The organism is Metabacillus sp. GQ13 (assembly GCF_059758525.1).
In genome coordinates this window covers 115344-173014 of record NZ_JCAXET010000004.1, presented here as the reverse complement: position 1 = coordinate 173014, position 57671 = coordinate 115344, and the positions used below count along the sequence as shown (strand labels likewise).

45 protein-coding genes and 1 pseudogene (1 of these 46 only partly in view) are annotated in these 57671 nt (G+C 37.2%); 8 read left to right on the top strand and 38 right to left on the bottom strand.

The features are described from left to right. Positions 1 to 235: 235 nt before the first annotated feature. The 4 genes from AC6CHR_RS06190 to AC6CHR_RS06175 all read right to left on the bottom strand — a co-directional run bounded on the left by AC6CHR_RS06190 (position 236) and on the right by AC6CHR_RS06175 (position 5458). Positions 236 to 1894 (bottom strand): pectate lyase family protein, encoded by a 1659-nt coding sequence (locus tag AC6CHR_RS06190; protein WP_498247661.1) that lies wholly within the window; start codon positions 1892 to 1894, stop codon positions 236 to 238. Between the two features lie 827 nt (positions 1895 to 2721). After that, a complete protein-coding gene (locus AC6CHR_RS06185) occupies positions 2722 to 3903 on the bottom strand; it encodes a macrolide family glycosyltransferase (RefSeq protein ID WP_498247660.1) in 1182 nt (393 codons plus the stop codon). Then, positions 3900 to 4340, bottom strand: coding sequence for a helix-turn-helix domain-containing protein (locus AC6CHR_RS06180; RefSeq protein WP_498247659.1), 441 nt, complete (start codon positions 4338 to 4340; stop codon positions 3900 to 3902). Before AC6CHR_RS06180 ends, AC6CHR_RS06185 begins: the two co-directional genes overlap by 4 nt. Before the next feature lie 224 nt (positions 4341 to 4564). Continuing rightward, complete coding sequence (locus AC6CHR_RS06175; protein ID WP_498247836.1) at positions 4565 to 5458, bottom strand: AraC family transcriptional regulator; 894 nt, start codon at positions 5456 to 5458, stop codon at positions 4565 to 4567. A gap of 258 nt (positions 5459 to 5716) precedes the next feature. Here AC6CHR_RS06175 and AC6CHR_RS06170 point away from each other — a divergent pair, with 258 nt between their 5' ends. Both AC6CHR_RS06170 and nfsA read left to right on the top strand, forming a co-directional pair. Further along, positions 5717 to 6697, top strand: a complete 981-nt coding sequence (locus tag AC6CHR_RS06170; protein ID WP_498247658.1) for an aldo/keto reductase — start codon at positions 5717 to 5719, stop codon at positions 6695 to 6697. Between the two features lie 436 nt (positions 6698 to 7133). Then, complete coding sequence (nfsA, locus tag AC6CHR_RS06165) at positions 7134 to 7874, top strand: oxygen-insensitive NADPH nitroreductase (RefSeq protein WP_498247657.1); 741 nt, start codon at positions 7134 to 7136, stop codon at positions 7872 to 7874. A gap of 45 nt (positions 7875 to 7919) precedes the next feature. Here the strand turns inward: nfsA and AC6CHR_RS06160 are convergent. The 5 genes and pseudogenes from AC6CHR_RS06160 to AC6CHR_RS06140 form a co-directional block, all read right to left on the bottom strand. Further along, positions 7920 to 8033, bottom strand: a pseudogene (locus tag AC6CHR_RS06160) (SDR family oxidoreductase); the annotation flags it as partial. A 2-nt stretch (positions 8034 to 8035) separates the two neighbouring features. Continuing rightward, positions 8036 to 8209 (bottom strand): SDR family oxidoreductase, encoded by a 174-nt coding sequence (locus tag AC6CHR_RS06155; protein WP_498247656.1) that lies wholly within the window; start codon positions 8207 to 8209, stop codon positions 8036 to 8038. A gap of 18 nt (positions 8210 to 8227) precedes the next feature. Next, positions 8228 to 8551: a hypothetical protein gene (locus AC6CHR_RS06150; RefSeq protein WP_498247655.1), complete on the bottom strand. Its 324-nt coding sequence runs from the start codon at positions 8549 to 8551 to the stop codon at positions 8228 to 8230. A 37-nt stretch (positions 8552 to 8588) separates the two neighbouring features. Beyond that, the gene (locus AC6CHR_RS06145) at positions 8589 to 9710 is read right to left on the bottom strand and encodes an NtaA/DmoA family FMN-dependent monooxygenase (RefSeq protein ID WP_498247654.1); all 1122 of its coding nucleotides are present in this window, start codon (positions 9708 to 9710) and stop codon (positions 8589 to 8591) included. 35 nt (positions 9711 to 9745) lie between these two features. Further along, positions 9746 to 10771, bottom strand: coding sequence for an LLM class flavin-dependent oxidoreductase (locus AC6CHR_RS06140; protein ID WP_498247653.1), 1026 nt, complete (start codon positions 10769 to 10771; stop codon positions 9746 to 9748). Between the two features lie 199 nt (positions 10772 to 10970). Between AC6CHR_RS06140 and AC6CHR_RS06135 the strand changes: the two genes are divergently transcribed. Beyond that, a complete protein-coding gene (locus tag AC6CHR_RS06135) occupies positions 10971 to 11339 on the top strand; it encodes a winged helix-turn-helix transcriptional regulator (RefSeq protein ID WP_498247652.1) in 369 nt (122 codons plus the stop codon). An 82-nt stretch (positions 11340 to 11421) separates the two neighbouring features. Next, entirely contained in the window at positions 11422 to 11838 is a 417-nt protein-coding gene (locus AC6CHR_RS06130; protein ID WP_498247650.1) for a MarR family winged helix-turn-helix transcriptional regulator, read from the top strand. A 357-nt stretch (positions 11839 to 12195) separates the two neighbouring features. Here AC6CHR_RS06130 and AC6CHR_RS06125 read toward each other — a convergent pair whose 3' ends face one another. The 7 genes from AC6CHR_RS06125 to AC6CHR_RS06095 form a co-directional block, all read right to left on the bottom strand. After that, complete coding sequence (locus AC6CHR_RS06125) at positions 12196 to 15951, bottom strand: alpha-L-arabinofuranosidase family protein (RefSeq protein ID WP_498247649.1); 3756 nt, start codon at positions 15949 to 15951, stop codon at positions 12196 to 12198. A 642-nt stretch (positions 15952 to 16593) separates the two neighbouring features. Further along, the gene (locus AC6CHR_RS06120; protein ID WP_498247648.1) at positions 16594 to 16929 is read right to left on the bottom strand and encodes an EthD domain-containing protein; all 336 of its coding nucleotides are present in this window, start codon (positions 16927 to 16929) and stop codon (positions 16594 to 16596) included. 328 nt (positions 16930 to 17257) lie between these two features. Then, the gene (locus AC6CHR_RS06115) at positions 17258 to 17536 is read right to left on the bottom strand and encodes an ArsR/SmtB family transcription factor (protein ID WP_498247647.1); all 279 of its coding nucleotides are present in this window, start codon (positions 17534 to 17536) and stop codon (positions 17258 to 17260) included. A 476-nt stretch (positions 17537 to 18012) separates the two neighbouring features. Then, on the bottom strand, positions 18013 to 18411 hold the full coding sequence (locus AC6CHR_RS06110; protein WP_498247646.1) for a VOC family protein: 399 nt from the start codon (positions 18409 to 18411) through the stop codon (positions 18013 to 18015). A gap of 119 nt (positions 18412 to 18530) precedes the next feature. Continuing rightward, positions 18531 to 19028: an SRPBCC family protein gene (locus AC6CHR_RS06105; protein WP_498247645.1), complete on the bottom strand. Its 498-nt coding sequence runs from the start codon at positions 19026 to 19028 to the stop codon at positions 18531 to 18533. 21 nt (positions 19029 to 19049) lie between these two features. Beyond that, on the bottom strand, positions 19050 to 19181 hold the full coding sequence (locus tag AC6CHR_RS06100) for a hypothetical protein (RefSeq protein WP_498247644.1): 132 nt from the start codon (positions 19179 to 19181) through the stop codon (positions 19050 to 19052). Positions 19182 to 19317: 136 nt separating this feature from the next. Beyond that, a complete protein-coding gene (locus AC6CHR_RS06095) occupies positions 19318 to 19755 on the bottom strand; it encodes an SRPBCC family protein (protein WP_498247643.1) in 438 nt (145 codons plus the stop codon). Between the two features lie 882 nt (positions 19756 to 20637). On the opposite strand from AC6CHR_RS06095, the gene AC6CHR_RS06090 reads away from it, so the two are divergent. The 3 genes from AC6CHR_RS06090 (at position 20638) to AC6CHR_RS06080 (ending at position 23269) form a co-directional block, all read left to right on the top strand. After that, complete coding sequence (locus tag AC6CHR_RS06090; protein WP_498247641.1) at positions 20638 to 21219, top strand: TetR/AcrR family transcriptional regulator; 582 nt, start codon at positions 20638 to 20640, stop codon at positions 21217 to 21219. 146 nt (positions 21220 to 21365) lie between these two features. Next, positions 21366 to 22604 (top strand): MFS transporter, encoded by a 1239-nt coding sequence (locus AC6CHR_RS06085; RefSeq protein ID WP_498247640.1) that lies wholly within the window; start codon positions 21366 to 21368, stop codon positions 22602 to 22604. Positions 22605 to 22933: 329 nt separating this feature from the next. Continuing rightward, entirely contained in the window at positions 22934 to 23269 is a 336-nt protein-coding gene (locus AC6CHR_RS06080) for a hypothetical protein (RefSeq protein WP_498247639.1), read from the top strand. Positions 23270 to 23389: 120 nt separating this feature from the next. Here AC6CHR_RS06080 and AC6CHR_RS06075 read toward each other — a convergent pair whose 3' ends face one another. Together AC6CHR_RS06075 and AC6CHR_RS06070 are read right to left on the bottom strand one after the other, a co-directional pair. Beyond that, positions 23390 to 23557 (bottom strand): hypothetical protein, encoded by a 168-nt coding sequence (locus AC6CHR_RS06075; RefSeq protein ID WP_498247638.1) that lies wholly within the window; start codon positions 23555 to 23557, stop codon positions 23390 to 23392. A 586-nt stretch (positions 23558 to 24143) separates the two neighbouring features. Further along, positions 24144 to 24605, bottom strand: coding sequence for a GNAT family N-acetyltransferase (locus AC6CHR_RS06070; RefSeq protein ID WP_498247637.1), 462 nt, complete (start codon positions 24603 to 24605; stop codon positions 24144 to 24146). Between the two features lie 793 nt (positions 24606 to 25398). On the opposite strand from AC6CHR_RS06070, the gene AC6CHR_RS06065 reads away from it, so the two are divergent. Then, positions 25399 to 26025: a DUF1796 family putative cysteine peptidase gene (locus AC6CHR_RS06065; RefSeq protein WP_498247636.1), complete on the top strand. Its 627-nt coding sequence runs from the start codon at positions 25399 to 25401 to the stop codon at positions 26023 to 26025. 190 nt (positions 26026 to 26215) lie between these two features. Here the strand turns inward: AC6CHR_RS06065 and AC6CHR_RS06060 are convergent, their stop codons facing one another. The 20 genes from AC6CHR_RS06060 to AC6CHR_RS05965 all read right to left on the bottom strand — a co-directional run. Then, the gene (locus tag AC6CHR_RS06060; RefSeq protein ID WP_498247635.1) at positions 26216 to 26455 is read right to left on the bottom strand and encodes a hypothetical protein; all 240 of its coding nucleotides are present in this window, start codon (positions 26453 to 26455) and stop codon (positions 26216 to 26218) included. A gap of 481 nt (positions 26456 to 26936) precedes the next feature. Next, positions 26937 to 27356 carry a nucleotidyltransferase domain-containing protein gene (locus AC6CHR_RS06055; RefSeq protein WP_498247634.1) on the bottom strand — a complete coding sequence of 140 codons (420 nt, stop codon included), beginning with the start codon at positions 27354 to 27356 and terminating at the stop codon, positions 26937 to 26939. 567 nt (positions 27357 to 27923) lie between these two features. Next, entirely contained in the window at positions 27924 to 28265 is a 342-nt protein-coding gene (locus tag AC6CHR_RS06050) for a DUF4871 domain-containing protein (RefSeq protein ID WP_498247633.1), read from the bottom strand. Positions 28266 to 28466: 201 nt separating this feature from the next. Then, positions 28467 to 29063 carry a DUF4352 domain-containing protein gene (locus AC6CHR_RS06045; protein ID WP_498247632.1) on the bottom strand — a complete coding sequence of 199 codons (597 nt, stop codon included), beginning with the start codon at positions 29061 to 29063 and terminating at the stop codon, positions 28467 to 28469. A gap of 465 nt (positions 29064 to 29528) precedes the next feature. Beyond that, a complete protein-coding gene (locus AC6CHR_RS06040; protein ID WP_498247631.1) occupies positions 29529 to 31502 on the bottom strand; it encodes a penicillin-binding protein in 1974 nt (657 codons plus the stop codon). 5 nt (positions 31503 to 31507) lie between these two features. Further along, positions 31508 to 31630: a hypothetical protein gene (locus tag AC6CHR_RS06035; RefSeq protein WP_498247630.1), complete on the bottom strand. Its 123-nt coding sequence runs from the start codon at positions 31628 to 31630 to the stop codon at positions 31508 to 31510. Positions 31631 to 32301: 671 nt separating this feature from the next. Continuing rightward, positions 32302 to 32535: a hypothetical protein gene (locus tag AC6CHR_RS06030; RefSeq protein WP_498247629.1), complete on the bottom strand. Its 234-nt coding sequence runs from the start codon at positions 32533 to 32535 to the stop codon at positions 32302 to 32304. A gap of 200 nt (positions 32536 to 32735) precedes the next feature. Then, on the bottom strand, positions 32736 to 32987 hold the full coding sequence (locus tag AC6CHR_RS06025; protein ID WP_498247628.1) for a hypothetical protein: 252 nt from the start codon (positions 32985 to 32987) through the stop codon (positions 32736 to 32738). Between the two features lie 606 nt (positions 32988 to 33593). Continuing rightward, entirely contained in the window at positions 33594 to 34178 is a 585-nt protein-coding gene (locus AC6CHR_RS06020) for a TetR/AcrR family transcriptional regulator (protein WP_498247627.1), read from the bottom strand. Between the two features lie 59 nt (positions 34179 to 34237). Beyond that, positions 34238 to 34672, bottom strand: coding sequence for a VOC family protein (locus AC6CHR_RS06015; protein WP_498247625.1), 435 nt, complete (start codon positions 34670 to 34672; stop codon positions 34238 to 34240). A gap of 642 nt (positions 34673 to 35314) precedes the next feature. Continuing rightward, positions 35315 to 35998 carry a 4'-phosphopantetheinyl transferase family protein gene (locus AC6CHR_RS06010; RefSeq protein WP_498247624.1) on the bottom strand — a complete coding sequence of 228 codons (684 nt, stop codon included), beginning with the start codon at positions 35996 to 35998 and terminating at the stop codon, positions 35315 to 35317. Positions 35999 to 36013: 15 nt separating this feature from the next. Next, positions 36014 to 36733 (bottom strand): thioesterase II family protein, encoded by a 720-nt coding sequence (locus tag AC6CHR_RS06005; protein ID WP_498247623.1) that lies wholly within the window; start codon positions 36731 to 36733, stop codon positions 36014 to 36016. A gap of 640 nt (positions 36734 to 37373) precedes the next feature. Continuing rightward, a complete protein-coding gene (locus AC6CHR_RS06000; protein WP_498247622.1) occupies positions 37374 to 38651 on the bottom strand; it encodes an MFS transporter in 1278 nt (425 codons plus the stop codon). Between the two features lie 156 nt (positions 38652 to 38807). After that, positions 38808 to 40019 (bottom strand): MupA/Atu3671 family FMN-dependent luciferase-like monooxygenase, encoded by a 1212-nt coding sequence (locus tag AC6CHR_RS05995; protein ID WP_498247621.1) that lies wholly within the window; start codon positions 40017 to 40019, stop codon positions 38808 to 38810. After that, complete coding sequence (locus tag AC6CHR_RS05990) at positions 40016 to 40552, bottom strand: sterol desaturase family protein (RefSeq protein ID WP_498247620.1); 537 nt, start codon at positions 40550 to 40552, stop codon at positions 40016 to 40018. The genes AC6CHR_RS05995 and AC6CHR_RS05990 overlap by 4 nt, the downstream gene beginning before the upstream one ends. A gap of 49 nt (positions 40553 to 40601) precedes the next feature. After that, positions 40602 to 44627 (bottom strand): non-ribosomal peptide synthetase, encoded by a 4026-nt coding sequence (locus AC6CHR_RS05985; protein ID WP_498247619.1) that lies wholly within the window; start codon positions 44625 to 44627, stop codon positions 40602 to 40604. 155 nt (positions 44628 to 44782) lie between these two features. Further along, positions 44783 to 45292: a GNAT family N-acetyltransferase gene (locus AC6CHR_RS05980; RefSeq protein WP_498247618.1), complete on the bottom strand. Its 510-nt coding sequence runs from the start codon at positions 45290 to 45292 to the stop codon at positions 44783 to 44785. 13 nt (positions 45293 to 45305) lie between these two features. Continuing rightward, the gene (locus AC6CHR_RS05975; RefSeq protein ID WP_498247835.1) at positions 45306 to 48428 is read right to left on the bottom strand and encodes a type I polyketide synthase; all 3123 of its coding nucleotides are present in this window, start codon (positions 48426 to 48428) and stop codon (positions 45306 to 45308) included. A gap of 36 nt (positions 48429 to 48464) precedes the next feature. Further along, entirely contained in the window at positions 48465 to 55031 is a 6567-nt protein-coding gene (locus AC6CHR_RS05970) for an amino acid adenylation domain-containing protein (RefSeq protein ID WP_498247617.1), read from the bottom strand. Between the two features lie 45 nt (positions 55032 to 55076). Next, on the bottom strand, positions 55077 to 57671 hold the 3' portion of the coding sequence (locus AC6CHR_RS05965) for a non-ribosomal peptide synthetase (RefSeq protein WP_498247616.1). Its footprint extends 27 nt past the window's final position; the window shows 2595 of its 2622 coding nt (coding positions 28-2622); its start codon lies off the right edge, out of view; the stop codon is at positions 55077 to 55079.

Here is a 57671-nt window from a genome sequence, read left to right as displayed (position 1 = left end):
TAGGAATTCTTTTTACATGGTCATCTTTCTAAAAACGAACTAAAAAAGACTCCATCATTGGAATCGTTTATAGGTAGCTAATTTAGTTTCCCATTGATAATAACAATCCTCTGTGACACAGATTATAGTCACAGAGGAAGTTACTCGCACTTTTATAAAGACAACCACGTACATCTAAGATGTCATTCATCTTCTTCTGATAATCCAGCATTAATTTAAAGCCTTTTCGATTTCTCTATCTACTATAATCTGTTTTCAACCAATCTACTGGACCCATATTTACTTTGTTTGCCCCTGCATATTTTGTAAGTGTTGCCACTACACTTTTTAACGGAAGTACATGATAAGTATAAGGTAGCTCCTCATTATACTTATATTCAAAGGTAAATGGATCAGTTGGTGGATTTGATTTACTCATATCTTCACTTCCCACAATATGAGAAGACCATGCCCAATTTCCTATCGTTGATTTGTCATACCAAGTAAATCCTTTTGTAAATAAATTTTCACCATTATTGTCCCAGCTACTTCCTGTATACGTTCCATATTTATTCGTAATTTGGGAGTTTACAATTAAATTATTGTTATAAGCGCTTTGAAATAGCTTAGCCCAAGCTTCATCCATGTTCTTGGTATCTTCCCCTTGAATCTCAGCACCTGTTATTGGCTCGTTAATATCATTGAATACACAAGAGTCTGCTGCAATAGAAGCCCCATTTCTTGCATTCAGTGCTCGTGACAGTTGATCGGTTCCGAATTCAGAAATAGCGCTTACATTTTCCAAAACATCATAATGAGTTGAGTTGTCTAGATAACAGTTGTATACATGACCACTACCTTGACGGATCATCGGAATTCTTTGCCCAATATTGGTATAACGGTTATAGGCAAGGGTTAACCGGATTCTTTGATTGCCATCTTTTATCTCCGTTCCATTACTAGACACATAATTCACATAGTCTTTGTCTCCAGAACCAGTTAAATGTACCTTGCTGTGATAGGCTGCATAGGCCATGATCTGCTCTTTGGTCGCACCGCCATTGCGCATGTTATAGTAGACACTCTCAGAATTCAGTTCATTTGAAGCATATTTTTCTTCCATATATTGAATCGATTGATAAATATCACTATCTTCTGTCGGATTCTCATTTGCAGGTAATCCGAAATCTGACCAGGAAATGGTAATATTTGTGCCACCATTCTCAGTATCAATTAATCCATCCGCTGCAATCGAAAATTTACTATGGTCTATCCATACATTATTTGCACCATTTACCTTTATAAATGTCCAGCCTACTTCCTTATGTTTTCCAGTATCATCCCATTGCCACATTCCATCAAAATTCAGATTCCTAATGACAATATCATTAGTTGATCTTTGTAATTTCATTTCTACATGCCTAATTGTTTTTCCTTTTTTCGAAAAAATAGTTAACCCATCAACATCAGCTATACTTAATTGTGAAACACCGGAGGCAGCTAACGTTGGATTTGTATATCCGTTCATAGGATCCCGATATTTTGTTATAAAATTATACTTTTTAGCTTCTTCTGAACTTAGATTTAATTCTTTCCACCCTAAGTTTATATCTCTTGCTATTTCAATTACTTTCACATGACCATTTCTAGCATCCAAAATTGCCTGCAAAAACTCTCTTTCATTTTTAACCTTACGATAATAAGAGGTATCGATGTACCTGCTTCGGTCATTAACCCCTAATGACGCATAACCGGTTACTGACAGAAAACTATTGTCATAGTCCTTCATATCTCTTGTTGTGTTTGGTATAGAATCAATAGCTGCCGCCTTTGTTAGTTTACTATCACCTAATAAGAACAATGAAGAAAGAAATGTTAGAACCAATAACCAGATGATTGCCTTGTTAACTTTCATACTATTCCTCCTAGGATAGAATCAGATAAGCGTTTTAAATAAAGTGTATCTACTTTTGTTCATTAAATACCTTACTACCAGCATTACCGCCTTCTTTTTCCCGGTTTTTAACTACCGCAGCAAAGCCGTATTCAACCAATTGACCAAGAATGTTACGATTCAAAGCTCTAATATGCCTTCGTAACATCCGTTTCTAGCTGATTCTCCAATTTCTTTGGAATTTATTTACCAACAAAAATTGAGACTCTACCCTCCCACTTATCCTTAGAATTCATTCTTATCAACTAATTTGTCATCATCAACGAAACGATGAAAACGGTTACTTTTTCCCATCGACCACCCCTTTACAACGTAGTAATGTATCCTCTTGATGTCTTATCCTACTATAATCGTCCGTTTTGAGTTTTGTATATACGGATTAGCTCGTTTAGAGTGTTATGACACTTTTCATTCCAAAAACTGATTTAATGATTATTGGTTTTATATGAGATTTGTGTTTATTGTTGGTCAGCTTTCGTTTTGGTTAACTCGAACTGCGTTATGAAGATGATGTTTAATTGCATTGCCAAGTTTTTATTAATAAAGAGGGTTTATTTAGTAAAGACAAAGGAATTTAATCAAACTTTTCTTGGTAAGGGTGCTTTTGTTTACTAAGCCAATATATAGAAAAATGCTCAGAGCTTTAAAGCTCTGAGCATTTTTGAATACCCAAGTGTGTTAATTTGATTGCTAATTCTATTGTTCTACAAATTGACATTTTGTACTTCAAAACCGAACCGTTAGTTTTCAAAGAGGATTTTTATTACCTTACTGATATACCATGTCAGTTAAGTTTTCTTGTCAATTTTATCAATTATGACTTTAGCTGCTTCTACTGCGCCGCCGGAATTTCGGAAGTTTTTAGATAGGTTCTGTGCATTTTCTAGATAAGTCCGTTCCTTTAGTACACCCTCTACTGTTTTCTTCAGATGTTTCGGTTTGTTACCTTTTAGTTTTATTCCAGCTCCAAGTTCAGCAACTCGGTTAGCGACTACTCTTTGTTCGCTGTGTAATGGAAATAATACCATCGGAACTCCAGCATACAGACTTTCACTCACACTATTCATTCCGCAATGTGTAAGAAATACATCTGCATTCTGCAATATCGCTATCTGGTCTACATAGTTTTTCACTGTAATATGATCTGGGATTTGACCAAGTGAGGCAATGTTCGTTTTTTCACCAACCGACATCACAATCTCATAGCTACTGTCTGCAAATGCTTTGATACAATCTTGGTAAAAATTCTGATTCTGATTGAGTATTGTTCCTAAAGAAATGTAGATTAATTTTCGATTTCCTTTTTCTTCGATTACTTGAGGAGATTGTTGGATTGATGGACCAACAAAGGCATATTTGTTGGAAAACGTTTCAGCCATCGGTTGGAATTCCTTCGACGTGAATACAATGGTATCTGTTTCATTATCATTTTGAAGAACTGATTTAAAACGATCTACATCATACCCATGTGATCGTAGTAGCTGCATTTTTTTGTTTATTCTCGGCATCCCAGTTATCATTCTAACGATTTCTTTTATACTGGGCTTCATCAGTTTTGCCGTATATTGATTAAATGCCAGTGTTGTCGTTGAACAGATATATGGGATTGCTAATTTCTTAGCGAATAACATTCCCCAAAAACAGATGGAATCAGACACGATGCAATCTGGTTGACATTCAGTTAATTCCGTACACACTTTTTCATCTAATGAAATGGTTGTATCGACAACCATTTCGATCAATGCGGCAAAATCTTTCCCTACTTTGCGATCCATTTCTTGTTGAGAAATCGGCGGTAGAAACTCATCACAAGAAATGAAGGTGGCTCCGACAGCTTCTATTTTCTCTTTAAATTCCAAAAAGGAGTAGTACCATACTTCATGCCCACTGCTTACTAGCTCGGAAATCACTGGAATGGTCGGATTTGTATGGCCATGTGCAGGGATAGAGAAGAATACAATTTTACTCATTCTGATTCCTCTTCTACCGACTCGGCACTACGAATCATATCAGCAAATTCGAGAAAACCATCCGTTTTTAAAATAGCAATCCCTTTTGTCACATCTTCACCTAAAACAACCAGCTTATCACCTGCATGAATCTGATACATGTCCCGAGCTTGTTTTGGAATGACAATCTGCCCCCGCTCGCCCACCTTCACAACACCGAAGAACTGTTTCCCCTTTGGGCCAAGGTGCTCTACCTCTTCTTCGCTCATATCACCAGATAATTGATCCAATGTTACTTGAAAGATATCGGCTAGCATTTTACATTTATCGATATCAGGCAACGCTTCCTCGTTTTCCCACTTTGCTACGGTCTGACGTGATACGTTAACCTTCTCAGCTACTATTTCTTGACTCAATTTGTTCTTTTTACGTAAAACACGAATATTCATACCGATCATATCTTCATCTCCTTATAAGATTAACTATATATAAGGATTTAGGTAAAGTCTATCAACAGAATGAAGCATTTTATGTTAATAATTGTGGCATAGTGTTAAACTTTCCCCCAACTTGTAGCAATGTTAAGAATTAACGAGGTTTCGTTTCATATGGCAGACAACACTCTTTCCAAGTCATTTTCATGCAGTTTTCCAATTTTAAATAAACCTGCTCATGACCATTCCTAATGTAAGGTAGGAACATTCGAGATCAGCCTTTTGTCATATGTTTCTCTCAGTCTATTTATATCTTCTCTTGGTGGAAAGCCGAACATACGGGAATATTCACGGCTGAATTGTGACGGACTTTCATACCCTACTCTAAATGCGACGTCTGCGGCATCTGCTGACTCTGCTAACAACAAACGTCTAGCTTCCTGTAGTCTTAGTTGTTTTTGGAACTGAATAGGACTCATTGCGGTGATTACTTTAAAATGCCTATGGAGCGTTGAAACACTCATATTTGCCATTTCTGCAAGCTCCTCAATTCGTAAGGAGCTTGCAAAGTTATCCCTGATATGATCGATAACGCCTCTGATTCGATAGGTATGACTACCTTCTATTGCCATTTGGTCCAGTGTTCCGCCATGTGGTCCTTGCAAAATCTTATAGAGTATTTCCTTTGTGAAAATTGGAGCAAGGACAGCGATATCTTTTGAATGCTCTAGCAAACTGGCTAATCTAACGACTGCATCTAATAGAGATGAATCTACTTGGCTAACGAACATCGCTCGAGTTGGATTTTTTTTCGGTTCAATTCGTATGTCAGAATCACTTATAACCTCTAAGATTTGGCTTGGTGTAAATACTAGTTTAAGAGATAAATAGGGTGCTCCTGACGAAGCTTTGATCACCTGCCCCGTTACAGGCAAATCAAGGGATGCGACAAGGTAATGACTAGGTCCGTATGTAAAACTCTCCTGTGCCAACAAAAGCTCTTTCTCCCCTTGAACAATGATGCAAAAGGAAGGGTTGTAAACTCGATAAACTGGCTCGGTCACATTCGATTCGTGGATTAAATACAATGATGGAATCGCAGTCGTGTGGACACCGTCACTACCTGTATAACGTGTAATCAGCTTGCCGAGCTCATTTTGTTATTCGTCTATTCTCTCAGACATTTGGTCTTCTCCTTATTTCCTTCAACTTTGTTAATCTCATTATAATCCATATTCTTCAATTGATTAAGTGTAATGAGAGAATTAGGCAATCATTTGATAAGAATGGGATAACGGTTTCTCGTTGATTTAGATCATAATTGAATAAATAGTTATTTTTATTGAGTATGAACTATTTGTGCACAAGGAAAATAAATAGTTGAAAGCGAGGAATCTCAAATGGAATATGTGAAACTTGGAAATACTGGTATCGATGTTTCCCGACTTTGTCTTGGCTGTATGGGCTTTGGTGATGCGAAGCGCTGGGTTCATCCATGGGTACTTGATGAGGAAAGCACTCGTCCGATCATAAAAAAAGCACTTGAGCTAGGGATTAATTTTTTTGATACAGCGAATGTGTATTCAGATGGAACGAGTGAGGAATTTGTTGGACGAGCATTAAAGGATTTTGCTAATCGTGACGAAATCGTCCTCGCGACAAAGGTTTATTTCCCTATGCAAGATGGACCAAATGGTGCTGGGCTTTCCCGAAAAGCGATTATGAGTGAAATTGACAAAAGTCTTAAGCGATTGGGAACTGATTATGTCGACCTATATCAAATCCATCGCTGGGATTACAATACGCCAATTGAAGAAACGATGGAAGCCTTACATGATGTTGTAAAGGCTGGGAATGTAAGATACATTGGTGCTTCCGCGATGCACTCTTGGCAATTCCTTAAGGCATTACAGGTAGCTGAGAAAAATGGTTGGACTCGGTTTGTATCAATGCAAAATCATTTAAATCTTATCTATCGTGAAGAAGAAAGAGAAATGCTCCCGCTTTGTAAGGAAGAAAAAATCGGTGTCATCCCTTATAGCCCACTTGCTTCAGGGAGATTAACTCGTGATTGGTCGGAAACAACACATCGTTCCGAAACGGACCAAGTACAAAAATCTAAAAATGATACCACTGCCGATGCAGATCGCGTAATCGTAGAACGGGTCGCGGAAATCGCTGAAAAGTACGATGTGCCCCGTGTTCAAGTCGCACTTGCCTGGTTGCTACAAAAAAATCCGGTAACCGCTCCTATTATTGGCGCACAGAAAATATCTCATTTAGAAAACGCGGTTGCTTCACTTTCTATTACTTTGACACCTGAAGAGGTTACCTATCTAGAAGAGCCGAATGTACCACATAAAATCGTTGGTTTTAATTAATCTCATTATTTATCAAGACCTGAATCAAAAAAAGGTTTACAAATTAAAGGACTGCACATATTAGTCATGTGCAGTCTGCAAACTTCTATAACACCTCATTGATGAAAAAGGTCCTGGTAAATCATGATTTTTTATTTTACTAAAGGGTCTGATTAGTTTAACAGAACCTAAAGAAAAAGTGTACATTAGACAATAACAAACATACGTTTCGTTTAAGGGGGAGGATACCCAGACTTAACTCTCTAACTTGGGACGTTTTAGTGAAAAAAGGAAGGAGTAAAATTACTTTTCTTATTTTTAATAATTATGGAACAGCACTATCTAATTGAAATGTACCATCTTATGTACTGTGTACATTAAAATTGCCCTCTTTAATAAATTTTCAAATAGTTTTATCCTTTAAGGACGAAAACTTTTGAAAGTAGGCGAAACCATAATGAACAGCACAATAGATTTGTTAAAGAATCACACATCATTCCGTTCTTTTAAAAAGGAACCAGTCTCTGATGAACAAAGAGATATGATCTTCCAAGCTGCTAGCCACACTTCTTCTTTTAGTCTCTTACAAGCAGTTTCTATTATTCGGATATCAGATCCGGAACTTCGTACAAAAGTAAAAGAACTCTGTGTTAACCAACAATATATTGAAGACGCCGGAGAATTTTGGGTATTTTGTGCAGACTTTAATCGCAATCATCAGATTGCTCCTAGTGTTGATTTGTCCTATACAGAATTTCTTTTGATAGGAACATTTGACGCGGGAATAATGGCTCAAAACGCACTAACCGCGGCTGAATCTTTAGGGTTAGGTGGGGTATACATAGGTGCTGTTAGAAGTAATATAGAAAAACTATCGAACCTTCTAGAACTACCTGAATATGTTGTTCCTTTGGTTGGTTTATGCATCGGTCATACAGAAGGAGAAAAACCCGATTCCAAGCCTAAATTACCACAAGAAATTATTATGTCTGAAAATAAGTATAAGCCATTAAACAAAGATGAACTTACTGCTTACGATGAACAAATGCGACATTATTATCAAAATAGACCATCTAGAGCCCCGTTTACAGCAAGAAAAGTAAAAGGGTGGTCAGATCACATACAAGACCATCTTGAACGTAGTTCGCTTACTTTTATGAAAGAATACTTAAATAAACAGGGTCTAGCAAAAAAATAAGAATAAAGGTCATCTAAAAAGATGGCCTTTTTTCATTATTCTATTTTACTTTACAGATAAACCTCCATCAATTACAGGTTCTGCCCCGGTTATATAAGAAGCCTCATCACTAGCAAGAAATAATGCAAGTTTAACTACTTCTTGAGAATTCCCTAATCGTTTTACAGGAACTTCTTATGCCCTTCTTGAATTTGTTCTTCACTCAAAGCGTTAGACATAATATTAGTCAGTATATGTCCTGATTGAATAAGGTTTATCCGAATTTGATCAGGCGCTAACTCAACCGCAGCAGAGCGTGTTAAAGATTGAACCGCACCTACTATAATAAAAACCAAAGATACGGATCGATAATACTATACGTTAATTGAGTTAACAATTTCATCTACTACCTCTTGGCACGTTAGGATCTGTTGAATACCGCCTGCTGATTCAGATACACTTATCGTTCCATTAACCAGGTCTCCATCTAACATGCCCGCTTCTGTAGGAATAGTTCTCAAATGCCCCATACCTGATTTAAATTCAATAAATTCCTCACTCTTTACTTGAATGATGGCTTTTTTCGTTTCAATACTTGTTGATACGGCTTCAACAAACTCAGCTGATGTGACCCATGTCATGGCAGCTGAAATAATTGGATACTCAATTCCTAGTAATTCTGTCACTATGTTATTCATAATAAATTGCTCCTTCAGTTAAGTGTTTTTTTGACTCTTATTGTTTGTACATATTTTCTGGGTAAGGTAACTCTAAATTTCCTCGAAGTGTAGTATGATCATCATATTCCCTGCGAACGATTCCTCTATCTTGCAATATAGGGACCACTAGCTTAATAAAGTCCTCAAAACCGGCAGGATATTCTTGTCTAATCAACATGATATCCATGATGCCTTCTTGATACCAATGTTCAATTTGTTCTGCTACGTTCTCCGCAGACCCTATGAATTGAGGTTTTGGTAATCTGTGACCAAATGACTCGATTTCTCTCCATTTTTCCAATGCTTCTTTCTCGGTTTCCCCCACTATTGGATTTTGAGCAGGCATGATCAGTAAATCGTTTGGAGAACGTCCTTGATCTTTAACTCTTCTTTTTAGTTCAGCCGTATATCCCTTCAAATACTCGAAATTATCTCCAGGAGCCATAATACCTTCAGCATGCTTAGCTGCTATATCCATAAAGTCTGAAGATGTTCCTGCTTGGAAAATCACAGGTCTTCCTTGTCGTGACCGACTAACATTTAATGGCCCATCCACTGAAAAGTATTTTCCGGTGTAATGTAGTGGATGCATCTTTCTTGGGTCATAAAAGATGCCTCGTTCTTTCTCACGGATAAAGGCATCATCTTCATATGAATCCCAGAGCCCCTCAACAATTTCTAGAAATTCCTTTTTCATTGGGTAAAGATCTGATTTGCTTAAATGGGAACGGCTATAATTAGCTAATCCTCCTGGATTAGATGTAATTGCGTTCCATCCGGCACGGCCATTACTAATCTTGTCGAGTGAAGAAACTTGTCTAGCCACTGTAAAGGGATCAGCATAAGAAGTGGCGATTGTCGCAGTTAAGCCAATAGAATGAGTCACCATACTTAAGGCGGACAAAATAGAGATGCCTTCAAACATACTTAGGTAATGAGGTATCATCCCAGGCCCAATGTGACTAACATCTGTTAAAAAAATCGTATCAAATTTCCCATTTTCTAGTTGTTTAGCTTTCTCTACGTAATAATCTATACTTTCACTGGCATTTGATGGCATGTCCGGGTGTCTCCAGCCCATATAATTCCACCCAACCCCATCAATAGTTCCACTGAGTTTAAGCTGTCTTTCTCTCACTTTTGAGTTCTCTCCTTTTTAAACACATAATTTATCTAGACCAACCCTAATTCATTAGCTAATAATTGATGCCCTTTCTTTCGGCTTTCTTGATCAGGATAAAAATCAGCAATGATGATTTCGTTAACTAAACTGGCTTTCGCCATTTGATAAAGCTTCTCAGCAACCGTTTCAGCACTTCCGATAACAAAACGCTCTTTGTTTCTTTCCCTAGCTCTTTCTTCAGCTAGAATATAGATGTGATTTTTGGCTTCAGTTGGTGTAGGAAAAGTAAGGTTTTTCGTTCCCGTACTCATCTGCGCCCACATTAACTCTGCAGGGCCCGCTATAAATTCAGCCTCTTCTTCGGTTTCAGCTGTGATAACAATGGTTGCCAACATGCTTTTAGGTTCACTTAAATAAGATGAAGGTTTAAACTCAGTATTGTAAGCTCTTAACATCGGAACAGCTAATTGTGGTGCAAGGTGAGCAGCAAACACAAAACCTAATCCTTTTTCAAGCGCAAACTGGAGACCACCTTCGCTTGATCCTAGCATGAACATGTCTGGTACCATTGACTTGTCACCAGGAGGGTTTATGTGGCTAAAGGGATGTGTTTCTTTAAAGTTACGGTTAAAGAAAGAAAGGAGATCATCCAGTTGTACTGGAAAATCATTTGCCTCCACTAATTCTCTAGACCGCAGCAATGCCCACTTAGTCCATCCATCCGTTCCAGAGGCCCTTCCTATACCAAGATCAATTCGCCCTGGATATAATCCTTCGAGTAGAGTAAAGTTCTCCATCACTTTTAAAGAACTATGGTTAGGCAACATAACGCCACCGGAACCTACTCGAATTTTTTTGGTATGAGCAGCTGCATGCATACTCAACATATCTGGAGAGGTACTCATCAAGTTTGTTGTATTATGGTGCTCCGTGAACCAATATCTTGAGTAGCCCAACTTCTCTGCGAATTGCACCATTTCAGTTACATTTTGAAGACTCTTTGTAGCATCACTATCTTTATATATATGAACAAAGTCCAAAATCGAAAGTTTTAGTTTGGAATTTTCGATATTCACTAATCTCAATCTCCTTTCTATGTTATGATAATAGTTAGCAAGCTAACTATTAAACCAAAAAAACCAATGCTAAACAATTATCGTTATATTGTGTTTTGGTTTGTTTCACAATCATAAATGCATTATGTTTAATTGAAAAGAAGGCAATCTAAATGGATATAGTACATTTTTATGTACTTAGCAAAGGAGAGATAAAACAATGAAGGTTTGTAACGATGGTTTTGAAAGAAAGTTTATCGAAGAAAAAAATGATATGTACGCAATAGCATTTACTCAAAATGTATTATCAGGCCGTTGGAAATATTTTATTCTATGGTACTTAAAAGGGCAGAAACGACGTTATTCCGACATCAAAGCCTTTTTAGGAGATCTATCTCAAGGTTCACTTACAAAACAGCTTAAAGAACTGGAGAGTGATGGTGTTATTAAACGTGAAGTGTATCCAGTAGTACCTCCAAAAGTAGAATACTCTCTCACCGAAAAAGGAAATAAGTTGATACCAGTCTTAGATATGATGGAGAATTTCGGTAAAGAATATGGAGAAAAAAGTAGTATCGAAACCTTATAGGAGGAATCCGTTATCAATTGACGGAAAAATAACTCCACGTTATAGTTAGGTCACTAATTAATTTTGGACGAGGAGTTTTGATATGTTAAACGATGAAATTAGAGAGCTTTTAGATAAAATATCGTCACAAACTCGACGAAGCTATAATCATTTATTACATGATCTAAATCTACATGCAGGCCAAGATAATTTATTATGTAAACTTTGGAGAAAAGACGGTTTGACTCAAGTTGAGCTTTGTAACAAGTTAAATTGCGAGGCACCAACAGTAACAAATATGGTGAAAGCTCTTGAAAAGAAAGGACTAATTATTCGACACAAAGATCCAAACGACAAAAGAATAAGTAGAATCTATCTCACTGACGCTGGAAAACAAATTGAAACCCCGGTTAGTGCGATATGGAGAAAACAGCAAGAGCGGTTACTAACGGATATTACCTTAGATGAGAGGATGCTTTTAAGAAGGCTTCTAAAGCAAATGGAAAAGAATCTTTTCTAATCAAACGTGATACGAGTTAAGCATACTCTTTTGGGGAGCCTCCTTTTCATTCCAGATATCCTTTTCCCATTCATCTGCAAGATCAATAAATTTATTAAACTCCATAAGAAGGTGTAGTAAATATTTTGCCTACAGGGATTTAATATTGTTACCATTTCTATTATCTATGTAGTAGGTCGCATGTGTGTGACGTAATAGGTGAGTGTGGACATTAATCATTGTTTTTTTCCTTAGTGTCCCTTGTAGTATTGGCTATTCAGTGAAAAACTATATTAAACATAGTAGACTTATTTATTTAGATCCTTTCCACACAACTAAAGGACATGCCTGCTTTCACAAACATGTCCTTCATCCTAATTATTTAAAATCTAAAACAATGATATTCACAGAATTTGCCGATAAAGGTACGACTGCACAATTGTCATCCAGTTTGATTTCCGTTTCGGAAGGAACAACTAGTTCTGCGTTCTTTTTATTAACATTCGGTGTATTGACAAGTGATTCCTCCCCTGTCACGGTGATCATTCTACCTGTAGTACCCACATCTAAATCCTTCAACGAGATTTTCGTTGTTTTTTCAAATGGATCAGCATTGACTAGCTTTACATAGACGTGTTGATCGTCTTTGGTAACCGAGTTGAAAATGTCTCGGTTATACGCTTCTAACTTGTAATCCAACACCTTGCTAGTAAACGTTCCGTCCGTGTAAGAACAGATGAGACGATCCCCAGTTTCCCCACCATAATGAACGGATATGGTGTATGGAGTGTGATCTGCTAGTTCTTCATAACAGCTTGCTCTTAAATTGCCTGCTGCTGTACTTGATGAATAGTCGCCTAACACATAACCTTCAATGCCCTGCTTGTGAACCTTCACACCAGTGGCATTTCCGTTATAACCTACTGCGTATTCGAGAACGTCCTTGTTCTCCGGTGAAATATCCGTCAAGCCCACACCTACATAAAAACCGTCTGCGCCGGATGCTTTTGTCGCTTGCACCTCGACCTTATAGTTGGTCCAGCTTTCGTTGATGATATAGAGTCCGTTTAATCCTCCGCTTTGTGCCTGTAAAATCAGACCTTTTTCCGGATCAATCATGTATCCAACTGAACCTGGGATCATCTCCCATGCCGAATTCAGTTCCTTTGTGAAGTCTTGGTCGAGTAACACCGTACCACTTATATGATCGATTACTTTCACATGCTTCACATGGACTTCGGCATTACCAGCTGCAATTTCAATTCCTCCACGTGGTGTAAGTTCTGTCAGATTTCCATTTTGGTAAGTCGAGAACGAAGTATTCAACAATTTTGTGCCCAGGTATTTCGCAAATAGATGCTGGACGTAGTAATTTGGTGTGTACCAAACCGTTTCATCGTCAAACCAAATGAGATCCGGTGTCCATCGATAGGTTCCGTCCGTCAATACTTTGTTAAATAATGGCGCATAGGCTGCTAATCTGACGACATCAGAATTGTTTTCAAAACCAGTCATCAAAACTGCTTCGGCAATAGCACCTGCCAATGTATTCTTATCAGTTGAGGCAAATTCGCCAACGAAAACCTTTGAAATTTCGGATTCATTGATGCTACCGTCCGGCTGATAAGCTCGGTAATAATAGTTGTATCTGTCCGCATTGTTTAACAAATACTCGTTGGAGCGGTAATAATGCTCGTCAGCAATCGTATCCATGTAATTTGCTTGTTTTTCATACCATGTGACCGTTTCTTCGATATTCGTCTTGCCGTCGGTAAAGTTCACGGTTTCCGAACCTGTCATATTGCCACTTAGGAACTTCCAGCCTTCTTGATAGGCGTCATCATCCGCTTGCGCACCGACCGTTGAAATGATGTGCAATTCATAACCTGGATATTGTTTGTCCATGTATTCATCAATGGCTGCTTTAAAGTATTCAAAGTTCGCAAAAAACTCTGTGCCCCAGTTTTCATTACCGACTCCCAAATAGTGTAGGTCAAACGGTGCTTCGTGACCCATCTTCTTCCGTAAAGCAGCCCACTCGTTCTGTTCAAAATCAGTGTTTATAGCAAAATCGATTAAATCTGTAAAACTCTTAACAAAATTATCTCTCAGTTCTCCACCTGCTGGATTGACATAATTCGAACGAGCCTGGCAAAGCACGCCACATGCCATGACAGGAAGAGGAGTAGCATTCAGGTCTTCGGCTAATTGGAAATACTCCATATAGCCTAATCCCATGGTCATCATATAACCCCAAACATTAAAGTTTTCTTTCCGTATCTCGATATCACCCACAGAGTCTTTCCATTCGTATACGTTATCCCAAATATAGGAGCCCTCTGAAATACATCCGCCAGGGAAACGCAGGAATGTCGGATGCAAGTCAACTAGTGCATTGACCAAATCTTTTCGCAAACGATAGTTCGTATTCCCTTGATAATTAACATGAGCGGTGTTCGATCTCTCTTCTTTACCGGCACCCCAGACATCTTGTGGCATCAAAGAAACCATGTCGATCGAAATGTCACCATTAAAGGTTAAAGCAAGCTGACCTAGTAATGTTTTTGAACCAGTCAAGACAACCTTAGAATCAACACCATACTTTTTCCACGTGTTACCACTCTCAACCTGTACGGTAACTGTGTCACTAATCGATTCGCCGTCCTGATCTTGCAGCTGCAATGTGATGCTTCCGGCAGCTTCCGCTTTCGCCCATATTGTCAATTCATATTGATCACCTTGTTTAATAAACATCGCACAGTGATGATTCGAATCGGTAAAGCCTTTATTTACTATCGTACTGCCGTTCGGTGCTGTAATATAGTGAGAATTGACATCTTTATCGGAAATGCCAAAATAGTCGTTCAATCCACCCGTATTTTTTATCGATACTTTATCAACATCCCCAAACCAAGCGTGCAGTGGTTCATGGTTTCTACCTGTCGAACAACCGCACTCACCGGAAGCATGTGAATACGTATCGAATACGAACGATTCAAAGGAACGATTTTGCACAAGCTCTGCATAAATCCCGCCGTCCGCTGCGTTGTTGATGTCTTCATAAAATAGGCCGTATAACGTCTTACTGATATCTAAAACATCTTGGCTACCGTCAATCGTTAAGAGATGGGATGGGATTCCAGTCGGAAGAACCGAAACTGTAAAATCTTTTTCGATCGTATCATTTCCTCTACTTAAGAAGGCAGTTAAGGTTACGCCTTTTGGTGTGTGGATATCTACTACTACTCCATCATTCGATAACGCTTCCAAATTACTGGATTTCCAGGCTACTGTCACCTTGCCGCCCATTAGTGAAGAAGGCAATGAAAGATCCTTTGATACGATTGTTATCGGAAATGATAAATATTTATCTTTGGCAAGTTGAACAATTTCTACATCTGTAAGGGATTCACACATCACCTCGATGACTTCGTCTTGCGTTAAGCCTGCTTTGTAGACACGGAAGTCAGATAGCGAACCGTTAAAATCCTCGTCCGCTTCATGTTGTGATTTTCCTATGTAATTATGACTATAATTGGACTGATCTGAGAACGTTTCAAACCAATGACGTAGTTTCGCATAGGTCCCACTTGAAGTCTGGCTAATCGAACCATCTGCAGCAATTTCACCATTCACATATACGACAGGACCTGCGCTACTTAAGGTACCACCTTCCGTACCGCTAACCGACATGGCGACATGGATCCATTCTCCCGAAGAGAATGTTCTTCCGGCATCTGCAACGAGGTCATCTCCTGCAAAACAAGTGCCACGTAAATTCCGCGTCAAGAATAGATATGGTCCTGTGGAACCTTTACCGAAATCGAAAATTCTTTCCCATACATTCGTGCCTTTTTTCAAATAAACCCACGTACTTACAGTAATACCTGTATGATCATTGATATCTTTAAGTAAACCAGAAGGTAGCTTCATAAATGAAGTGCCGTTTTTTCCTCCTGCAAGAGAAACAGCTGTTCTGCCGCCAACTGATTCAACGATAGGTTTTGTTAGTCCTTCTGTTATTGCATCATTGCCATTCCCTGTGCTGTCTTTTCCTACATTGTCGGGATTATCAAAAGAAAAGTGAGCAATAATACGGTCTTCAAATGAAATGTTTCTACTGTTTTGTTTCATGAAAGCTCTCCTTTGCCAGAACAATATTGTACGTACTACTTCCCATTCCCACTAACCAACTCATATGGATCAGGTGGAAATAAATTAAAATATATACTTACAACTATTATAATAGCAAACTAGCTAATTTTCCATTAGAATTAACTTTTTTTCGAATATTCACTAATATCCTTTATTTATCAACGTTTAAAAACAAAAAAAGAAGGTAACGCTTTGCGTGCGTGATTCCTTTTCATATTTTTTACAAACATAATAGATAAAGTTAAATCATGTACGCACATGTTTGTATTTACAAAAGAAATAGCTGTGTTTCTTGGTATTTTACCTTTTAATTGGGGTCATACCAACAAATCGGATTTACAACGTTAAGGGAATTTCAATATAAAAAGCCCACTTTGAATTTAGATCAAAGTTGGGCCATCCTTGAAAAAGTGGATACGAAACAAATCTACATTTTATCCCCTACTTGTTCTTCGAGGTGACTGGTATAAGCACTGTACCGATTAGTACCTGTCAGCCCATCCATTGCTGCAATTCCACCTCAGGCCTATCTACTTCGACTCTCCGCTATGCTCCCGAAATCGAACAGTTGATCCTCCTCAGCGCTGTCGGTGGCGGTGATACTATAGGTGGTTCACAAAGTCAGATCACTTCTTTTTCTTCTGTGACCATGACGCCGACAGAGTTGAAGTCAATGAACTTCTTTTCATCGGGTTGAACTTTTTGCAGGTAGTTGTCCGATGAGAAGAACGCATCATGGTCGGCCCAACTTTCGAACCAGATTTCCGTAAGCCCATCATACACTGGCTCCGGATAGCCCTCTGCAGCAACCGTGTGAGACACCACATATTTTCGGACATACTTCTTGGCCTCTGGGATCGAGGAAAATAGAGGAGCGTGGTTAAATCGATGATATTCTACGAACTTATCAAGACTCATCCCCTCGATCCGATTGATCATATATACGAACTTTATCATGTCGTTTTCCACCTTTCTGTAAAAGTTGAGAGATGAACTCTCAAAACTGAGCAATGATTGAATAACAGATCTAAAACTGATTTATTTGACTTTACTCTGTAAAGTCAACCTCTCGTTGTTCAGTTTTCAAAGATCAACTTCGTTTTTCATTAGGGCCTTCTGTTCAGACAATTTGGTCCAAGATCACCGGAATAATCTACTCTGACGTTCTTAACAAAAAAACTGATCATAGCAAAAATGTAAACCTTCCAAACATTAATCACCTGTTTTACACTTGTTCGAATAAATTATTATATTTCTATAAACATAGAAATATAAGTCAAAAAAATTACATTAACAGATAGGGCGCAAATTTTTCAGCCACTTCGCGGTTCAGGCTGTAATAGATAAATGTTCCTTCTTTTCGCGATTGAAGTAATCCGCACTCCGACAACTGCTTCAAATGATGCGATAATGTCGAGTTGGCGACGTTTTTCAACTTCTCCCCCAGCGAGACACAGCATTGGTCCGACTCGCTCGCAAGAATTTGGACGATATTGAGCCGTGTCGGCTCCCCCAGCGCTTTATATACTTTTACGGCTTCGCGCGTCTCCGGACTGCCTTCCATGCACAATCCCCTCGCTTTCTATGCATAATTCCTTAATTCTAAATCTATAGAAATATGGTACGATTTTTTTTCTAAATTGTAAATAGCCCCTCCGAAAAAATATTATTACGTTTTGCATCATATGTCACCTTTAGGATGGGAACATATCAATTTACTAAGAGAATATCATTTTAATTCGGAGAAAGTGGTCTCATTAGATTCTTCAAGACCACTGAAGCTTTCTTAGCGTTGTTAAAAATGGGGGAATCTTTTTGGAAATGAGCTTAGCGTTGTAAAAACGCGGAAAACATACGCTAAGAGAATTTTGAGATGAAAAAAGCCGATTTTCGTTACGCTAAGAGGGTAACATCAGGAAAATACGATATACAACGGTAAGGAAATCTATATATATAAAATCCTAATTTCTCGCTTTCAACACCGAGAAATTAGGATTTAGTTACTCCATTAAAGTGCCCGATTACTGAATAAGCATAAATTTATTGCGGAAGATTAAGTTGCCATGAGATACCAAATTTATCATTTATCCATCCGAATTTTTTACTAAAGCCATAATTATCTAATGACATAAGGGCCTGCCCATCAAAAATAAGTTTTTCATAAAAGCTGTCAATTTCATTTTCAGAATCACAAGTAATAAAAAATGAAAATGAAGGTGTAAAAGTAAATTGATGTTTAACATGGCTGTCAAAACACATAAATTCTTGCCCTTTTATTGAAAAAGTCGCTTCATTTACTGTTCCTTCTTTTCCAGTTTCATTTGCTCCGTAGCGTTTAATGCTTATAATTTCTGAATCCTCAAAAATTGATATATAATAGTTCATTGCTTCTTCTGCGTTGTCATTTTGAAACATTAAGAATGGTGTAACCTTTTCCATATAAATCGACTCCTTATTTTCAATCATTCTTTTCAATCAAAATAAAATTTGCTTAGAAACATGACCCGTTTGTCCAAAATCGAGTTCGCTGAGACACCTTTTATTTACTTAAACAATTTTTAACCTTTATAGCTAATTTCCCCTGTCTCAACTAACTCCTTAAGGCCCATGAACATTAAATTCCAACCATGTTCAGTTTGATCGTGATACTCTTCAAGAGCTTTTCCGATATCGGTTTTGGTCCAATTTTCTTCATGAGGAACAATGATGTTTTGGGTAAAAGTCATTTCACAGCCTTGTTTAAGTTCTTTTAACTCAACAGTAATTGTATCAACTGTATCGCTAAACTGCGGCATTTCAAAAGTAAACACTATTTTTTGGTGTGGATCGATTTCCATGTATTCCCCGATTGCTCGATAATCTTTTCCAACTCGATGATCAACAATTTCCCAGTTTCCTCCTACTTGAGGATTATTTTGTGCAACCTTATTTGTCCCTTCCAATGTAAATAACCATTTTCTCATCATCTCAGGGTTCAACCATGCATCAAAAACTCTTTCAGGTGCTACATTAAAATTTCTTATCATTTTTAAAGTGGTTGTTGAATAGTTGTTCATCTTAATACTCCTTTATGTAATTTATTGTTCTTTCTTTTTTGCTTTCAATAACTCATTCTCAAGAAGATCAAAAGGCTCTGTTAATTCCGACATTGTCCTTTCTTTTTGAGCCATCATATGAACCATTTGTATTTGTTGAATCAGCTTAAGCATGAAAAATTTCATTTAACTTATCATGATATGGTAAACTATGTAGTTAAATATAAAATATTCTACCAATATTAATTACCCTTTTACTAAAGAGAAATAAATTTCGGTTACTCCACAATCTGGCCCGTTTCTTGAATCGTTACAGACTTTCTGCAAGTTCTTTAATGGTTGTTTTTGCAGTATTGGCAAATTCAACAGAGGCATCGTAATACATTTGCCCATCTTTAATAAGGGAGAAATCGCCAATAATTATTTTTAGTAAAGTCTTGTTACCGTTTGCTTGAAGATTGAAATGGTAGGCAACGTCTCCTTCATTAGGTTTAATTTCCCATCCAGTACCGTAGAGTGCGATTACTAATTCATTCTCTTCATCAGCTTTAATCAGTTTTGTTATGGACTGTTCTCCATTAGGAAGATCCCATACCACTTTACTTCCGGTTGTCATACGTTCTTGGGGGTAATCTTCAGGGAGGTCATCCCACTGAGCTACGTAGGTAGGATTAACAAGAATCTCCCATACACTAGCAGTTGGTGCATTAATTAAAATTTTGTTATGAACAGTTAGTTCTTTACTCATTTTAAAATCTCCTTTATCAATGACATGTTAGCTTTCCCTAAAAATTATAACACGAAACAGAACGTATGTACGAATACAAAGAAACTTACTGTTGTTCCAGCCATGCATTCGTTAATTTAAGATCATCAACTTGTTTAACTCTTGCACCCAATAGTTGGAAACTCTTATTAAACGTAAGGAATCTACTTCATCTAAAGTAAAAGATAGAAGAATTTGTTGAGCAACTAAATATAAAGAAAACTCCTAATAAGGGATTATCTTTTCAATCGTTAAAGACATTGGATATTCTTCTGTCAGATTATTATGAGCACTGGGTATTAACGTAAAGGTTACTTTCTTCCGAACTTTTAGGTTCTGAACTTTCCAAGGAGAACCTGGTGTATATCATTGTAAGAGCTTATCCTCATTTGAAATAGCATTCCAAACTGTTTCTTTATCTCCATTTACCAAAACAGAACTTATACCTGAAGATTATCCATCACCATACCTCCTGAAATGAATCTATTTTTATATAATCATATACGGGACAATCAAATCCTTATTCCACTTAGCGTATGTTTTCCGAGTTTTGTCGGTAAGACTCCAATTAGATCTAGAAAAACCCATGATTATGTTGCATATTTAATGAACCCTATTCTACGTGTTTGTTACTATAGTAGACTTAGCAATTACGATAAAATAATTTAATCTTAATACTCTCTAACATGCATTACCCCGTTCTGGTTTTAAGATGGGGGTTAATAAATGTATACCACTTTCCCAGTATTTACACAGCATTAAAATAAATTCAAGTATATCTAGATATTTTCCGTTGCTAATGTTTATTTAATTTGCTACTATACAATTAACGAACGTTCGTTAAATTAATGTGAGGTGATATGATTGAAAATCGATGAAATTAAGAATGCAGCGCTAAAATATTTTACCATTCATGGTTATGAAGGAGCATCCCTTTCTCAAATTACGGAAGAAGTCGGCATGAAAAAACAATCCATTTACGCCCATTTTAAAGGAAAGGATGATCTTTTTCTGCAAGTTTTACGTGATGCGAAAGAGACTGAGCTATCATCAAAACTTCAATATTTCAGTAAAATTAGCGCAAAAAATCCCGAAAAAGACTTATACGGATTTCTACAATTGGTCATCGATCTTTTTCAAAAAAATGAGCAGTTAACGTTTTGGCTACGTATGTCCTTTTTTCCACCTGCACATCTTAGAAAAGCAATCGATAAGGAAGTAATCGATATCGAGGAGAAAGTACAGGTGATATTGGAAAATAAATTTCAGGAATGGATCGATACGAAACAAATCATCCAAGATGTAGCAAAAACTCCAACCTACGCCTTCTTAGGAGTAGTCGATTCCATTATGCTAGAGCTTGTATACGGTAATGATGAGAATCGGTTGAAGGATAAATTAGATGCTTCATGGACTGTATTTTGGAGAGGTATTTCACAGCAATGATTCTTATAGAAAGGCTATTTTCGTAAGAATTGTTGTGACCGCAGAAGTAAGTAATTTAAGCTTAAAATAAAGTTTGCAAGCTCTTTTCTCGCGAATAAGATTATTTTGCAACAGCGAATAGCTCAACCAATGAAAAGCAACAATGTTTGAGAAAAGAGTCTACAGAAAAGAGATGTTGGCATATGAAGAAAACAATCAAAGAACAAAAATCAGTATTAATTATCCTTTTAAGCAATCTATTCATTGCATTCTTAGGAATTGGACTCATCGTCCCTGTTATGCCTTCTATTATGAATATCATGGATTTATCAGGAAAAACGATGGGCTACCTTGTCGCCTTATTTGCGGTGGCACAATTAATTATGTCACCATTTGCAGGACGTTGGGTTGACCGTTATGGCAGAAAGAAAATTATCATAATCGGCTTGTTGCTATTTGGTATTTCAGAACTTATCTTTGGTTTAGGCACGAATGTGTCGGTGCTTTATTTATCAAGGATTCTAGGGGGAATTAGTGCCGCCTTTATTATGCCAGGTGTTACGGCATATGTAGCTGATATAACATTCGTTGAGGAACGGGCTAAAGCAATGGGCTATATTTCTGCAGCAATTAGTACTGGCTTTATAATAGGGCCAGGTATCGGTGGCTTTCTGGCAGAATATGGTGTGCGGTTGCCCTTCTTCGTTGCAGCAGGCATCGCCTTTTTAGCATGTATATCATCATTATTTATTCTAAAAGAGCCACTAACTAAGGAACAGCTTGCAGAAATTTCTGCTAAGACAAAGCAAACAAACTTTATAAGTGACTTAAAAAAATCACTTAATCCGGTTTACTTTATTGCATTTATCATTGTTTTTGTACTTGCTTTTGGTTTATCAGCATATGAAACGATATTTAGCCTATTTTCTGATCATAAATTTGGCTTCTCTCCGAAGGACATTGCTGCCATTATTACGATAAGCTCGATCTTCGGCGTTGTTGTTCAAGTATTTGTGTTTGGAAAATTGGTAGATAAACTTGGTGAAAAGAAACTGATTCAATTATGTTTAATTGTAGGTGGTATATTTGCTGTGGCGTCCACCATAGTCTCTAGCTTTCTAGCAGTTCTAGCTGTAACTTGCTTCATTTTCCTTGCATTTGACTTGCTTCGTCCAGCATTAACTACATTTCTATCAAAAGCTGCTGGGAAAGAGCAAGGATTTGTCGCTGGAATGAACTCAACCTATACAAGCTTAGGTAATATCGGTGGGCCAGCGGTAGGTGGGATATTATTTGACGTAAACATCCACTACCCTTATCTTTTCGCCGCTGTCATTATGGTCGTTGGCCTCGGTATTACAGTCATGTGGAAAGAAAACCAATTGGCAGAAAGCTTAGCGAAATAACTAGAAAAAGCAACTTCAGTTCTAATTAAGTCGTTCATTTTGTGGAGTAACATACAAATATCATATTAATTAGCAGACCAAATCACATAAGATTTGGTCTATTCTTATTCTCTTTCCCCCTACTTGTTTATATCTTAATCAAATGGTGGCTTCGCCCAATCTGTATCTGGTTCATAATCCCACCATTAAACCTAGGAGATTTACAGCATCAATCGAAAAAGCAAGATAAATGCGAAAAATGGAAGAAATAACTGATATTCCTATACTTGCTCCTTTGTTTAAGAATGAATTTTTTTAAAGGGTGCTGAACGGAGAACAAGGGGGCTACATTGCAACAAAATGCAGTACTGGGGAGTAGTCCATTACGTATTAGAGATGTTATCGAACATATTATAAATAACGTTGAAAGCACAATTAGGGTTGAAGAGCTTGTGGAAATAGCAAATATGAGTGTGGCTGCTCTAACAAGCACTTTAAAGAGGTTCCTGCTAGGAGTCCGACAATACCAAAAACATCTGAGTCTTCAGGTATCCAATGTAGCTTTTCGAGTTGGCTATGAAAGTCCTTCTCAATTTAGTCGTGAATATTCGCACATGTTTGGGTTACCATCAAGAGAAGATATTAAGCGTTTAAGAAAGATTCATGAAAAAACAATAAATGCATGAATCTCCCTCTTTGGGGATTTATGCATTTATTGTTTGTGAAGGAGTGTACGTAAACTAGTCGAGTAGAAGGGTCCTAAATTACGATTAGGTACGCTAATAACAACGGAATTAAGCATACTATCATACATTTTCCGTTCCACTAGAATTAATACTATTTTGATTAATAACTTCACCTAACTTCTCAGCCTGATTATTTTCATCAGGTGGAGTCATCCCAGATTTCTTTTCGAAATAAATGGCAATACCTCCAATAATAACAACAGGTATCAGAAAAAATAACCAAATCATAATAACACCTCCATCACATAACTTAATCTTTATCCTATCATTTATTTTTACTTTTTTTACAATTTTTCCTTAAATTAATCTCCGCTTTTAGTTTAATACGACTTTTCACCACTTCCAAAGTTTACTGTTGTAATGAAAAAATTTAAAAATGAAATATCGGGACCGACCTATCATTTTTCCATCTGAGAAATCAAGTCCTGTTGCACTAAAAACTAATATTATAGTATTATTGAAATTCCTAAATTACATTTTTTTATTGTACATCCTTGTATGAGACTTTATATTCAATGAAGTAGTACAAAAATCCTTTTTGAACTATCCTGCCATGTTCAATAAATAACAAAAGGAGTCGCTTGTAACAACTCCATACTGCCCGTTTTTCCACCAAGAAAATTATTGAAATCATAACTGGATATCATCGTGAACCTTTACCCTTCTTCCGTTGAGATAGTATTTCAAAAAGAGATATTAACAGCACAATCTAATGGAAACTATTACTAAACGATAATCAAGGGGCCAATTCACCGCATAGGAATTTCCATAGCAACGCCTACTCGAACTCTATCACCCGTTTACTAAGACATAGTTAGTTTATAGGAAGAAACCAAACATCCTCATCTCCATATACATCTCCTGTGGGAAGAAAGCCAAAACGTTTATATAATTCACAAGCACTTTCGTTATCTTTAAATACGGTTAGACGGATTTCTTTACAATTGGGAAACCTATTTGCTATCCAATGAACCATCTCAGACAGTGCGGCCCTACCATATCCTTTACCCTGATAACTTTTATCAATTATGAATCCGTTAATCCAATACATATCCGTCGTATCTTCATCGTAAGCATGCATGATAAAACCAACCATTCTCTCTTTGTCATAGATGGCAAATGGCAAATAAACGATGTTATCCCCGTCTGGTTTAATATAAACCTTGGCAAGTGATACGGATACTGGCGGTACAAAGTTCCTTTGCTGTTTCTTAACTTTTAGCGCTATTGCCTCTTCCCAATTTTCTCTCGTAACACGTTTCAAATGTACTTTCATAAATTTCACCTCTCATCATAATCAGACATTACCTCTTTAGTAAATTCACGATTGACACTGAAATACCTTGTTAATAGATTAGTAGGATTTTAAGTTATCGCTCCCTTTTCCCCTTGTTCACAGCGTACGTGCGACCTTCATTGCATACGGGGTTTCAACTAATCCAATTATTCAGTCTATGTATTAAGCAGACGAATGCTTTTCTGGTCTTCTGTTAAGAATGTGGACACTCAAATTTGAGACCTTTCTTAATAAAACCACTACCGCACTTCGTTTGCTGGGACACTAGAAATAATCACTCAAAATACAGATTGATCATTCTAGTATCAAATGGCTAATTTATGAGATTTTTCAGATCTGATTGTTGATGATTTCTCGTAAAGTGATTAGGTGAACAATATCCCATAGTAGAGTGTTAAGCTTCTTGTTATAGAAATTACTTATATAATGATTAACGGATTTTATTGCTTGAGCAAGAGTTTTTAAGCGCTTACTCTAAATTAAATCTTTCTTAAATGTGGCATGAAATAATTCTTTCCAAGAGTTATCATAGGATTCCCTTTTCAACTAGTTTATTAAACTCACGATCCATAGTCTGTGAGTTTTTTCCCCCTTTAAAACAAACTTACAACTTTTTATACCTAAAGAGTTATGCAAAAATATGCCTTTTTTCTAAGAGGCATGTATTCTGCCCTATCATTTAATAGATTTATTGCATTTACTATAGTAATAAATATAGATGGCATACTAGTAGGATTGGGAAGAATCCTAGAACTTTTAAGGAGGTGAGAAAATGAGTTTAGAAAAGATAAAAGGTTCTTATGACGCCGCTTTCAGTTTAGGGCATCTTTGTCTGGCAGCCCTTCAGCTTCAAAAATTTAATTTAAGACCCTTTTCAGGAGTTTTGGATTGGGTGGCAACCCCCTCTTTAACAAATGTTAATAGGCTTTTACAGAATCGATTTACCGGTTTTATGGAACCGTCCAATTTAAAAGTGATTGGACATGCAACCGAATTGGATCTCCTCGTAAAAGATGAAGCCTATAATATTGTATTCAACCACGATTTTAAAACAAACCAAAATACAGTGTCCCATTTAGCTGCTTACCCTGAAGTTAAGCAGAAATATGACAGACGTGTTCAGCGGTTTTTAGAAAAAATGGACACCAGCAAACGAATTCTCTTTATTAGAACAGAAGGTACTTTTCAAGAGGTCCAAGCACTTGAATCCATTTTATTAAGAATGGTTAAAAATGATTTTCATATACTTGTTGTCAATCATACAAATGTCAAAAACATGACTGAAATTAATTGGCCTTTACAGAAGGTCTCTGCAATTGAACTCCCTAATGGAGAGATCTGGAATGCCAATGATAATTTTTGGGCAAAGATATTTAAAGGGGTTCATGTAAGTGTTTAGACTTATTCGCAAAAAGAGAATATAGATATTAAGCTTCATTTAAACAACCTTATTCATTTAGGTTGATTTTTTTATGGGTGGTCTATTTTTTAAACCCTGCCCTCCTCTTCTCATCTTAACTCGGCTAATAAATAACAATATTCTACTAAAAGGTAACAAATTCCTTCTTAAACAAACCTGCCACTATAGTTCAACTAGATCCCACAGAATCTGCAATTTCTACTAAGATTTTTGCAGTGACTTTATCTGAAACGCTCTTGTCAATATTTAATATATACTGCCAATTATCTTTTTCAAATGCCAAAAGATTAAATCCTTCTGCAATTTTGGTACTATAAATTGCTTTAGATCCATCTTTTAATTTAAAGGTATTATCAATATGCTTATCATTGAATTCTAATCTATACTTTGATGGTTTGATCCAAATCATATAATGATTATTTGTAGAATCTTTATTTATGTATTCAATTTCAATTGAATCATTTATTTCTCCATTTGAATTAGTAAATCTCCCAAAGCTATGTGTAAAAGAAACTGGTGGTAGATACCTACATGATCTATTCTATTGATCTTCATATCTCATACCACCTAATTTCCATTTATTTTGCAATATCCAGTATTCTTGTTCTTGATATGTTTGTTTTAATTCGCTAAAAACCGTAAATATCCTTCTTCAACTCCTGATAGCCATCCATACAGAAGAATTCGTCGCTGCACCACAGAGAAAAACATATGTCGAACTGTCCTTACTGATTCTTAATCCAGTCAATCCAATCCATAGTTCCATTAATTGCGGCTTCTTTGGTTTTTCATTTGTCGGAGTTATAGAAGTTTATTTTCATAGTAGTTCAATAGAAAAAGAGATGCTTCGTTGTTACTGAAGTATCTCACCCTTTGGTTGAAGTATATGGTTACAATTTATTTAAAAACATTCTTACACTATAGAATATATCTTCTTTCTCAGTTAGGACCTCAAAGCCATTTTTAACCACATTTTTCGTTCCTTCATCAAGTTGCTCTTTAACCCACTGGTCTGTTACTACTCCGTATTCTACCTCTAAGCCATTATCATAGAAGATTCTTAGAGAGGTCAAAATCCCCCATTCTTCAAGTGTACTACTTTCAATATTACCGAAACTAAAATCGTTTTTAATATTCTCTAAAGTAAAGTCTTTATCTGTAGAAATAATAGTTAAATCAACATCTGAATTTGAATGAAAGTCACCTCTTGCAAATGAACCCACAACTGCCACACCTTTTATATCGTTTTGTTGCTGGGTCCATCCCTTAAAATTTTCCAGTAATAAATTTACCTTCTTTTCAATTTCCATAGTTACCCAACCTTATAATCATTTATAAAAAAATTTTAACATTTATACAACTATCCTGCCCTTTAGTTCAGCAAGAAGTTCATCACCCTAATCTTGAAGTAAGCACCTTTTAGTTGAAGAACAAAATATCAATTTACTGGTTTGATACATCACGATTAAGTATTTATTTATTTTTAAGATTTTCCGTTTCCTTTTCCGAATTTTCAACCCTTCTCTTCTTTAAATCAATATTTTCTTCTACTTTATTCACATCATTAAATTGGCCAGAAATGGAGTCTCCCAGGACAACCCTTATTCATACTGATAGGTAAGGGTTTGACATTATTGCTCCCTTTTCCCCCTGTTCACACCGAACGTAAGACTTTCATCTCATACGGCGTCCAACAAAACTAATTCAATTTAATCATTATTTTTGATATTATCATATCTTCCGTATCTCAATTCTTCTGTTCAAAAAGTCGGTGCCTCCCTTAGGAGGTGAATCTCAATAAGTCTCTCAAGAACTTTATTAACCGATAAGGATGCTTTACATGATTTAATTAAATCTTCCTTATTCAAGTGCCAATCCTACGAAAAACAATAATCTTTGCGAAAACAACCTTTTATTATTTGTTCATCTCCCCAAAAGTGCCACAGCCATTTATTTATTTCAGCAGCTTTAAATTCAGCTCCAATTATTCCTACTTTATCTTTTTGTCCAACTAGCTTATCTCCAGTTGATGTTTCGAATTCAGGGGATAAATCCCACTGTTTAGTATCTTCTAATACTGAACTGACTTTTGTTGGATTAACGATAGTATTTTCTTTGTTGTCCTGAGAACAACCAGTAATAAGTAAAATTACAAGTAGACACACACTACAAAGTGTTTTTCTTAATCCTGAATCCTTCCTTTTAAAATATAATTTCATTTAAATTCTCTATCTTTACACATTTACTCTTAAATTAAGGGGTGCTAATCTTTTGTATTAAACTACCCTACCTAAGCTCAACGTTTCAAATGAATACTGTATACAAAACTAGTTTACATAATCAGATGTTATCGGCATTGAAAAAGATCTTTGACAGGAAGATCCTTTTAGCTGTTTCTTTCACTAACATCACCTTTTATATTAATTTGTGGTTGATGTTAAATTATTAATTTTCCAATGTGCTTCGACAGGATCAATAGAACTTACAACATAAAACATGTATTCATCGACAACACTTGGAACTACAAAAGAAACATCCAATGTCACAGATTCGTTTGGTTGGATTTGAACGGTTGATGGGTCTTTGTCAGGAAGAACTTGTCCTTCATAAGACTTGTCCCCTGGTTCTTCACGTAATTCAAACTGTAGTTCCGAAGGGTCAACTGTCTTTTCGTCATCACGAACATTTTTCACAGTAAAACTAACAACGACAGAATAACGATTGTTAGATGTAGATTCTTCTTCTGGTTTTACTCTTTCAGTATAAGCACTATTTACCTTTGTGCCATAATAACCACCTTTAGCTCCTTCACCATAAAGCAGAATTCCCTTTTCTAATCGTTCAATACGTTCTTGTTCGTCGTCAGATATTACTACTTGACCTTGTTCGTTATCTTTATTCATTGTGTTCGTTTCCGAACTTGTTTCAACTTTTGTTTCTTCCTTTTTCTCGCTACAAGCCGTCAAAATACTTCCAATCGCAAAAGTTATAATCATTACATTTACAAACCTTTTCATAAAATATTTCTCCTTATACCAACATTAGAAACTTTAGATAAATCAATTTTAAAAGATTCGGATTTATAGTCTTTTCCATCATCGTCTGTCCATTTAACATCAAAATAATCAACTGTCCGCATTTTTAATCATCTTTATTTCTTTATATTCCTTTAAAATGCTTCCATTTCTCCCTAGTAAATTCTTAGAGAAAAGAAACCTGAAACATCTTCTAATATTTTTTATTTTCTGAGTACATTTCTATGATTTCAATTATATTGACTTTGTTTGGCGATTCACTTGTTGTAATGGAAAACGAAGCAGTAATTATAGGTTTGTTTTCTTCCTTGTAAGGACTAAAAGATAGAATCTGTATATCGATTCTTTGGCACCTTTACATAATAAGATGTTATAGGTAATGAACATGGATCTTTAATTTTCGAAGATCCATTTTTAGTCAATTTTCTTATTGTCGGTTATTTATTATCATTGTTTATCTTTTGTCAGTGTAATTGTTAATATTTGATTATCAATTATTTTCCCTGGTGTAATACTCTGTACACTCACAAATCCCTCTCCTTGATGTTTAACTTCTAAACCTGTTAAATTACTAAACTTCATAACATCAGATAAACTAAGACCTACTACATTAGGCATTGTGGATTTGCCAGATGTCTTAATGAAAACTTTAGAACCTTTTATTAATTCTGTCCCTTTCGAAGGGATTGTCTCTACAACCTTATTTCCTTTACCAACAATGATAGGTTCTAAACCTTTTTCTTTTAGGGTATTTACCAAATTCCCGACGGACATATTTTTATATCCTTCTAGAGTGATATGAGGTAATTGAGTGTTTTTATTTTTTCCATCATTATTTTTGGTAGTAACGTCTAACTTCTTAAGACTATAATCCATCACTCTATTAAATATTTCTGACACAGGATCTGATCCCACTTGATCTCCGTTTAACTTTGGTTTTTCAACTGCCACATAAACAATTAATCGTGGGTCTTCAGCAGGAGCCATACCTAGGAAAGAAAAAATATAGTTGTTTCTGCCGGTTTGATAATAACCTTTACCATCAGGTATTTGAGCAGTTCCCGTTTTTCCAGCAACCTGATAGTCCTTAAGTTGAAAGGGTTTTCCTGTTCCTTCATTTACAACTGTAGATAATAATTCTCTGGTCTTTTTTGCAGTATCAGCTGTAATTGGTCTATTTGTAACTTTCGGTTCAATTTCTTTAATCATTTTTCCATTTTCATCAGTGATCTTTTTGATAACATATGGTTGCATCATCTGACCATTATTCGCTATCGAAGATGCAGCAGTAACTAATTGAATTGGAGTAAATATAGAGCCTTGTCCAAAAGCTGTAGTAGACTTTTCAATCGGATAGTTATAGAGTATCTTCCCTTTTTCTTCACCGTTAATATCTATACCAGTCTTTTTATCAAATCCATACTCTTGGAGGTAGTTATAAAATCTATCAAATCCTAATTTATCTTTTGCTAGTATTGTAAATGCAACGTTCGAAGAAAGCTGTACCCCTTCATCGTATGTAATCATTCCCCACCCTTTATCATTGTGGTCATGTATAACTTCTCCTGTTACTTCAATAGATCCAGATTTATATTTTTCACTTCCTGTATAAACACCTTCATTTATAGCAGACGCAAGAGTAAATATTTTCATTGTAGAACCAGGTTCAAAAGGATAAGATATTGCGTAATTGATATAATTAACTTCATTTTTTTTATTAGGGTATATTGAAGGTCGGTTGCTTAATGCTAATATTTCTCCTGTTTTAGGATCCATTACAATTCCAACAATCTTTTCAGGGTTATATTCATCAATTACCCGGTTCATGGAATCTTCTAGAATGGTTTGTATATTCATATCTAAGGTAGTATAGATATTATTGCCGTTAGTAGGAGGTTTAGAAATTATCTCCTCTGTAGGTAACCTAAAATGAGAATCTATAAATCCATCAACTTTCTCTTTAATGTAACCATCTGTACCTACTAATTCTTCAGAAAATTCTTTTTCTATTCCAGATATACCTTGACCCTCAAAATCTGTAATCCCAACGATGTGAGAAGCAAAATCTCCTAGAGGATATAGTCTTTTTAGATCCGGAACAAGGATAATACCAGGTAGTTTTAATTTGTTTATTTCTTGCAATTGAGTAAACTTTATATTGTTACCTATTTTCCCTAATTCCACCTGATATGGATCACCCGAATTTTCTGTTAATAAATCTTCAATTTTTTTTGGTTCAACACTAAGAACCTTTGATAATTTTTCAGCTGTTAAGGACACGTCCTTAATATGATTTGGGTTGTCTTTACTAAGGATTGCAATAATAGTATATACTTGTGATACGACTGCGATTTTATGACCTTCACTAGTAAGTATTTCTCCCCTTTTCCCTTCTAAAATACCATTTTTAGTAATTCTCATTTCCCTTATTCAACTAAGTCAACTCCATTTACAGACCCAGTTAACATAATAAAAAGAAATCTTAAAAAGACTACAATAAATAATAAAAGAAACACTAATGATACAATTGCAGAACCTCTATTATTCATATTGGGAGATTTCCTTAGCTCCATTTAGCACCTCACTATAGCCATTTTTCACTTATTTTAACATAAAATCCCATCCGTTTCCGCCATAATTAAAGATCGTTACATATACTACTGTTTTTAAGGTTCAACTCAAAGACACCTATTTCTGTAAGCCAAACACAACATATTTAAGTTCAACAAGATCCCACAGAATCAGATGTCTATTCTATACAAATCTAGTTTAGATAATGAGACGTTTTCGGCACAGACAAAGAATCTTCATTTGAAGATTCTTTTGTCGATTGATTGAAGTTGGAGCAATTTTTATTAATTACTTATACTCCTTCTTCTAGTTTTTATTTAAAAGTACATAATCATTTTTATTAAAGGATATCGCTACTCTGTCAAATCTATCTCCATTTGGATATAAATATAGCTGTTGATTGAATTTTATACCTAAAGGTATGACTGTTTAATGAATTAGATTTAACATTTTAAAACAATCTAAATCTACTCCTTCTTTCAAATGATTTTTTTCATGAATAATTACTACATCTTCTTTATTTTCAAATCGAGGCTTTCGAATTGAAATATTGTGAGCTTTACAAAGTCTTTTTATTAGATTTTGATAATAATCATTTTTTTCAAATAAACCACCTCACATCTTTGTAGCAAATCCAGATGCGAATAGTCTATCCTTTATGTTTTTTGAATCGTTTAATAAAAAATACAATTATGATCATTATGAATGAAATAGTGATAGAGTATTCTAAAATCATAAAGAAAAAGTCTCGATAAGGAATTTCCCAACTTGAACCAATTCCATTAACATCTTCTGAAAACCCTTCTCTATTAACTAATACCAACAATGCTAAGAAAGAAATAATGAATGAATAAATAGCAGTTTTTACTAGAATTCTTTCCATGCTAGTCCTCCTCGTCTATTTATTGTTTATACTACCAAAAAACCAGGTAGTTTATTGTGCTAACCTGGACCTTTAATTGAAGAACATCTAAGGATGGTAAGCATTCTCTATACAAAACTAATTTACATAATTAGATAGTTGTTATTGGTATGAAAAAGGCATCTTTAATCGAAAATTCTTTTTACTTAATTAAGCACTCGTTAAAAATTATTGTTGTTTTTTATGAATTTTTTTGGAATAAAATAGGCAATTGTAGCAGAAAAAACAGCAAAAATTAATGTATGTAAAGAAAAAAAATTTCCAAAAGTAACTTCTTGAGGTAAATTAGTACTTGAATCCCAAGCATCTGTTATATCTGGAGCGTAAGTAAGTGTAAGAAACAACCCAGATAAAACCTGGAATAGTGAAAATAGTAATATAAAACGAATAGCAAATATAATATATTTTTTCATTTTTGACACCTCCTATTAATGTTAACGTTTGAGATTAGAAAAAGTTCCATTTAGTTGTCTAATCCTAAAACTAGTTGACTAAAGCTTGTTATCGGCATTAAAAAGGGATCTTCAAAAATCATATTTGTCGGCTCCTAAATAAAAAAAGAACACTCCTTTAAAAAAAGTGATCTTTCTAGCTAACTGTAAGTTTTAGTAGTTTTCTCTGTTAATCGGCAGGTGAAATAAGAAAAATACTAGTTTTTAGCACCGATAACCTATTTTTCCCCAAAAGATGTCCAATAATGGTTGGTAACATTATTAAACCAACAAAAGTTCCTGTGTCATTTGAGTTAATATTAGAAACTGGAAGTATAAAAAAGTTAGATATGAAGATAATTACAGCGAAAATTAATAGAAATCTATCTATGATTTAATTCCTCCGTTTTCATTGTCTCCAAGGTACTCAAACAGCAGTATTTACTTTATCTATAATTGGATTTCTTGCAAAGTAAAGTCCATTTCTAGCTATCTTTTACTGTTGCTTCAGCAATGGCTTCTGAAAATGTGATTTGAATCCAAATGAATGTATAAAGCAAAAATGAACTAGAATTGTTACTATTTTGCTTATTTTTTTAGCCCTTCCAATAGTATCGTGATCGTAGCAATTGTTTCTTCTAAGGAGTTTTCATCATCTGGATTATCTGCTATCCAAAGGGCTGCTTCATTCATTGCTCCCGACAGACAGTGAGTTATAGCATCCACAGAAAATGGTTTTAAACATCCTTGATTTTTCATATATTGTAATTGCTCGCGTAAATGTCTCATTGAGTTTTGTTCATCCATTAATCTAAAGACATCCCATCCTAAGACAGCAGGACCGTCAATTAAAAGGATTTTTAGGTTCTGTTCTTCAACTGCAGCAGATAAAAAGGCTTGACAGCCAAGTAGTAATTGCTGCCATGGATCTTCACTTTTTAAAGCCTCTTTTTCAACCCGCTCTCCAACTTCCTTTTGTACGAGTTCAAAAATGTCTAAAAATAGTCCCTTTTTATGTTTAAAATGATGATAGAGAGCACCTCTGGTCAAATTTGTCTCTGCAACGATATCTTCTAAAGTTGTGTTAGCATATCCTTTTTCTGCGAAATGTTTTCTTGCAGTTGAAAGTAACTTTTTAACAGTTGCATCGGTTTCCGTTCTATTTTTTCTCATAATATTATCCCTTCCTAAATTGTAAGCTGTTTTCATACTAGGTGTGTTGGAATCAGAAATTATTTTTCAGACCATATTTTCTCATTGAATTGAGAAAGATAAGTCTCATCAGGTGGTATGAGTTGAATTACATCAATTAAAATGCCATTCGGGTCACTTGTGATGAAATGTCTTTGACCAAAATCTTCATCTTTAATATCCTGGATGATGGGCAATTTTTCACTATGAATTAATCTTTCATACTTGTCATCGACATTATCAACCTCAAAATTCAGAATCAATCCCTGCACTACTTTTCGATAATTTGCAGGAATCGTTTCATGAGATCTGTCAATTATTGCTAATTCGTAAGGGACAGGATTTTCATTCATTTTTAAACTCACATACCAATCTGATTTGAAAACAGGCTTAAATCCAAAATTCATTTCATAAAAATTGACAGTTCCTTCAAATTTTTCTGTTAAAATAACTGGATAAAAACCATTAACCAACACAACCATCTCCTTGTTTTAGTTTGGGTAATTTTAACATACATTCAGTATGTATGTAAATAGATAAGGAAAATAGGTAGACTACTGTTAAATAATAATCAAACATGACAGGAAGTTGATATTATTGCTTTCCCAGAAGATTTGTTGATTTGTCGAGTATAATGACCTCATCATTTAATTTTTGTTATAACTTCCCACCTGAAGAAACCCCTAAAAATACTAGAAAGTTAAAATCAAAACAGAAAATAACACTAATGATGGAGGAAGTCTTTGTAATATGGAAACTAGCTATGTTCAGGACAGTAATGGATACTACTGCAAGTTAAATTACGAAAAATTAAGCAGGTTATTAGACAACGTACAGAGTCTTTTCGCTCTAACCTAAAGTCAGAGGAATACCAGTGTGTTAAATTCAACTCATTATCTTTAGACGAAGAAGTTAGAGAGCGTGTAGATGAATTTATGAAGGATTATAATGAAGAGCGTATCCAAGAAAAGTTAGGCTACCACATACCAATAGAATTTAGTGATATGGCAGCCTTAGAAAGGGTATTTTATTTCTGTCTTAAATGACTATGTCAGTCTATTTCAGTTGGATTCTTCGTATAAAATTTCTGTCTATATTTTTGTAGGAAAGCATCTAATTTAATGCTCTATACTTGTTAGCAAGTCATAAATATTTAATTCTTGGACTTCTGGAGTAGAGTACAATTTATGATTCTCAGCTATTACAACAGATAAAAGATAATTATCTCTTATTATGGTTGTGAAATATTCCCATCCTGTGTTAATTGGAATATCGATCATATTTGGTTCTATAATAAAACCAGTCCCAATAGCTTTCAGATATGCTTCTTTCCTCGTCCAAATTTGATAAAATAGCTTTTTTCTTATTTCATTTGAGTTTGCTTGCAAAAAAAACATTTCATCTCTACTAAGTACTTGTTTTATAATGTCAGGATTTATCTCTTTCATATACTCTACGTCTATTCCAACTGCTTGATCAGCTATAGCACAAGCAACTATCCCGTCTGAATGTGTTAAATTAAAATCTAAGTTGTTAATTACCTCTTCTCCTTCTTTTTTTAAATGTAGCTTTCCATATTGGTTTTTTTGAAATTCTACATCTGACAAATCTAAACTTGTATGTTTACTGATAACATGTTTTAACAAAAGACGGCCAACAAGAAATTCCTTTTTTTTGAAATCTACTTTGTAATGTTCATAGGTTGTCTGCTCTTCTATATCTAACAATTTTAGACAAGAGCTAAGATCTTCTAGCCTTAGACTTTGGGGTATTGAGAGCCAATATATTTTATTCATTTCCATACTTTATCACCAGAATTAATCAATTAGACACTTGTTTAGAATACTCGCTACCTCAGTCGTATTGGTAAGAGGAAACATATGTCCCCCGTCAAAATCATAGAAAGTTGAATTTTTAAAATATTTTTTCCACTCCCCCATAATCTCAGGTGTAGCAAATGGATCTTCTTTTCCACTAAAAATATGCACAGTTGTTTCAATAATTCTAGAGCAATCATATAAATGATTCTCGACTGCAAAAAAATCATTACGAAAAACTGGTAAATAATATTCTAATAGTTCTTTTTCTTGTAGTATCTCTTGACTAATACCACCAAGTGATACGATGAACTCTAGCAAGTCGTCATCATCTAAGTGTGAAACCTTTCTTTTTTTATAATGTGGAGGCATTAGACCTGAAATAAATATGACTTCGGGGGAGATCCCCCTCTTCTCTAACCTTTGAGTTAGCTCGTAAACTATTATTCCTCCCATGCTGTGACCGAACAATGCAAAAGGTTGGTTGCTGAAATGCTCTAATAAAAGGTCTTCGTATAACTCAACTTGTTTAATAATATTATTAATTAATGGAGAACGATTAGTACCATGTCCAGGAGGATCGATTGACAAAATACCCCAATTAGATTCGTAAGCTTGGAAAAGTGGGCGATAAGAAGTAGAATACCCTCCGGCAAACGGAAAACAAATTAATTTTCTAGTTCCATGACTAGCTTTAAGCATTTTTAATGATTCAACCATTTTATGAAAAATTCTCCTTTATATCTATATCTGATACATTTATTCAACTGTTAAGATTATATCTCTTAACATTCTTGTTTAAATTAAAATCGAAGTAACTATCGTTTAAGGCTAAGGCTCTCTTCCTCAAGTAGAATTCCTACACCATTAGACATAGCTTCATACTATTAAAAAGTTGCACTGCAATATCAAGAATAGCCATTCCCAGTGAGTTAAACATAATAGCCTCTTTTAAAGGTAACTTCTTTATCTTAATGTTACAAACTACATCAATTAGAGATAGATTCAGTAAAAGAGAGTTTTACTTTGGCTCTTTATCTATTAATATATCTACTTGAGGAGACAGTACATGTAATAAAAAGATCAGCATTAGATACACTTCCTCCCATGATACAGCAATAACGATGCGATCTTGAAGTTCGCATGGAATTTACATTAGGTTTTATTCCCGAAATATGTATCGAATAATTTCAGATATCCTATCTCCTAAAAGTGAAGTTATCATGTTTAAGTGGAGTTGACCTAATAGTCCAAAACCAATAATTCCTACAGTAATATTTTGAAGAAGATTTGTCGAAAAAATTTATCATTAATCCTGATACAGCGGTGTTAAAGAAATTATAAATTAGTATTGCACTTATTATTTTTCTACAACTACCATATTGCCGTCAGTAACGCTTCTTACTGGAGATAGCAAAACCCACAAGAAAGAAAACATCCCACCGCATACGGCAACAATAATTGTCGGATATAATCCAATCCAAGTACCTAGCAGTCCACCTGTAAACGCTCCAAGTGGAATACTTCCCCAAACAATCGTGCGCATTGTGGCATTCATACGCCCTAGTACATGTTTCTCAGTAATCATTTGACGAAAACTAACTTGGGCAACATTATAAATAGTCATAGAAAAAGTTACGATAAACAAGGCTATGCATATCATTACGAACGCAAAGTGTTTGCTTCCAACTGCGCCTAAAAAGAATAATCCTCCGAGTCCTTGAAAAAAAGCAGAACCTACTATGGCTGCACCAAATCCAAATCGTGCGACAACTCGGTTACTTATAACTGCACTGATTAACGATCCAATAGAACTTAGAGTCATTAACAGTCCGACAAGTGCTGCGCTAAGACCAATTTCTCGCGTAGCATATAAAATAAGGATAGCAAAAAGAATGTTCAGAAAAAAGTTTGTCGTCGCGGAACAGCCTGCGATAGCAGAAAGGTAACGGTTCCTGAATACAAAACGTAGGCCTTCTCCTATGTCTCTCCAAACACTAGAATTTGATTTTGCATTTTTGTTTCGTTTTGGCTCATCTACTTTTAAAAAGAGTAGCATCATACCTGAAATAACAGATGAAACTGCATTTAGGATGATCGCAAACGCCCCCGAGAGCAACTGCACCAACATCCCTGCTAATCCAGGACCTGACGTTTCAGAAATGGATCGACTTAATTCCAATTTAGAATTTCCGTCGGTCAATTGATCCTTTTCCAACATATAAGGGACGAAAGATTGATAACAAATAGCATAAAACGTGGTACAGACTCCCGTGAGAAATGCCACAATCCATAAAGAAAGCATATTTAATGATCCCAAAACGAAAAGGAGCGGAATAATGAGCAGAATGGCTGCACGACAAAAATCCATGGTAATCAGAAGTAATCGTTTCGGCAAATAATCAACCCACACTCCAGCAAACAAGCCAAACAAAAGGAAAGGGGCATACTCAACAGCACGCAATACCCCCATCTCAAATGGGGTGGCATTTAATGAAAGCGCAGCAATTAACGGTAATGCCATTAATGTAATCTGCGAACCAAATGAGGATAGGGTCTGCCCAATCCAGAATTTCATGAAATTACTGTTTCTCCATAATCCTTTCTTCTGCTCCACTTGTTCCTGTGCATGTTGCACTTCAATCGGTTTAATAAGATCACCTTCTAAGTAGTAATATATATCTCAATTCCTTATAGCTATAGGTAAAGCAGTACCCATTTTCTAACATTTATACCTGATACAAAGTCACAATTTGACCATGGATTATGGAATGTCTACAAAGTAACTTTCTTTCTAAACAAACTGTTTCTGCTGTACCGGAGTAAACCACTCATTTAATTCCTTTAAGCCCTCCAACCCCTCCATGATTTGGTCGTTTTCAAGACCATAATCTAGAAGACAAGCAATTTCGTCTACCCCATACTGATGTAGACGTTCAACCATTGCTGCGCACTTTTTCTTAGATCCCATTAATGAACTCATTTGAAAGTATTTCTCGAATGCGAACTTAATGAGGGAATCTCGACTATTGTGCAACATGCCCCCTACATTTTCGTCTCTATTCGGGTTCATCGTATCGTATTGATCTAAGAACGTATCCAAGTAATCTCGCAATGGTTCCCGGACTAGCTCTTTAACCTCATCATCCCGTTCTCCTACGTAAGTGTGTAACATTACAGCTACTGTGCCCTCTTCAGGGTCATGCCCATTTTCTTCACGTTTTTCACGATAGAGCTTAATACGTTCTTTTAATCCATTAGCTGGATGATTAGAAAGAGAGCATAAAATGTTGAATCCCATCTCTCCGGCCTTTTCCCAAGTGGCCGGATTACCAGAAGCTGTAAGGAAAAGAGGTAGCTCAGGTTGGACTGGTCTAGGCAACATACGAATATCAATCTCTTTTCCAGTTATGTCTGGGTATTTTACTGCTTCTCCACGCCACAGTTGGCGAATTTGTTCTAGATTTTTAAACATTATTTCTTTTCGGTTGTCATACACCCCAGGGTTTAAAACGAAATCGGCTGGATGCCAACCAGTAGCAACAGAAATTGCAACACGTCCACCTGAAAGGTTATCAACTACTGACCATTCCTCAGCCACTCGCAAAGGATTGTGTAATGGTAATACAACGCTCCCTGCTCGCAGTTGAATGTTTTTAGTCACTGTTGAAAGGGCAGCTCCTAGTAACGACGGGTTCGGATAAAGTCCTCCAATTGCCTGAAAATGTCGCTCTGGTGTCCATACGGCTTTAAATCCATGTTGATCTGCAAACTTAGAGCTTTCTAATATCAAACTATACTTATCTGGTTTGTTTGAGGAACCGTCACCAGAGAAGAAGATTAAAGAGAAATCCATCCCCTTCTTTCTAAGGCTTTCCGAAATGTTTGGTTTATCTAAATTTGCCACATTATCTTTGGTATCTTTTGCTCTTTGCTTTAGCCGCTGTTCTAGTATTCTACGTTGTTCAGGATTTAGAGCAGCCAACTTTTTTTCTAATTCACTCATTGTACATTCCTCCCCTTAGAAATACGCGTACGCTCTAATCGTTTTTGATTTCTTCTTTCCATCATACGCTCATCATTTGTTCGGAATAAAAAATCCCACAATGTAATAAAAAACGAATAATTACACTGATAATATTTGTGATGTTTCATATGAAATACCCCTATAGGAATGATATTTGTGATCTTAGATGTAATATTTGGATTGTGATCTAGAACATTTCGTGACAAGAAGATTTCATAGAAATAATGTAACACCAACAGAATGATTCCATAAACCGGATCGAAAAAAATTAACACAATAATCGGTATCGTGAATGTAATCCAAACGTCTAGAGTCTCTTTCCAGCCTCCAAACCAGAAGAAAAAATCATGCCAAGGTGGCCATTTTGATTCGCCATACTCATACCGATGGTGGGCTAAATGAATTTTATTCAAGAAGTTTTTTTTATGCGGGATGTGAGCAATCACATGCATGGTATAAGACCATAGCGTCCACAATAGAAAGTACACAATAAGTTTTAAAACAAAAATCATATTAACACTTCCTTTAATTAGATCGATACAAAAAATAAGCAAAGACCTACTAATTTTTGACTACATCTGAGTAATGAGTATTTATAATATCCCCAAGTTCAGGGTGATGCACGATCGAGAAATGATCAGCAATCATTTGATGCAAGGATAGGTTAGTCACCAATTCTGTCCAGATTCCTTCTTCTTCAGGAGAATCTCCTGCACGGAACAATTGCACATTTGCAATTTCCAATTTAGGTAGTCGTGCAGGAGTGTATTTGTGAAATGCACGTGCTGTGATCTTATAAATATCAATCAAACGACGTATATACTCATTAGACGTTCCAAGTGGAACTAATCCAAATTCTTTAAGTTTCTTGCACAACAACGCATGATCAAGATTCAACTCCTGCCAAGACGAGATTACTGAATCAGAAATTGTTTTTCCTGGAAGTGCAGCTAATTGTCTAATGAAGTTGTAGAGAATTGAATCATCGGTTGCATCTTTATTCTTAGACAAATAACTATCAATAATAACCAACTGAATAACCTCATGACCATCTTCTTTGAGCTTGCTGGCTATTTCATAGGCAATGAAGCCACCCATAGACCACCCACCTAAACGATATGGACCCTCAGGTTGTACTTCAAGAATTTCTTTAAGGTAATGATCTGCCATTTTCTCTACTGAGTCTAATGTGGAATTCTCATCAACAAACCCATGACCTTGAAAAGCATAGAATGGTTGGTTTTCTCCAAGCTGACGTGCAAGCGTGAAATAACAACTTACCGTTCCTCCCACAGGGTGGATGAAGAAAAGTGGGGTTTGTTCCCCTTTTTGTTGAATTTTCACGATACATTTTTTAGAATCCAACTTACTACCTTTCGTTGCCTCAAGTAACTTCATGCGTTCAATTTCTGCTACCCAATCCGCTAAAACTGGATATTCAAACAAAATTCTTAGAGGTACATTGCACTCAAACTTAGTTGCTGCCTGTAATACAACTTGAGTCGCCAACAACGAGTTACCTCCTACTTCAAAGAAGTTATCCATCACTCCAATGTCAGGATAATCTAGCAAACTCGTCCAAATTGAGACAGCGATTTGTTCAGTAGGCGTTCGTGGTGCAAGGTATTCTTTGGATTTAATGGCGTGCAACTCCGGTTTCGGAAGTGCTGCTTCATCCACCTTTCCATTTACGGTCAATGGAATCTGATCCATCACAACATAATGTGAAGGAACCATGTAATCTGGTAATCTGCTCTTTAAGAAGCTTCTAAGTTCATCAATTTTAACTGTAGAATCGCTTAATACAACATACCCCGCAAGTTGTGTGCTTCCATTTGCTAGTTTAAACGGAACAACAATCGATTGAGATATCTTGCCGTACTGCTCTATTGCAGCCTCGATTTCACCAATTTCTATCCGATATCCACGAATCTTAACCTGATCGTCCAAGCGTCCCAAAAACTCTATGGTCCCATCGGAAAGAAAGCGGGCTTGGTCCCCTGTTTTATACAACTTAGCATCTGAATATTCAGAGAAAGGATTTACTACAAATCGCTCCTTCGTCAGCTCCGGACGTCCCCAATATCCTTTAGCTACGCCTATACCACCAATATATAACTCTCCGTAAACACCAATAGGTACAGCTCTTTGATTATTATCTAGAATATATATTTCTACGTTATCTAGTGGAGTCCCTATAGGAACCACTTTATTTGGATACCATTCAGCATCTGGTTCAAACATGGTAGCAGTTATTGTTGTTTCCGTCAGTCCATAGTCATTGATCCATCTCACTTTACCATCTGTAACGCTCTTCCATGTCACATATGTTTCAGGTGAGACCTTTTCTCCACCAACGATGACCAATTTTAGACTAGAAGGTAAATGAGCACGTTCATATTTCAGATCTGCTACAAGACTACTCCAGTAGGCAGTGGTCATATTTAATACTGAGATTTTTTCTTGCCCAATCCACTTTAAAAACTCTCTACCTTCGGAGATATATTTATCTTTCCAAAGAACCAAAGTAGCACCCGTTAGTAAAGTAGGGAATATTTCTTGAACAGCAACATCAAAACTAATCGAAGTGAACTGTAGCACACGATCTTGATGGTTAAGTTTAAATCGGTCAATAATGTTAAAGCAATGGTTAACCACTCCTTTGTGTGATACCATAACTCCTTTAGGTTTGCCCGTGGAACCAGAAGTATAAATAACGTAAATTAAATCTTCTGATTTTACCTTTAATTTGCTTGCTTCACGTGATTCCTGTGAGATCAATTCCCACTCCTCATTGATAGAAATAACCTTACACTGTTCACTACTTATACTCTTTGCTTTTGAATCTATAGTAAGTAGAAGTTCAACTCCAGAGTTATTCACCATAAATGCCTTGCGTTCCTGAGGGTAAGACTGGTCAATTGGCACATAAGCATTACCTGCTTTTAATACCCCTAAAAGCCCCACCACCATTTCTAGTGAACGTTCCATGCAAATTCCGACTAACTTATGGGGACCAAGTCCCTTATTAATTAAGTAATTGGCAAGTTGATTAGAACGTTCATCCAACTCTCGATAGGTATACTGTTGATCTTGAAACCTTAAGGCGATCGCATCAGGAGTGCTAGTAGCTTTTTGCGAAAACAGTTCATGAACACTTGCCTCTGGTAACTGTTTAACCTTGTTTCTACCACTCCACTTTTCAATAATTTGTTGCTCCTCTGTTTCGGATAACAGCCGAATTTCTGAAATCGGTTGTTGTGGATTATCTACGCAAGCCTGTAATAAATTTAAGAATTGCTTTAACATACGATGAATGGTGTCAGTATTGAATAGATCAGTATTAAAATCCATAGAACATACCAATTCGTCATTCTGTTCAGTTATGGTGAAGCTCAATTCAAGAGCGCTTGCCTTCTTTTGAAGATCATGTGTCTTCATTGCTACACCCTCAAAAGGCTGATCTTCTTCATCTTGGGCCGTGAGATAGGTTAACATAGTCTGGAAGAAGGGATTGTGGCTCATGTTCCGCTCTGTTTGTAGCTCTTCAATCAATTTTTCGTAAGGAATATCTTTATGTGCAAATGCACCAAAAGCAACTTTACGAGTGCTTTTCAGCACCTCTGCAAACGTTGGATCTCCCTCTAAGTTGTTCCTCAATACGAGGGTATTAGCCAAAAGGCCAATTAAGTTCTGCAGCTCAGGACGATTGCGGCTAGAAATTGAAGTCGCTACACATATATCCTCCTGACCGGTGTATCGGTAAAGTAATGTTTGATATGCTGCCAACATCGTAATGAACATCGTCACGCCACTCTTACGACTAAATCCCTTTAAAGATGTCGTAATATCAGCAGGAATTGTCATGCGTATGCGCTCTCCATTGTGTGTCATTGCAACAGGTCTAGGACGATCCAATGGCATTCTCAAAACTGGAAGTTCAAAGCCTAGTTTTTCCTTCCAGTATTTCAATTGTTTCTGGTACACGTTTCCTTTCATGTTCTGCTGTTGCCAATGTGCATAATCAACAAATTGAATAGGGAGTGGAGGAAGTGTACCAATTTCTCCTTGGACATAGGCATTATAAAAAAATCCAAGTTCTTGGATCAGCTTCTCTAATGATACAAAATCGGCAATAATATGGTGAATCTTAAATAACATAAGCTGATCTTCATCCTCTAGTTGATACATCGATAAACTTAAGAGTGGGCCTGTCTCCAATGAAAATGGCTTTTCTATTTCTTCTTCCATAAGAGTAATGGCTTGAGACTCACGGACTTCTACCTGAGTCCTCCTTAAGTTTACTTTCTGAATAGGAATACATAGTTTATCTAGAACAATCTGCTCTGGCTCATTTCCCCTATTTTGAAAAACCGTGCGTAGTGTATCATGCCGATTAACAATTTCATTTAAGCTCTTTTCTAAAATCTCACTTTGTAATACTCCTTTTATTCTAAAAGCTAAATTAATATTGAAATGAATACTATCGGGTTCCAGCTGACTGAGAAACCAAAGCCGGTATTGTTCCGCAGTAAGAGGAAGAGATTGTGTTCGAGTTATTCGTTCCAACGGTACAGTCTGGTTCATACCTTCCACCCTTTCTTTCGCATTCTGCATATCCTATTACTGTATGATTGATCATGGCAGAGGCTCTTCTATCCAAGAGCTATTTACAATCAACTGTCAGAATTGATAGCAGACTCCCAATCTCTATGAGATCAGGAGGACTGCGTAGATAATTTTTAAATTTCTTTATAGTAAAATACAGTGGCTTCTAATTTCCCATTAGCAGATTTAGCGTAATTCGGGATCTTTCCAACTTCAACATATCCAAGAGACTGATATAATGAGTTGGACGGATCACCTAGTCTGGTATCCAGGACTAAAAGGTTTATATTTTCTAACTTATCCCGACTTTGTAAGATAGTCATTAGCGCTCTTCCAATCCCTTTTCTACGTTGGTGAGAATGGACCATTAGCTTCGCCACCTCAGCTCTATGAGTTCCATTTGCCTTTTGCGAAAGGTGTAATTGAACTGCTCCACACAACTTATTCTCTAATTTAGCAGTCCACAAAATTACACCAGGAACCAACACACTCTCCCAGTATTCTTTTGCCTTTTCCCTACTCAACGGTGGTAAAAAGCCCATTGAGGCTCCTTCGTCAACAACATCAATTAATAAATCAGTCAAATCATCTAGCATTTTCGCATCAATTGATGTAACTTCTGTTATTTGCAATTGTTCGACCAAATTGCTTCCTCCTTTACACTTTAGTTGAGAAAAACTTTTCTAGATCTAGAGACTCACCCTCAAGCTCTTTAAGTATCTCTTCAATGTCTTCATCGGAAGCTTCCTCCATTGCATTTCCTACTTCTCGCATACTTTCTAAAGATTTATCTACCTGCTTTGCAAGACCTGATATCGTAGGATCATCAAACATATCTTCAATTTGCAATTCAACGTCAAACTCTTCTTGAATGCGATTAAAAAGCTGAATAGCAAGCAACGAATGTCCACCAATCTCAAAGAAGTCATCATTAACATCAATTGATTCTATACCAAACAATTCTTCCCAAATGGCACCAACTTTCTGTTCAACTCCTAACGGACCTGTATTCTCTTTAGTCACTGCCGCTGGATCCTCCGTTTTAACGAGGATTGACTCTTCTTCTGTCACTTTTGTATAAACATGCTCATTCTGTTCTGTTTCCTGTACTGGAACTAAATTAGACGACATTCGATCAATCCAGAAACGTTTCCTTTCGAATGGATAAGTTGGTAGCGGGATACGTTGTACTTTTTGAGAAGTATGGAGTCCTTCCCAGTCCACAGAGCCTCCCGCCAACCATAAACGTCCAATTGCGGATAATAAAACAGTATGATCAGTTTGACGATCCTTTGGATGACGAAGAAGAGGGAAAACAATAGGTTTCCGATCCTCACACTCATGTCCCTTTATGAGTCCAGTAAGTGATTGCCCAGGCCCTACTTCTACTATGATAATATCTTCTTCTAACAAGGCTTCCACACCTTCTGTGAAACGGACAACACCTCTCAGATGCCTCGACCAATACCTTGGGTCGGTTGCTTCCTCAGACTTAATCCACGTACCAGTTAGGTTAGAGAGATATGGAATAGCAGGTGTATTCATTTGAACGTTGGATATTTCATCAACAAATTCATCTAATATTGGATCCATCATTGCAGAATGGAAAGCATGGGATGTAATTAACATACGTGTTTCCACGCCCTGGACCTGTAGCTTTTTGTGCAACGTCTCAATTTCTTCCTCTTTTCCTGCAATCACACACAAGTTAGGAGTATTGACCGCTGCAATAGACAATTTGCCTTCAAGGTGTTCTTGTACCTGCGATTCCGAAAGTGAAACCGACAGCATTTTTCCTGTTGGCATTTGCTGCATTAAGCGACCGCGGATAGCCACGATTCGGAGGGCATCTTCTAGAGAGAATACACCTGCTAAGCAGGCTGCCACATACTCACCAATACTATGACCCAGCATTAGGGCAGGTTTTATGCCCCAAGATTCTAACAACTTAGCAAGTGAATATTCAATCGTAAAAAGAGCTGGTTGTGCAAGTGAAGTCTGCTGTAGCTCCTCAGATGCAAATACTTCGCTTTCTGACTGATATAAAAGCTTACGAATATCTGTTTTAATCAATGGAAGAAGCGTATCACAACAGTGGTCAAACGTTTTACGGAATACAGGCTCTTTCATGTAAAGCCCGTGAGCCATTCCGACATACTGTGATCCTTGTCCAGAAAACACGAAGGCAACCTTACGCTTTTTCTGGCTTGATCCTCTAACCAGTTTAATACTTTTCTGATTTTTCAGAATTTCTAGTGCGTCGTCCCTCGTTTGCGCAACTAACATAGCACGATGTGAAAATTCGCGGCGGCCTTCCTGCAACGTATAGGCAACATCCGTTAAATTCACATCAAGATTATGTTGAAAATAATCCTTCATACGCTCAACCGCACTGTTCAACGCAGTATCTGATTGAGCAGATAGGACAAGAAGCTGTTCATTCTGTGTTGATCTTTCGGGCTGTATTCTAGAAGATAAAGCTTCTTCTAGAACAATATGCGCATTGGTCCCTCCCATTCCAAAATTACTTACAGCCGCTCGGCGTGGGATTCCCTTCTTTTCTTCCCAATCCCGAAGCTCTGTATTTACATAAAACGGGCTATTAGCAAAATCAATATTTGGATTCTCTGCTTCAAAATGTAAAGTCGGTGGAATCTTTTTATGGTAAAGGGACATCGCTGTTTTAATCAGACCAGCAACACCTGATGCCACTCCAAGGTGACCAATATTAGACTTTACCGACCCAATGGCACAATAATTCCTCTCAGCCGTTTGCTCACGATACACCTGTGTCAGTGCAGAGATCTCAATCGGATCACCCAGTGGAGTTCCTGTGCCATGTGCCTCAACCATCCCTACCGTGAGTGGGTCGACTTCCGCCATCTCCATTGCATCAGCGATTACATCGGCTTGGCCATTAACACTCGGTGCGGTGAATCCAACTTTGTCTGCTCCGTCGTTATTAATTGCACTTCCTTTAATAACAGCATAAATGGTATCACCCTCATTGCGAGCATCCTCTAGTCGCTTCAGTACAACGACTCCTACTCCGTTGCCGAAGACCGTACCCTTTGCTTTCGCATCAAAAGGACGACAATGTCCATCAGGTGATAGAATCCCACCTTCTTGATACATGTATCCCGTCTTTTGGGGGGTTACGATTGATACTCCACCAGCAATCGCCATGTCACATTCGCCACTTAGTAAGTTTTGGACGGCAAAATGAACAGCAACAAGAGATGTAGAGCAGGAAGTCTGTACACTTACACTTGGTCCTTTAAGGTTCAATTTATATGACACTCGAGTAGCCAAATAATCCTTTTCATTCCCATGACGAATATTTAATTCCCCTACTGAATTATAAAGCCCTGGGTTGCTGTATAAATTAAACAGATACGTACTAGAAAATACTCCAGCATATACGCCAATACGTCCAGGATATTTTTCTGGATCATGTCCAGAAACCTCCAACACTTCCCAACAACACTCTAAAAACAATCGTTGCTGCGGGTCCATGATTTCAGCTTCACGTGGGGTAAAACCAAAGAATGAGGCGTCAAACTTATCAATATCATCAATTTCTATGCCAGCCTTCACATAATTTGGATTTTCATACTGAGATCGGTCAATACCCTCTTTCTTGAGTTCCTCATCACTAAAAAAACGAATACTTTCCTTACCTTCTGATAGATTCTTCCAATAAGTTTCCAAGTTGGGCGCTCCTGGAAATCTACCATTCATACCTACAATAGCAATCTCTGATCCATTCTCTGAAGACATGGTCATAGCGTACATCCCCTTCCCTTTTGTCCATTATTATTTCTTTGACTGTTTCTGACGACGACGTTGTTGCAAAGCATTTCGTCGGTTACTTCCACGATCCTTTGATTTCTCAAACCGTGATGACTCTTCCCCATCTTCGCTAAGGTGCGTTGCTAAGGAAGACACCGTAGGGTATTGAAAAAAGGCAACTAAAGGAATATCCCGTTGTAGCAGTTTGGCTAGCTTAGTTTTAGCTTGTAGAATTAGCAATGAATGCCCTCCAATGTCAAAGAAATTGTCATGAATGCTTACTTGCCTTACTCCCAGTAATTCTTTCCATACTTCTCCTATCTCCTCTTCTAACTCTGTTGTTGGAGAGATAGATGATACAGAAAACTCAGAGAGCAACTCATTAAATGAAATTGTTGGGTCAGGAAGCTTTCGACGATCCACTTTTCCGTTTGCATTAAGCGGAATTGCTTCAAGCTTTACAAATGCTCCTGGAATCATAAACGAAGGCAATTTTCCCTTAACATATGCGCGCAATTCGACAACTTCCAACTTCTCGTTTTGAGGAACGAAATAAGCTGCTAATCTTTTGTCACCGTTAGCTGTCAAAGCAGTAATGACCACTACTTCTTTAACAAGAGGATGACTAGATATAATAGATTGAATTTCTCCTAACTCTACACGAATTCCCCGAATTTTGATTTGATCATCGAGCCTTCCTGCAATATCCAGTAATCCGTCTGGACGATACATACCCATATCTCCTGTTCGATATAAGATGTCCTCTGGGTCATCTGTGAATGGGTTAGGTATAAAAGGAGACTTGTCTTTTTCAAAATCTTGTAAATACCCAAGGGTTCTAAAAGGTGTTCGAATGACAATTTCCCCTGGTTCACCAATACCACAAAGCTGAAAATCTGTATTTATTACTAATACTTGAGTTTCAGGAAGCGGTTGTCCAACTGGTTGGACGAATGGTAACTTATCCTCCCTCGGAACTTCGAAGTAACATTTTGCCAAAGTAGTCTCAGTTGGACCATACAAGTTAATTATTGTGGTATGATCGCCAAAAGTTGAGCGCCATGATTTGACTAAGTCCGCTGAAAGAGGTTCTCCAGCAAAAAAAACGTAACGCAGATGATTAAGCTTCACATTTCCAATTTCAAACCATGACTGTGCTAAGCTAGGTACAGTATGAAAATAAGTAACCTTCTCTCTTTCCATCCACGGTAAAATCTGCGAAGCAGATAGATCCTCTTCTACATCCGGTAAACAAATCGTCGCCCCACTTGTCAAAGGAAGCAAGATATCCCGTAGTACAACATCAAAAGATAGACCTGTTAACTGGGCGGCCCGATCTCCTGGTCCAATCCCAAACCTTTCCCGTTGCCATACAAGGAAATGAGCTAGTCCACTGTGCTTTCCAACAACACCTTTAGGAACGCCTGTAGTTCCGGAAGTAAAGAAAATATAGGCTGGATCATCTGTTTGTAATAGTGGGAAAGTAGTTACCTCTTTATTTTTTGAATCCTTCAGATTTGTTAGAGGTTCACCTTTCATCTCGTTAATGAAATGAATCTTTTTCCATTCAGTGTTTGTAAACAAGGACCCGTCTTCAGTTTGACGACTTCCTACAAAAATCAATCTATCAACACCTGAGGAACGCAGTATCGTTTTCCTTCTCTCTACTTGCATGTTTTTATCTATTGTTAACACTACCCCACCTGCGGTTAACACCCCCAACATACTAGCAATTAGACCGATACTGCGTCGTCCAAAGATGGCTACAACCTCACCTTGATTCAGTCCACCAGCATGTAGACTGCTTGCAATACTATGGACAGCTTCAGCTAACTCTCCATAAGTTTTTTTCTCACCCCGATGGTTAATGGCTTCCTGCTTTGGATTTTGAAGAGTAACCCTACGGAACATTTCAGGAACCGATGGGTAGAACGGTTTGTCTAGTTTTGCTTTTGGATTAGGTAGAATTTTCTTACTTCCATCTGTTGTCAGAGAATAAGAATCAATCGCCATTCCACTATGATTCACTATCTGTTTTAGTAATGATGTATATTGACTGGAAAGTTCTTCAATCCTTTTTTCACTGTAAAGATCCTTCTGATAAACAAACTCCAACTCCATACCATCTTGCTTGTCTTGGATATACAATGTGAGCGCAAACTTGGATTGAGGATCTCCTACATCCATCTGAGATAGAGTAACACCCTGCCATTGTGCATTTTTAGTAGGTGTATTGACTAAATTAATCATCACATCAAAGATGGGGTTACGACTCAAACTACGTTCTGGCTGTATAATTTCGACTAACTTCTCGAATGGCATATCTTGATGAGCATAAGCGTCTAAACAAACCTTCCGCATTCGCTTAAGTAAATCTACAAATGTTGGTTTTTCTGAAAGGTTAATGCGTAGTGCCAAAGTATTGACGAAGCATCCAATCAATGGTTCTGTTTCTGTGCGGGTTCGTCCTGCAATCGGTGTCCCAATAATCAAGTCTTCTTGTCTACTTAATCGATTAAGCAATACACTAAATGCTGAGAGGAACACCATAAACAATGTTACCTCTTCGCAACGACTAAGCTCTTTTAGCTTTTGAACGGTGTCATTTTGAATTTGCACCGTCTTACGACTTCCCCGGAATGTTTGTCGTTTAGGTCGTGGGTTATCAGATGGAAGCTCCAATATTGGTAATTCCCCACCCAATTGCTCAGACCAATACGTAGTAAGACGTTCAAGATTTTCTCCGCTTACTTTATTGTTCTGCCATTCCGCATAATCTGCATACTGAACAGTCAACTCTGGCAAATTTGCTGGTTTCCCCTGGAGATGAGCTGAGTACAACTCACCTAATTCTTGTATTAGCAACTCAATAGACCATCCATCAGAAATAATGTGATGCATCGAAACTAATAGGACATATTCTGTTTCATCTAGCCATAGCAAGCTTACATGTAACAGAGGACCTCTTTCCAAATCGAATGGACGCTTAGTTTCCTCTAAAATAAATCTCTCTACTTCTCTATCTTTCTTTTTTTCTTCAATCTCCCGAAAATCTATTAATGATAATGGAATGTGAAGAGTCTGAGAGATCATTTGTACTGGGCCATCGTCATCCTTAAAAGTTGTCCTTAGCGACTCATGTCGTTCAACAAGTTGATTTAGACAAATTTGAAAAGCTTGTTTATTCAGCGTTCCACCTATTCTAATAGCCGAGAAGATGTTATAGGCTACACTTTCAGGTTCTAGTCGATCCAAGAACCACAAGCGCTTCTGCGAAAACGAAAGTGGTATTTTATCCTCACGAGACAACGATAGAATTGTATCGTTACTATGCTTCAATCCTGATTCTAATTCACTCTTATCTGTTCTATCAGAAAATGTGACTTCAGACGCCAGCCCAGCAATTGTTGGGTTATCAAACAAAGCCCGAAGAGAGATTTCTGTATCTAAAGCAGAGCGTAAACGAGAAATGAGCTGTGTCGCTAACAGTGAATGACCACCGCATTCGAAAAAGTTATCGTAAATACCTATTTTCTTAACATGCAATACACTCATCCAAATATCTGTCATTTTCCTCTCAAGTACTGAGCGAGGTGCTGTGTATAAACGCTCCTGTCCACCAGTCATCTTTGGATCAGGTAACGCCTTGCGATCAACCTTTCCATTCGGAGATAACGGCAGATCCTCCAACACAACAAATACTGACGGGATCATGTAGTTTGGTAACTTGTCTAGAAGTTCATTCCGTAACCGAGTGGAAAAATCTTCTCCTGTCCACCTTTTGCCTACTGGAACAACATAAGCAACTAAGCGCTTATCCCCCGGTCGAGTTTCTGTTGCCAAGACGACTGTTTCCTTGACGCCATCGCACATTCTTAGCACCACTTCAATTTCTCTTAGTTCAATCCGAAATCCTCGAATTTTCACTTGATGATCTATTCGACCTAAATACTCAATTGTTCCATCTGGCAAATACTTTGCATAATCTCCTGTTCTGTACAAATACGGAGTTCGCTCATCTCCATATGGGTTGACGAGAAACTTATCAGCAGTCATCTTTTCCTCGCCAATGTAGCCTCCACCTACCTGCACACCTGTAATGCACAATTCACCTGGTGTTCCTTCTGGTACAAGTCCTAATTCACTGTTCAAAATGTAGGTTTTATTGTTAGGGACAGGTCGCCCAATTGGCATAGGCTTATCAAGTAAAAGCTCCATATCAGGCAAACGTTTAAATACAGTAATATCAGTACATTCAGTAGGACCGTATGTATTTACAACCTCAGCATGACATGCACTTGATGTAGTCCATGACACCAATCGATTGGCCAATATAGGTTCTCCCCCTAGGAAAACATGGCGCAACGTGCTTAAAGGGGCATATTCGGTTGTAACTGTTTCATCCAATAACGGGTAAAAAGCACTTGGTGTGCAACTTAGCAGTGTAATATTGTTCTTTTCAATCTCATAAGTAATCTCAGCTGCATCATAGAGTCCTGTTTTTAACAACACTAGTTGTCCGCCAGTCATCAGTGGGGCGTAGATACTTTTCTGAGTCATATCAAAGCTTGGTGAAGTGATTAACAACATGCTATCGGTTTCTGACATCTGGAATTCACCAATATACCATTGCATTAAATTCTCAAAACCTCTTCGAAAAACGTTTACACCCTTAGGTACTCCTGTAGAGCCTGAGGTAAAAATTACGTACATGCGGTTCGTTGAGCTTGCTTCATTCTGCAAATTGTTTTCTGGTTCAGCTGCCAGTAGTCCTGCCTCGCTATCTAGGCAGACGATTGCTACCTCGTCCTCCAAAGACAACTCCTCTGCCCAGAATTGTTTGGTCACCAACCCCTTCAACCCAGCACGCTCCACCATATAACGGCGTCTATCAAGCGGCAATGAAGGATCGAGTGGGACGTAGGCACCTCCTGCCTTTTGTACAGCAAGCATACTTACGACCATCTCGGGGCTAGAATTCAGACAAATACCAACCAATGTGTCTACTCCAACACCAAGCGACTGTAATCGATGAGCTAATTGATTGGCTTTACGATTTAGTTCTCCATACGATACAGTTTCTTCACCATATACAAGAGCAATTTTCTCTGGTTTTTGGGAAGCCCACGCCTCAAAGCCTTCTTGTACACTTATGGAAGGATAAGCTACATCCGTCTCGTTCCATTGCTGTACCTGTTGTTGTACTTCCTCTTCAGTTAGCATCGGTAAACGGGCTACACTTTCTTCTGCATTGTTGGTTATTCCCTCTAATAGATTCAAGAAATGATTTACCATTTTCTTGATGCTTTCCTCATCGAACAAATCCGTACTATATTCTAACGTTCCTGTGAAGCCGTCCTCTGATTCCATCATCTCCATCAGTAAATCAAATTTTGCAGAATGACGTTCAACCTGAATAACCTCTGTTTCGAGCCCTTCCAATGTAAAAGTAGTGTCCTGTATACGAAGAGAGAACATGTTTTGAAAAATTGGAGAAACTTGAATATCACGATCTGGTTGGACAACCTCCACCACTTTTTCAAATGGAACATCTTGATTAGAATAAGCTTCTATAACGTTCTGTTTAACGCTCTGTAGAAAATTGCGGAACGATACTTTTTTATCAATCTGACTACGAATGACTAAATTATTGATAAAAAAGCCAATTAACTCTTCTACCTCTTCCCATTCACGGCCTGCTACTGGGATCCCCACAAGCAGGTCAGTCTGATTCGCATATCGGAACAGCCACACATTATATACAGCAAACAATGTCATGAAATTGGTCGTTTCCTCTCTCTGACTAAATTGTTTGATTGCTCGACTGACAGTAGGACTCACGGTAAATTCATAGGTTTTACCTCTGTTCCCCCGTTTTTGAGAATGCGGAGCAGCAGTGGACAATTGCAATACAGGGAGTTCACCAGAAAGTCGTTCCTTCCAATAGTTCAGTTGCAATTCATATGCTTCTCCCTGTAACCACTCTTTCTGGAAATGGGCAAAATCGGCATATTGGATCGGCAGCTCCTCAAGCTCGATTTTTTCCTGATGAACAAATGCTTTATAAAGTTGAGACAATTCTCTCATCAATACATCTGTCGACCAACCATCTGAAATAATATGATGTAAATTAACTAATAAAAGATGATCCCTTTCACTGAGACGAATTAAACGAATACGAAATAGAGGTCCTTCCTGTAGGTCAAAAGGTGTTTCTGCCTCTTTTTCAGCCAAATTGTTTGCATGTTCCCAACGCACACTCTCCGCCAAAGGAATTAAATCATCAATTAGGAGCCCCCATTGAAGTCTTTCACGAACGATTTGAACAATTTCTCCATCTATCTCACGAAACGTAGTACGTAGTGTATCATGGCGATTAATTATGTGGTAGAATGCCCGCTCCAGTACTTCTAGCTGAATAATGCCCTGTACCCGTATGGAAGTAGGGATATTATAGACAGACTTATCATCAAGTAGTTGATCAATTAACCATAGTCTTTTTTGAGCAAATGAAGCATCAAAAGAATAAACCTCATCTGTTTGTTCTTTCACCAAAACTTCCTCTGTTGAATGCTGAGATAAGTTCTTCATTAGTTTCTCTCCTTATTAACCCAGATACCAATTAAAAAGATTTTTCTAGTTCAAACGATGTTTTTCACGGGAAAGCTTAGTAATTCGTTGCCTTCCATCCTTATTAGAGACCTTCTTATTACCTTCAATTATTACCGCCAATTTAGAGACGGTCGGGTGGTCAAACAGAGACTGCATAGAGAGCTCTGTATTTAGAGCAGAACGAAGACGGTAAACCATCAGCATTGCTAACAATGAATGTCCACCAAGAGTAAAAAAATTGTCATGAACTCCGACTTTTTCATTGCCTAGGACTTCACTCCACACCTCTGCAATTACTTGCTCTACAGAATTACGTGGTGCAACATACTCCGCCTGATCAAAGCTAGATTCATCTGGAATAGGTAAAGCTCGTCGATCCACCTTTCCATTGTGATTCAACGGAAACGCCTCTAGGAACACATAAGCTGAAGGCACCATATATTCTGGAAGTATCCCTTGTAAGTAATCTTTCATCTCATTCGAATGCATTTTTTTTCCAGCCTCTAGGACTACATACATCATGAGATTCTTGTCACCATTTATATCTTCACGGACCACTGTCAATGCTTCTCGTACTGAAGGATGCTCCATGAGAACCCTTTCGATCTCTTCCAATTCAATTCGATAACCACGAATTTTAACCTGGTGGTCAATACGTCCTAAATATTCAATGTCTCCATTAGCTAGCCAACGTACTAAATCACCAGTTCGGTACATCCTCATTCCAGGTTCCCAAGGACAAGGAACAAACTTCTCTTCACTCAGCTCATGACGATTTAAGTAACCGCGGGCAACTCCACTACCAGCAATACACAATTCCCCAGCTACCCCAATTGGCTGAAGACTTAACTGTTCGTTCACGATATAAGCCTGTACATTAGGTAATGGCTTACCAATTGGGATACTTCCGAGCTTAGAGTCATCCACAACAGAATAGTTTGTTGCATAGATAGTAATTTCGGTTGGTCCGTATAGGTTTTCCAGGCGCACATCACAGAGCATATCCCTGAAATTGTAAGCCACTTTCTTTGGAAGAGCTTCTCCTGCCACCAACACGTACTTTAAAGCTGGTAAGCTCCTATCGTTACGATCTTTAAGCAGCTGAACAAAGACATTTAATAATGATGGTACAAAATTCACATGTGTCACATTTGATTCACGCAATACCTCAAACAGTTTCTCAGGATCTTTTTCCGCTTCTGGTTCGAGTATGACTAGATGACCACCGCAACGAACCCAACCAAACAACTCACTTACAGATACATCAAAAGTAAACGGTGTTTTTAGTAAATAGGCATCATCGGCTCCAAATGGATATCTCTCTTCTAACGCTGTCAAGATATGCATCATATTACGATGTTCAATCATAACTCCCTTTGGTTTTCCTGTGGAACCTGACGTATAAATGACATATGCTAGATCAGTAGCTTTGTTCACAGATACTAAATCGCTTTCCTCATCAGCATAAGAGGCATCATCGTCTAGATTTATCTTTTGGTCGTCATCTTCCAGTCTATCCATGAACTTTGCTTGCGTGAGCACCACTTTTGCGCGACTATCTTCGAGAAGATACTTCACCCGTGCCCGAGGATATTTGGGATCAATGGGGGTGTAAGCACCTCCTGCCTTAAGAATGGCAAAAATTCCGACAAGCATCTCTACTGAGCGCTCTGCCATAATTGCGACCAAGACATTCGGTTGAACCCCTTTGTCTCTAAGTGTTCTTGCCAACCGGTTTGCCCTCGTATTCAATTCTTGATAAGTAAGGAAGATACCGTCGCCTACAATCGCTGGTGCTGTTGGCCTTTGAGCAACTTGAGCTTCAAATATATCCATAAATTTAAGGCTCGAGTCAAAATCAAATTGTGTTTCATTATAAGCATCAACCCATTTGCCATCACTTAATGTCAAAAGGTCAACATCTAGCAACTTAATCTCTAAATTATTCAACACCTGTTCTAGCACTTTAAAATAATGACTCACAATTCTATCAATCGTCGCTAGTTGAAAGGAAAGCGTATTGTATCTGATGCTAAGATCTATGCCGCTCTCTCTCTTTTTGAACGAAAAGAGAATGTTAGGGCGATCTTCATTAAATGTTGATGCATGAATATTTTCTAGTTGTACCGCAGTTTCATAGAAAGGGTTCTCCCCTGAAGACATTTTTAACTCTAGCTCTTCTGCTAGAACGTCCATCGGGTAATTTTGGTGCTCGATCGCTTCTAAAACCGTTTGTTTCATCTGGATTAAGAGACTCTTAAATGTCATATCTGCCTCTAAACTACTTTTAACGACGAGACGTTCATTCATCATATTCTCTGAAACAGGCTCAAGAACTGGCTGTACAATAACAATGTCTTCCATTCCGGTGTATTTATAAAGTAGTACCGTAACGGCAGCTGTAAGCACCACATGTAAAGCATGATCATTATTATTACTGACTTTTTTCACTTGGCCCAATAGATCGTCTGAAAATTGATAATTAGACGAAGAAACACTTTCTTGAGACTTAGATTGATAAGAGTCAGATGGAAAACAGGCTACTTTCCTGTGCCCAGCCAATTTTCCTCTCCAATACGCACCTTCTTTTACCTGCTGGTTCGCAATAACCTTTCGATA

Bases quoted from the DNA above. Each gene is read 5' to 3' on its own strand.
- AC6CHR_RS06190 (WP_498247661.1), bottom strand. From the start codon at position 1,894: ATGAAAGTTAACAAGGCAATCATCTGGTTATTGGTTCTAACATTTCTT.
- AC6CHR_RS06185 (WP_498247660.1), bottom strand. From the start codon at position 3,903: ATGAGTAAAATTGTATTCTTCTCTATCCCTGCACATGGCCATACAAAT.
- AC6CHR_RS06180 (WP_498247659.1), bottom strand. From the start codon at position 4,340: ATGATCGGTATGAATATTCGTGTTTTACGTAAAAAGAACAAATTGAGT.
- AC6CHR_RS06170 (WP_498247658.1), top strand. From the start codon at position 5,717: ATGGAATATGTGAAACTTGGAAATACTGGTATCGATGTTTCCCGACTT.
- nfsA (WP_498247657.1), top strand. From the start codon at position 7,134: ATGAACAGCACAATAGATTTGTTAAAGAATCACACATCATTCCGTTCT.
- AC6CHR_RS06150 (WP_498247655.1), bottom strand. From the start codon at position 8,551: ATGAATAACATAGTGACAGAATTACTAGGAATTGAGTATCCAATTATT.
- AC6CHR_RS06135 (WP_498247652.1), top strand. From the start codon at position 10,971: ATGAAGGTTTGTAACGATGGTTTTGAAAGAAAGTTTATCGAAGAAAAA.
- AC6CHR_RS06130 (WP_498247650.1), top strand. From the start codon at position 11,422: ATGTTAAACGATGAAATTAGAGAGCTTTTAGATAAAATATCGTCACAA.
- AC6CHR_RS06125 (WP_498247649.1), bottom strand. From the start codon at position 15,951: ATGAAACAAAACAGTAGAAACATTTCATTTGAAGACCGTATTATTGCT.
- AC6CHR_RS06120 (WP_498247648.1), bottom strand. From the start codon at position 16,929: ATGATAAAGTTCGTATATATGATCAATCGGATCGAGGGGATGAGTCTT.
- AC6CHR_RS06115 (WP_498247647.1), bottom strand. From the start codon at position 17,536: ATGGAAGGCAGTCCGGAGACGCGCGAAGCCGTAAAAGTATATAAAGCG.
- AC6CHR_RS06110 (WP_498247646.1), bottom strand. From the start codon at position 18,411: ATGGAAAAGGTTACACCATTCTTAATGTTTCAAAATGACAACGCAGAA.
- AC6CHR_RS06105 (WP_498247645.1), bottom strand. From the start codon at position 19,028: ATGAACAACTATTCAACAACCACTTTAAAAATGATAAGAAATTTTAAT.
- AC6CHR_RS06100 (WP_498247644.1), bottom strand. From the start codon at position 19,181: ATGCTTAAGCTGATTCAACAAATACAAATGGTTCATATGATGGCTCAA.
- AC6CHR_RS06095 (WP_498247643.1), bottom strand. From the start codon at position 19,755: ATGAGTAAAGAACTAACTGTTCATAACAAAATTTTAATTAATGCACCA.
- AC6CHR_RS06075 (WP_498247638.1), bottom strand. From the start codon at position 23,557: ATGATTTGGTTATTTTTTCTGATACCTGTTGTTATTATTGGAGGTATT.
- AC6CHR_RS06070 (WP_498247637.1), bottom strand. From the start codon at position 24,605: ATGAAAGTACATTTGAAACGTGTTACGAGAGAAAATTGGGAAGAGGCA.
- AC6CHR_RS06065 (WP_498247636.1), top strand. From the start codon at position 25,399: ATGAGTTTAGAAAAGATAAAAGGTTCTTATGACGCCGCTTTCAGTTTA.
- AC6CHR_RS06060 (WP_498247635.1), bottom strand. From the start codon at position 26,455: ATGATTTGGATCAAACCATCAAAGTATAGATTAGAATTCAATGATAAG.
- AC6CHR_RS06055 (WP_498247634.1), bottom strand. From the start codon at position 27,356: ATGGAAATTGAAAAGAAGGTAAATTTATTACTGGAAAATTTTAAGGGA.
- AC6CHR_RS06050 (WP_498247633.1), bottom strand. From the start codon at position 28,265: ATGAAATTATATTTTAAAAGGAAGGATTCAGGATTAAGAAAAACACTT.
- AC6CHR_RS06045 (WP_498247632.1), bottom strand. From the start codon at position 29,063: ATGAAAAGGTTTGTAAATGTAATGATTATAACTTTTGCGATTGGAAGT.
- AC6CHR_RS06040 (WP_498247631.1), bottom strand. From the start codon at position 31,502: ATGAGAATTACTAAAAATGGTATTTTAGAAGGGAAAAGGGGAGAAATA.
- AC6CHR_RS06035 (WP_498247630.1), bottom strand. From the start codon at position 31,630: ATGAATAATAGAGGTTCTGCAATTGTATCATTAGTGTTTCTTTTATTA.
- AC6CHR_RS06030 (WP_498247629.1), bottom strand. From the start codon at position 32,535: ATGGAAAGAATTCTAGTAAAAACTGCTATTTATTCATTCATTATTTCT.
- AC6CHR_RS06025 (WP_498247628.1), bottom strand. From the start codon at position 32,987: ATGAAAAAATATATTATATTTGCTATTCGTTTTATATTACTATTTTCA.
- AC6CHR_RS06020 (WP_498247627.1), bottom strand. From the start codon at position 34,178: ATGAGAAAAAATAGAACGGAAACCGATGCAACTGTTAAAAAGTTACTT.
- AC6CHR_RS06010 (WP_498247624.1), bottom strand. From the start codon at position 35,998: ATGGAAATGAATAAAATATATTGGCTCTCAATACCCCAAAGTCTAAGG.
- AC6CHR_RS06005 (WP_498247623.1), bottom strand. From the start codon at position 36,733: ATGGTTGAATCATTAAAAATGCTTAAAGCTAGTCATGGAACTAGAAAA.
- AC6CHR_RS05995 (WP_498247621.1), bottom strand. From the start codon at position 40,019: ATGAGTGAATTAGAAAAAAAGTTGGCTGCTCTAAATCCTGAACAACGT.
- AC6CHR_RS05990 (WP_498247620.1), bottom strand. From the start codon at position 40,552: ATGATTTTTGTTTTAAAACTTATTGTGTACTTTCTATTGTGGACGCTA.
- AC6CHR_RS05985 (WP_498247619.1), bottom strand. From the start codon at position 44,627: ATGAACCAGACTGTACCGTTGGAACGAATAACTCGAACACAATCTCTT.
- AC6CHR_RS05975 (WP_498247835.1), bottom strand. From the start codon at position 48,428: ATGTCTTCAGAGAATGGATCAGAGATTGCTATTGTAGGTATGAATGGT.
- AC6CHR_RS05970 (WP_498247617.1), bottom strand. From the start codon at position 55,031: ATGAAGAACTTATCTCAGCATTCAACAGAGGAAGTTTTGGTGAAAGAA.